Origin of the sequence: Microvirga makkahensis, from assembly GCF_009830105.1 — a bacterium.
Taxonomy (GTDB): domain Bacteria; phylum Pseudomonadota; class Alphaproteobacteria; order Rhizobiales; family Beijerinckiaceae; genus Microvirga; species Microvirga makkahensis.
In genome coordinates this window covers 56,159-112,587 of the sequence record NZ_WURB01000005.1, presented here as the reverse complement: position 1 = coordinate 112,587, position 56,429 = coordinate 56,159, and the positions used below count along the sequence as shown (strand labels likewise).

The following is a 56,429-nucleotide window of genomic DNA, read 5'->3' as shown; positions in this document are numbered from 1 at the left end:
CTACGGCGAGGTTGCCGAATCCTGGACCGTATCACCCGATGGCAAGACCTTCACCTTCAAGATCCGCCAGGGCAAGAAGTTTGCCTCCGGCAACCCGCTGACCGCCGAGGACGCCGTCTTCTCGCTCCAGCGCGCCGTGATTCTCGACAAGTCGCCGGCCTTCATTCTCGGCCAGTTCGGCTTCACGAAGGACAATGTGAAGGACAAGATCAAGCAGACCGGCCCTTACGAGTTCACCATGGAGCTCGACAAAGCCTATGCGCCGACTTTTGTTCTGTACTGCATGACCTCTAGCGTTGCTTCGGTCGTGGACAAGAAGCTGGTGATGCAGAACGAGAAGGATGGAGACCTGGGTTACAACTGGCTCAAAACCAAATATGCCGGCTCCGGTCCGTTCTCGATCCGCGACTGGAAGGCGAATGAGGTTGTCGTGCTTGAGCGCAACCCGCACTACGACAAGAAGGCTCCGCTCGCGCGCGTGATCTATCGCCACATCAAGGAAACGGCGACCCAGCGCCTGATGCTCGAAAAGGGTGACGTGGATATCGCCCGCAACCTGAACCCGGAGGAGATCGAGGCCGTTTCGAAGAACCCGGACATCAAGGTCGATTCCGGTCCAAAGGGCGGTCTCTGGTATCTCGGCCTGAATCAGAAGAACCCGAACCTTGCAAAGCCGGAGGTGCGCAAGGCGCTCAAGTATCTTGTCGACTATCAGGCGATTGCCGACACGATCATGAAGCACAAGGGCACGGTCCACCAGGCTTTCCTGCCCAAGGGCTTCCTCGGCGCTGTGACGGATAACCCTTACAAGCTCGATGTCGCCAAGGCGAAGGAACTGCTCGCGCAAGCCGGCCTGAAGGACGGCTTCACCGTGACCATGGACACGCGCTCCACGGCTGACGTCACCGGCACGGCACAGGCAATCCAACAGACCTTCGCCAAGGCCGGCGTGAAGCTCGAGATCATCCCCGGCGACGGCAAGCAGACGCTCACCAAATATCGCGCCCGTCAGCACGATATCTATATCGGCCGCTGGGGCGCGGACTACCAGGACCCGAACACGAACGCCGACACATTCGCGGCGAACGACGACAACTCGGACGATGCCAAGGCGAAGCCCCTCGCATGGCGCAACGCCTGGGATCCGGGCCCTCTGACGGCCAAGACCCGCGCCGCGGTTCTCGAGAAGGATCCCGAGAAGCGCGCACAGATGTACAAAGAGCTGCAGCAGGCCGTTCTGGACGACGGTCCGTTCGTGATCTACCTCCAGGAGATCGAAGTCGCCGCCCAGCGCAAGAACGTCGAGGGCTTCATCATCGGGCCGTCCTTCGACACCAACAGCGTAGCACAAGCGAAGAAGAACTAATTTCTCGATGGCATCATCAATCGCGAACGGAGGCGGAGGGCACAGCGCCCTCCGCTTCTATCTTACAAAGACAGCTCAGTTCATTCTCGTGCTGGCGACGACCCTTCTCGGGCTCGTTGCCGTCACCTTTCTTATCGGCCGCGTCGTTCCCATCGACCCCGTGCTCGCCATCGTCGGCGACAGGGCTCCCGCCCACGTCTACGAGCGTGCCCGCCAGGAGCTCGGCCTCGATCTTCCGCTCATCCAGCAATTCTGGATCTATCTGAAGAAGGCTGTCACCGGCGATTTCGGCAATTCGGTGCTCACCACCAATCCGGTGATGACGGATATCGCCAATGCCTTTCCGGCGACTTTCGAGCTGGCGACGCTGGGAACGATCATCGGAACGATCATCGGCATTCCTCTCGGCGTTCTCGCGGCCGTGAAACGTGGCAGCCTGATCGATCAGGTCGTCCGATTCCTGGGCCTCGCCGGCTATTCCATCCCGATCTTCTGGCTCGGCCTCATGGGCCTGCTGCTGTTCTACGCCAAGCTCGGCTGGGTCGCAGGGCCGGGGCGCATCGACGTGACCTATTCGTATCTTTATACGCCAGTCACGGGCATCGTTCTCATCGACACCGCGATGCAGGGCCAGTGGGATGCCTTCTGGGATGCGGTGTCGCACATCATCCTGCCCGCATGCCTGCTGGGCTACTTCTCGCTCGCGTATATCAGCCGCATGACACGTTCCTTCATGCTCAACGAGCTGGCGCAGGAATACGTGATCGCAGCGCGCGTGAAGGGTCTGTCCGAGTTTCGCGTGATCTGGCGTCATGCCCTGCGCAATGCCGCCGTGCCGCTGGTGACCGTGATCGCCCTGTCCTACGCGAACCTGCTCGAAGGTTCGGTGCTCACCGAAACCGTCTTCGCGTGGCCTGGGCTCGGTCAGTACATCACCAACTCCCTGCAAAACGCCGATATGAATGCAGTGCTCGGAGGAACTCTCGTGATTGGTGCCGTTTTCGTGCTGCTCAATCTCGTCTCCGACCTGCTCTATCGCCTGCTCGACCCAAGGACCCGCTGATGGCCGGCTCCCCTGCCCTTTCCCAACCCACAGGCCTGCGGGCTTGGCTTCTGTCGCCCGAGCCCGCCTCCCGCTGGCAGGCGCGCCTCGGCCGTTTCTATCTCGGCTGGCGCTCCTTCACCAGGAACCCGCTCGCGGTGATCGGCCTCGGCATCGTAGTGCTGCTGATCGTCGTCGCCCTCTTAGCCGATGTCCTCGCTCCCTATTCTCCGGTGGTCGGAGGTGACCTGCGCACGCAGCGTCTCCTCCCGCCGAGCGAGACCTTCTGGCTCGGCACTGACGATCAGGCGCGCGACATCCTCTCGCGCATCATCCATGGTTCTCGCATTACCCTGTTCGTCGTCGTCCTGGTGTCGATCATAGCAACGCCCATAGGCCTTCTGGTCGGCACGATCGCCGGCTATCTCGGCGGATGGGTCGATACGGTGCTGATGCGCATCACGGATATTTTCCTCGCCTTCCCGCGTCTCGTCCTCGCGCTCGCATTCGTGGCCGCCCTGGGCCCGGGCATCGAGAACGCGGTCATCGCGATTGCGATCACCTCATGGCCTCCTTACGCCCGCATCGCGCGCGCAGAGACGCTGATGGTTCGCAACACCGACTTCATCGCAGCCGTCAAACTGCAAGGGGCCTCGACGCCGCGCATCATTTTCGGGCACGTCATTCCACTCTGCCTCTCCTCCGTGATCGTGCGCGTCACGCTCGACATGGCGGGCATCATCCTGACTGCCGCGGGTCTCGGCTTCCTCGGCCTCGGCGCACAGCCGCCGTCGCCGGAGTGGGGCGCCATGGTGGCGACGGGCCGCAACTATCTCATCGACCAGTGGTGGGTCGCCGCCATGCCCGGTCTTGCCATCTTCGTGGTGAGCCTCGGCTTCAACCTGCTGGGCGACGGCCTGCGCGACGTTCTCGATCCGAAGGCTGCGAAATGATGAAGCCGCTTCTCGAAGTCGAAGACCTCCGCGTCCGTTTCCACCTGCGCACGGGCATCGTCGAGGCGGTGCGCGGCGTGTCGTTCCAACTCGGCCGCGAGCGGCTCGGCATCGTCGGCGAATCCGGTTCGGGCAAATCGCAGACGGGGCGCGCCATCCTCGGTCTCACGCCTCCTCCCGGCGAAGTTACGGCCAAGCGTCTGGCTTTCGACGGCATCGATCTGCTCACCGCCTCGAGGCGCACCCTGCGAACCCTGCGCGGGGGGCGCGTCAGCATGGTGATGCAGGACCCGAAATACTCGCTGAACCCGGTCATGACCATCGGCGAGCAGATCATCGAGGCCTATCAGGCGCATGCCAAGGCAAGCCGCGCGGAAGCCCGCGACAAAGCTCTCGCCATGCTGGAAGCGGTGAAGATGCGCGACCCCGGACGCGTCTTCTCGCTTTATCCCCACGAGGTGTCGGGCGGCATGGGCCAGCGCGCCATGATCGCCATGATGCTCGTCACCGATCCGGACCTACTCATCGCCGACGAGCCGACCTCCGCGCTCGACGTGACGGTGTCCATGGAAGTCCTCCGCATCCTCGATGAACTCGTTGCCGAGCGCGGCATGGGCCTCATCTTCATCTCACACGACCTGAAGCTCGTTTCCTCCTTCTGCGACCGTGTGCTCGTGATGTACGCGGGCCGCGTGGTGGAGGAACTGGAGGCCAGGAATCTGCGCGAGGCGAAGCATCCCTACACGCAGGGCCTCATGCGCTGCCTGCCGACCCTGGCGGACGACATCCGCCCGCTTCCGACCCTGAACCGCGATCCTTCCTGGGCGCTCTGATCATGCTCGATATTCAGAACCTCAAAGTCGTCTTCGGCACGGGCCGCCTCAGGGTCGAAGCGGTCAAGAACGTGGGCTTCACCGTCAAACAGGGCGAGGCCTACGGCCTCGTCGGTGAGTCGGGCTCCGGCAAATCGACGGTGCTGCGGGCCGTCTGCGGCCTCGCGCCGATCACAGGCGGACGCGTGCTCGTGGATGGCAAGGAGGTCACCACGCCCCGCAGCAAGGACTTCTACCGCACGGTGCAGATGGTCTTTCAGGACCCCTACGCTTCGCTTCATCCGCGTCATACCGTGGATCGCACGCTCTCGGAGCCGCTCGCCATTCATGGAGAGAAGGATGCGGAGGCGCGCATTCTCCAGGCGCTGAAGGAAGTGGGATTAGGTCCCTCGTTCCGCTTCCGCTATCCGCACCAGCTTTCGGGTGGTCAGCGTCAGCGCATCGCCATCGCGCGCGCGCTCATCCTGCGCCCGAAAGTTCTGCTCCTCGACGAGCCGACCTCCGCCCTCGACGCATCCGTGCAGGCGGAAATCCTGAACCTTCTGGACGACCTGCGCCGCCGCATGGGTCTCACCTACATCCTGGTGAGCCATGATCTCGCAGTGGTCGCGCATCTGTGCGAGCGTCTGCTCGTCATGCGTCACGGCGAGGCCGTGGAGGAAACCGCCGCGGATGCACTGCGCTCCGGCAAGGCGATGAGCGAGTATACCCAATCCCTGATCCAGGCGAGTCAGGGTTTCACGCGCAACCCCTCTCAGCCGACTTACGCCAAGGTCGGCTGAGGCGATCTTTATTTCACAGGATTGTCTGAAAACATGTCCCGCGCTTCCCTGATGCCCGTCTTCGACGGCCACAACGACGTTCTCCTGCGCCTCATGCGCGGCCGGATCCAGCCGGAGAAGGCCTTCCTGGAGGGCGACGACATCGGTCACCTCGACTGGCCGCGGATGAAGCAGGGCGGCTTCTTCGGCGGTTTTTTCGCCGTTTACGTGCCCTCCGAGGACATGGGCATCGATGTCGACGCGCTCATGACCCACACGGAATACGATGTTCCGCTGCCGCCCGTCCTGGACCTTGCGCCCAGCCAGCAGGTGACGGTCCACATGGCCTCGATTCTCATCCGCATCGAGCGCGCCTCGAAGGGCGAGGTGAAGATCTGCCGCTCGGCGGCTGATATCCGTCAATGCCTCGACAACGGCAGGCTCGCCGCGATCCTGCACATCGAAGGCGCGGAAGGCATCGATCCGGACCTTCGCATGCTGGATGTGCTCTACGAGAGCGGCCTGCGCTCCATCGGCCCGGTCTGGAGCCGCTCCAACGTTTTCGGCCACGGCGTGCCGTTCCGCTATCCCTCGACGCCGGATACGGGCCCCGGCCTCACCGAGCGCGGCCGAGAGCTGGTGAGGGCGTGCAACCGCCTCAAAATCATGATCGACCTCTCGCATCTCAACGAGAAGGGGTTCTGGGACGTCGCTACGCTGTCGGATTCTCCCCTCGTCGCCACCCATTCGAACGCCCATGCGGTGTGCCCGCATTCGCGCAACCTCACCGACAAGCAGCTCGCCGCCATCCGCGAGAGCCGCGGCATGGTGGGCGTGAACTTCGCGACTTCCTTCATCCGCCCCGACGGCCAGCGCAGCGACGACACGCCCCTCGAAGAGATGATCCGTCACATGGATCACCTCATCGAGCACGTGGGCGTGGATGGCGTCGGCTTCGGCTCCGACTTCGACGGAGCGACCATTCCCGCGGAGATCGGCGACGTGCGCGGCCTGCCTCGCCTCGTGGAGGCCATGCGCCGGCACGGCTATGACGAGGCGACCCTGCGCAAGCTCTGCTACGAGAATTGGATCAACGTTCTGGAGCGCACCTGGGGACGGTGAGGCCATTTCGCCGTACACTGCCAGGAGCTGCCACCCTCTCCAGTCATGGCCGGGACAGGCCCGGCCAACACGAAATGTAAAAAGCGCGGCATTCGACGGGTCGGGAAGGCCGGTCATGACCTGGGAGGTGACTTACCTCTCAGGCTTCGCGGTCAGTGCGAAGATGCTCGCGATACCGCCGACGCCCAGCATGAGCAGGAGGCTGACCGCATTGATCGCCGGGGTCGCCCCCTCGCGCATCTGACCGTACATCGTGATCGGCAACGGCGGCTCAGAGCCCACAAGCATCAAGGTCGTATTGAAATTCTCGAACGACATCAGCAGCGCCACGAGCCCCGCGCCGATGAGCGCGGGGCTCAAGAAGGGCAGTGTGATCGTGCGCAGCACGCGCGCGCGGCTTGCGCCGAGATCGAAGGCCGCCTCCTCCAGCGAGCGGTCGAACTTGCGCAGGCGGGCTGCGATGATGAGGGTCGAGATCGTCAGGATGAACGAGAGCTGGCCGAGGATGACCAGAGGCAGGCCCGGGCGCAGGAAATCGAGATCGGTCTGAAGCCATTCCTCGAGTCCGTTCGCCACGCGCGAGAAGAAGGCCAGGATCGAGATGCCGAGCACCACGCCGGGAATGACGAGAGGCCAGAGCATCATCATCGAGAGCAGTGCCTTGCCGGAAAATTCGGCCCGTTCCAGCACCCACGCGTTCACGGTGCCGACGGCGACGGCGAGGAGCGCCACGGGCGCGGCGACCTTGAAACTGTTGGCGATGCTATCGAGCCAGATCGGATCGACCAGAACGCCCGGCTTGCCGAAAGTCTCACCCGATCCGATGAACCATTCTAGCGTGAGGCCCTTCCAGGGGGGAGACGGGAATGGGCTCGCATTGAAGGCGAAGATCGCCACGACCAGGAGCGGCGCGAACAGGAAGATGTAGAACGCCGCGATGTAGAGTTTCCAGGCGAGGGACGGACGGGTCATGATTGTTCAAGCCTGCTTCAAGGTGGTGCCCAGGCTCTGTCCGGTGAGACGGAGCCCGGCCCAGACGATGGCCGAGGACAGCAGGAGGAGGAGCATGCCGAAGGCGGCTCCTTGAGGCCAGTTGAAGCGCGTGATGAACTGCGCGTAGATCTGCTCCGTGAACCAGAGGCCGTTCTTGCCTCCCAGCAGCACCGGCGTCGCAAAATTGCCGACGGTGAGCATGAACACGATGATCGAGCCCGCCACGATGCCCGGCATCGCGTGAGGAACGACGATGCGCCGCAGCACTATCCAGCGGCTGCCGCCGAGGTCGAACCCAGCCTCGACCACGGCAGGCTCCAGGCTCTCCAGCGCATTGGCGAGCGGCACGATCATGAAGAGCAGGCCGCCATAGACGAGACCGAGGATTACGGCACCGTCGTTATAGAGAAACTCGATCCGCTCCCCTGTCAACCCGATCGCCTGGAGCCCGTGTGAGACCACGCCGGTCTCGCGCAGCAGCATCATCCAGCCGAGCGTGCGCACGAGTTCGGATACCCAGAACGGCAGAAGGCAGAGCAGCAGCAGCATGGCCTTCAGCCGCCCCTGCGCCACGCGGGCGATGTAGAGCGCGATGGGAAAGGCGAGCACCAGGGTGAGCGCCGTCACCAGGATCGACATGATCGCCGTGCGCGCGAAGGTGCGCCAGTAGAGCGGCTCCGTGAAGAACTCGAGATAATTGCCGAAGCCGAACACATAGATCCGCGGGGCCACCCTCTCGCTGAAGGAAAGGATGAGAATCTCCACATGGGGGAGCACGATGAGCAGGCCCAGCCAGAGAACGGCCGGAGCCAACAGCAGAAAGAGGGTCAGTCGGAGGCCGGGTCTGGTGCTCATGCGGCAAAGACCTTCATGGCGTCCGCGGTCCAGCCCACATGGACCGGTGCGCCGACCTGAATTCCGGCGAGCGGGCCGGCCTGCGGCAGCACCGCGCGAACGGGCTCTTCGAAGCCCGCCGTGTCGATGAGCAGGCTCGAATTGGCGCCATCGAAGAGCACCGCCGAGACACGGCCCTCGAACCGATTGGGCAATCCGCCGAGAGCGGACGGATCCTGCGCCAGGGCGATGGCCTCGGGACGGACGAAGGCGAGCATCGCCCTGTCGGCGACCTTGCCCTGCCCCTGAATCACCGCTCCGGAGGGCAGACGGACGGAAATCGTGCCGCCGGAGGCAGCGGACGCCTCGCCCTGCCACCTGTTCGTCTCGCCGACGAAGCTCGCCACGAAGGGCGTCGCGGGATGGTGATAGAGCTCGCGCGGGCTTCCGACCTGCTCGAACCTGCCCTGGTTCATCACGGCGACGCGGTCGGACATGACCAGCGCTTCCGACTGGTCATGGGTGATATAGGCGAAGGTGGTGTTGAAGGTGGCCTGCAGCTGCTTGAGCTCGATCTTCATGTGCTCGCGCAGTTTCAGGTCGAGGGCGCCGAGCGGTTCGTCGAGAAGCACGAGCGTCGGCTCGAGCACGAGACAGCGGGCGATGGCCACGCGCTGGCGCTGGCCGCCGGACAGCGCTGTCACACGGCGCTCGCCGAAACCCTTCAAGCCGACGCGCTCCAGCATTCTGTTTGCGCGCTCCTCGGCCTCGGCGCGGGAGATCCCGCGACAGGTCAGGCCATAGGCCACGTTCTCGCCCACGCTCATCATCGGGAACAGCGCGAGGCTCTGGAACACCATGTTCACGGGGCGCTTGTTGGCCGGAACGCCGATCATCGACCTGCCCCTGATGCGGATGTCGCCGGAGGTCGGATCCTCGAAGCCTGCGATCATGCGCATCAACGTGGTCTTGCCGCAGCCGGAGGGTCCGAGAATGGAGAAGAACTCACCCGGGGCGACGCTGAAGCTCACGTCGTTGACGGCCGCATGCGAGCCGAAACGCTTGACGAGGTTGATAAGATCGAGATCGGTGGATTGTGCCATGGACGCGCGCCGGAAATAGTCATCCCCCGAACGAGCCGGGGGATGACGGTCAACCAGAGTGGGGATTTACGAGCCGGCCTTCAGCCGGTCGAGGACCTTGCCTTCGATCTCCTCGATGCCGGCCGGCACTGCCGGGTACCACTTGATGTTGTCGATAGCGGTCTTCGGGAAGCTGTCGGCGAACTGGTCCTTCAGCTTGCCCTGCATGAGCTTGTCGGCACCGTTGGAAGCCGTGAAGTTGCCGGCGGAAGCGGCCACCTTCGCGGCGATCTCAGGACGCATGTTGAAATTGATCCACTTGTAGGCGGCCTCGTCGTTCCGGCCCTTGGCCGGAATAGCGAAGGTGTCGACCCAGCCCAGCGCGCCGGATTTAGGGGCGATAAACTTGATGTCCGCGTTCTCGGAGTTCAGTTTCCAACCGCCCGTATCCCACGCCATCGCGGCGACGATCTCGCCGGAGCGCAGCGCGTTGAGGAGCTGATCCTTGCCGTCCCAGAAGAACTTCACGTTCTTCTTGCACTCGGCGAGCTTGGCGCCGACCTTCTCCATCATTGCGGCGTAGGCCTTGGCATCGCCGTAGGACGCGAAGGGATTCATGCCGTTGGCGAAAGCAAAGGCGATGAGCGCCGGACGCTTGGACCGGAAGCTCGTCTTGCCCGCGAGCGCGGGATCGCAGAGGTCGTTGTAGTCGGCGACCTTCGGAGCGGCCTTTGTGTTCACGACGAGCCCATCCGTGCCCCAGATGTGGGGAACGCCGTAGACCTTGCCGTCCACGGTGGTGTTCTTCTTCGTGGATTCCAGCATGGAGGCGATGAACTGATCCGACCTGATCTTCGACAGATCGAGCGGCTTGTAGATGCCGAACTCGGTCTGCGGGCCCGCGATGCGGTCCTGGCTCGGCTGCACCAGATCGAAGCCCGCGCCTTGCGTCGCGCGCAGCTTGGAGATCATCTCCTCGTTGTTCGAGAGCGTGATCTCAACCTCGATGCCAGTTTCCTTCGTGAACTGGTCCACGACCTCCTTCGGAGCGTAATCCGCCCATGTCAGGAGCCGCAGCTTCTCGGCCGCCTGGGCCGTCCCGGCGATCATGAGAGCGGCGAAAGCCGTGGCCAGCTTGAGGCCGGCGCGCTTGGTCAACATTGTCATCCTCCAGTATGGTTGGGCTTTTACCCGTGTTCCCCAGTTGCAAAGTTATATGACAGTGCGACGACAGGCTAGGGGGGCGAAAGCCGGCTCGGAATCCCAGCGGGAGGTGACGGCCCCCTGCCTCATCGGTATGGGTAAGCTCCGTTTTTCCGGAGGCTCCCGATCCATGCGCACCCTCTATCCCGAAATCGAACCCTACGATCAGGGCATGCTCGATGTGGACGACGGCCACCAGGTCTATTGGGAGTTGTGCGGCAATCCCCACGGCAAGCCCGTGGTGTTCCTCCATGGCGGCCCCGGCGGCGGCTGCTCGCCGGCGGCCCGGCGCCTGTTCGATCCGGACAAGTACAGGATCCTGCTCTTCGATCAGCGCGGCTGCGGACGCTCGATCCCCTATGCCAGCCTGGAGGCCAACACCACGTGGCACCTCGTAGCCGATATGGAGCGGCTGCGCGCAATGACGGGTGTGGACAAGTGGATGGTGTTCGGAGGCTCCTGGGGCTCGACGCTCGCCCTCGCCTATGCGCAAACCCATCCGGAGCGCGTCACGGAATTGGTCCTGCGTGGCATCTTCACGCTCCGGCGCGAGGAGCTGCTCTGGTACTATCAGGAAGGCGCGTCCTGGATCTTCCCGGACAAGTGGGAGGCCTTTCTCTCGCCAATCCCGCCGGAGGAACGCAGCGACCTCATGGCCGCGTACCGCAAGCGCCTGACCCACGCGGATCCGGCCGTTCAGCGCGAGGCTGCCAGAGCCTGGAGCCTCTGGGAGGGCGAGACCATCACCCTCCTCCACAATCAGGAATTCAGCGAGCAGTTCGGCGACGAACGTTACGCCATCGCGTTCGCACGCATCGAGAACCATTACTTCGTCAATGGAGGATGGTTCGAAGAGGGGCAGCTGATCCGCGACGCCCATAAGCTGAAGGACATTCCCGGCGTGATCATCCAGGGCCGCTACGACGTCGCCACGCCGCCCAGGACGGCGTGGGATCTGCACAGGGCCTGGCCCGAGGCCAAGTTCATCATGGTGCCGGATGCGGGCCACGCGGTGAACGAACCCGGCATCCTGCATCACCTCATCGAGACGACGGACGCTTTCGCGAAGGGATGACGCCCCCGACGAGTGCGACCTACTTCGCGGTCCAGCCGCCGTCCATGGAGAGGTTGGCGCCCGAGATCTGGCTTGCCGCGTCCGAACAGAGGAACACGGCGAGCGCCGCCACCTGCTCGACGGTCACGAACTGCTTGGTGGGCTGCGCTTCGAGCAGGACCTCGTTGATCACCTGCTCCTTGGTCATGTTGCGCGCCTTCATGGTGTCCGGGATCTGTCTTTCCACGAGCGGCGTCCAGACATAGCCGGGGCTGATGCAGTTCACCGTGATGCCATGGGTCGCCACCTCCAGCGCCACGGTTTTCGTGAGGCCTGCGATGCCGTGCTTGGCCGCCACATAGGCCGCCTTGAAGGGCGAGGCCACGAGGGAATGAGCCGAGGCCGTGTTGATGATGCGGCCCCATTGGCGCGCCTTCATTCCCGGCACCGCGGCGCGGATGGCGTGGAAAGCGGAGGAGAGATTGATCGCGATGATCTGATCCCACTTCTCGACCGGGAATTCCTCGACCGGAGAGACGAACTGGATGCCCGCGTTGTTGACCAGGATATCGACGGTGCCCAGGGACCTTTCGGCCTGGTGGACCATGTCGGCGATCTCATCGCTTTCAAGCATGTTGGCCGGGTGATAGATGGCCTTCACGCCGAACTCGCTCTCGATGGCGGCGCGGGTCTTCTCGATCTCCGCCTCGTCCCCGAGACCGTTGATGACCACGTTCGCGCCCTCCTTGGCGAGCGCCCGGGCGATGGCGAGCCCGATCCCACTGGTGGAGCCGGTGACGACGGCATTCTTGGACTTCAAAGTCATGATCCTCTCCGCATGGCCCATTCAACCCCAGGACTATCAAGTAACGCTCACATACCATGAAGGGGGAAGGAGGGTTGGCCTAGCAAAAAGGAGCATTCCGGCTGCTCTCCACTCGGCTCCTCTGCTCTTGGTGCATGGCGCCAGGTCAAGTCCCGCCATTGTCCCTCCGCGGCTGATGTGAGACAGATCTGGGGCAACAAAATTATGGGTGAACGGTGCAGACACCTCGTTTCCTTCCCTGTGGCGATTCCGCCCTGACGGTCGAGTTCGGGAGCGCGATCGATCCCGACCTGAACGGCAAGGTCCTTGCGCTCGATGCTCTCTTGAGAGCTAGCCCGCCCGCGGGCGTGATCGAAACCGTTCCGACCTATCGTTCCCTGACCCTGCAGTTCGACCCCACCGTCACGGATTACGGCGCGCTGACCCGCCTGCTCGAGGAAACGGTGACGAGCCTGCAGCCGGAGAACGCGATCGGCACGCGTTGGCGCGTTCCGGTGGTCTATGGCGGCGAGTACGGCATCGATCTGGAGGACGTGGCGGAGCGCCATGGCTTGACGCCCTCCCAGATCGTCGAGATTCATTCGGGCGCCGTCTACCGGATCTACATGATCGGCTTCCTGCCGGGCTTCGCCTATCTGGGCGGGCTCGATCCTCGGATCGCCACGTCGCGGCGCACCCATCCGCGGCTGAAGGTTCCGAGCGGGTCTATCATGATCGGCGGCGAGCAGGCCGGGATCGTGCCCATGGAAATGCCGAGCGGCTGGCATCTTCTGGGGCGCACGCCGGTGCTGAGCTATGCGCCGGAGCGCGATCCCGTCTTTCTCTTCACCGCCGGAGACGAGATCGTGTTCGAGCCTATCAATGCCTCGCGCTGGGATGTGCTCGAGAAGGCCGCGCTGGCGGGCGAGACCGTTGCGGAGCCGGTACGCGCATGACAAGCCTCGTGGTGAAGAATTGCGGGCCGATGACGAGCCTGCAGGATTGGGGGCGCATCGGTTATCAGCGTTTCGGCGTGTCGCCCTCCGGCGCCATGGACCGCCGCTGCCTGGCCATGGCCAATGTGCTCGTCGGCAACACGCCGGAAGACGCGGCCATCGAGTTCATGAATCTCGGCGGCAGCTTCGCCTGTGAAGGCGGCGAGCTGCAGGTCGCTCTCGCCGGCGCGGGCTGCACGGCGAGCCTCAACGATGCTCCCGTCAAGGCCAACACCACGATCATCCTGAAGGATGGCGATACGTTGCAGGTCGGCCATGCGCGCACGGGCAGCTTCTCCTACCTGGCGGTGGGGGGCGGCTTCCGGATCGAGCCCCAGCTCGGCAGCCTGTCCTTCCACCCGCGCTCGCATCTCGGCGGTTTGAACGGCGCGCCGCTGAAGGCGGGAGATCGCCTGCCCTGCCAACCGGGAGCGCCGCAGGGCGGGCCGATGCATCTGCCGCTCGAACCCCTCGAAGAGCCCGGTCCGATCCGAGTCATCTTAGGGCCGCAGGACGATTATTTCACGCAGCAGGCAATCGACACGTTCCTGACCGCCGAGTTCACCGTCAGCCCCCAGGCCGATCGCATGGGCTTTCAGCTGAACGGGCCGCGGCTCCACCATGCGAAGGGCTTCAACATCGTCTCGGACGGCATCGTGGACGGTCACATCCAGGTTCCGGGCAGCGGCCTTCCCATCGTGCTCATGCGCGACCGGCAGACGGCGGGCGGCTATCCCAAGATCGCGACGATCATCAGTGCCGATCTCGGACGCTTCGCGCAGTTGCGCCCGGGCTCTCCGGTACATTTTCGAGCAGTGTCCCGCGACGAGGCCGTGGTGGCCGCGCGCCGGATGAAGGAATGGATCGCGGCGCTTCCGTCCGCGCTCGTGCCGCTGTGCTTCGATCTGACGACCGAGCGTCTTCTCAGCACCAACCTGATCGGCGGCATGGTGGATGCGCTCGCCCCCAAAGTCCCCGACCACACGGCCTGAAGGAAGTCGGGGCGCCCGATCTCGGCGCCCCTTCCCGTCTTACCTCGTCTTGACGCCGCTCTCCTCCGAGCGGTCCGCCGCCCCGGCGGCCTTCGCCTCGCGGCGGCGCTCGTGGAGAATCCATTCCGTGTAGCCGTTGGGCTGCGCCGCGCCCTTGAAGACGAGGTCACAGGCCGCCTGGAAGGCCGGGCCGTCGAAGGCGGGCGCCATGGGCCTGTAGAGCGGATCGCCCGCGTTCTGCCGGTCCACGACCTCGGCCATCCAGCGCAGGGTCTGCATCACCTGATCTTCTGTCACGATGCCGTGGCGCAGCCAGTTCGCGAGATGCTGGCTGGAGATGCGCAAGGTGGCGCGGTCCTCCATCAGTCCCACGTCGTGGATATCCGGCACCTTGGAGCAGCCGACGCCCTGGTCGATCCAGCGCACCACATAGCCGAGAATGCCCTGGCAGTTGTTGTCGAGCTCCTGCTGCACCGCATCCGGCGCCCAGTTCGACTGCGACACGGGGATGGTGAGGATGTCGGACAGTTTCGCGCGCGGGCGGGATCTCAGCTCGGCCTGGCGGGCCTGCACGTCCACTTGGTGATAATGGAGTGCATGCAGAGTCGCGGCGGTGGGCGACGGCACCCAGGCCGTATTCGCGCCCGCCTGCGGATGACCGATCTTCTGGGCCATCATGTCCGCCATCTTGTCGGGCGCGGCCCACATGCCCTTGCCGATCTGGGCATGGCCCGGCAGGCCGCAGAGCAGTCCCACATCGACATTGCTGTCTTCATAGGCTTTGATCCACTCCGTGGATTTCATGTCGTTCTTGCGGATCATGGGACCCGCTTCCATCGAGGTGTGGATCTCGTCTCCGGTGCGGTCCAGGAAGCCTGTGTTGATGAAGAAGATGCGCTCCGCAGCTGCCTTGATGCACGCTTTGAGGTTGACCGTTGTGCGCCGCTCCTCGTCCATGATGCCCATCTTGAGGGTGTGGCGGGGAAGATTCAGCATGTCCTCCACGGCGGCGAAGAGATCGCTGGCGAAAGCCACCTCGTCCGGCCCGTGCATCTTGGGCTTCACGATGTAGATCGAGCCCGTGCGGCTGTTGCGGAACCCGCCCGTGCCCTTGAGGTCGTGGATCGCGATCAGCGAGGTGACGGCCGCGTCCAGGATCGTCTCGGGAATCTCCTGCCCCGCCTCGTCCAGCACCGCATCGGTGAACATGTGATGGCCGACGTTGCGCACCAGCATGAGGCTGCGGCCATGGAGGCGAACCTCGCCGCCGTCCGGCGCGGTATAGATGCGATCAGGATTGAGCTTGCGCTCGATGGTGCGCCCGCCCTTCTCGAAGCTCTCGACGAGATCGCCCTTCATCAGTCCGAGCCAAGTGCGATAGACCTCCACCTTGTCCTCAGCATCCACCGCCGCGACCGAGTCCTCCAGGTCCATGATGGTGGACACGGCCGCTTCGATCACGAGATCGGCCACCCCCGCCGGGTCGTCCGCGCCGATGGGGCTCGACCGGTCGATCCTGATCTCGATATGCAGGTTGTTGTGGGAGAGCAGCACGGCGGAAGGATTTTCCGCGTCGCCCTGATAGCCCACGAGCTGAGCTGCGTCCTTGAGGCCCGTTTCCCCGCCGTCCTGCAGCTTCACCGCGAGAGCGCTGCCGCGAACCTCGTAAGCCATGGCATCCTTGTGGCTGCCCTTGGCGAGCGGAGCCGCCTGATCGAGCAGCTCGCGGGCGCGGGCCACCACCTTGTCGCCGCGCACCTTGTTGTAGCCGCCGGAGCGCGTGGCGCCCTCGCCCTCGGAGACCGCATCCGTGCCGTAGAGGGCATCGTAGAGGCTGCCCCAGCGGGCATTGGCGGCGTTGAGCGCATAGCGGGCGTTGGAAACCGGCACCACGAGCTGAGGACCGGCGATGCGGGCGATCTCCTCGTCCACGTTCCTCGTCCCGACGGTGAAATCCTCCGGCTCCGGCAGCACATAGCCGATCTCGCGCAGGAAGCGCTCGTACTCGGCCTGGTCGATGGGCCGTCCTGCCCTGGTGCGGTGGTACTCGTCGATCTGGGCCTGGAGCCTGTCGCGGATGGCCAGCAGCTCGCGGTCGCGCGGCGCAAACTCCTTGACGAGCCCGGCCAAGCCTTTCCAGAAGGCTTCCGCCGATACGCCGGTGCCGGGAAGGGCCTCCTGCTCGATGAAATCGTGAAGGACCGGTGCGACCTGGAGGCCGTTCGTCTGGACGCGCGTCATTGTTCCCGCTTTCGTGGAGTGAACATTCCAAACCTTAGCTTAAGGCGACACGACTAAAAATGAAGATGGAGGCCCTTTCCATGAGACAAAGGGCTGATGCGCCACGCAGATTGATGCCGGGCAATAAAAAAGCCGCCCAAGGCGGCCGTCTCAGGGATATTTGGTGGAGCTGAGCGGGATCGAACCGCTGACCTCGTGAATGCCATTCACGCGCTCTCCCAACTGAGCTACAGCCCCACTGAAGTCCGCGGTGTTGGGGCACCGCGGCGTCTCTATAATCGGGTCGGACGCGAGGTTCAAGCCTCTTCGTCGTCTTCCAGATCACTATCGATCAGATCCGACACGTCGTCCTCGCTCTCTTCCTCGTCCTCGAGGAAGGTGTCGTCCGTGTCGTCGTCGCCCACGTCGATGTCGTCATCGACCGGGATGCCCTTTTCGGTCTCGTCAGCCTCGACCTCGTCGAGGGAGACCATCTCCGGACCGGCGGCTTCCAGCTCAGTATCCTCGTCGTCATCCGAGGTGCGGGCGACTGCTGGCGCTGCGGCGCGGCTCAAGGCCACGGCCTGGAAAACGGTGCCGCATTTCGGGCAGACCGCCGGGTCCCTGTTGAGGTCGTAGAATTTCGCGCCGCAGCTCATGCACTGGCGCTTCAAGCCGAGTTCCGGTTTGGCCACGGATATTGCCTTCGTAGAAGTGAATGGTTGGGAAGGCACCCGTTAGTCATGAGGGAAAGGCTTGTCAAATGAGAAATTGCACTGGGAGAGCGGCAACGCGCACCTTGCGGCGTGACGGCGCGGGACGCCCGTGTTAGAGCCCGCCTCCGAAGAGAAGGCTCAAGGAATACGAGAATGTCCCACGCTCATGGCCCTGCCACCCCCGTGTCCAGCAGGTCTGGAAACGCCCTGAACGGGCGCATCCGCGTTCCTGGCGACAAGTCCATTTCCCACCGTTCCATGATCTTCGGGCTTCTCTCCATCGGCGAAACCCGGGTCGAGGGCCTCCTGGAAGGCGACGATGTCCTGCGCACGGCGGAAGCCTGCCGGGCGCTCGGCGCCACCATCACGCGGGAGGCTCCCGGCCGCTGGCGAGTCAAGGGCGTGGGCATCGGCGGCCTGAGCGAGCCCGAGAGCGTCCTCGATTTCGGCAATGCGGGCACAGGCTCGCGCCTCATGATGGGCGTGGCGGGAAGCCACCCGATCACCACCACCTTCGACGGCGACGCCTCGCTGCGCAAGCGCCCCATGCGCCGCATTCTGGACCCTCTGGTGAAGATGGGCGTCACCGTGGTGAGCGAGGCGGAAGGCGGCCGGGTTCCCCTGACCCTGCGCGGACCCAAGGAAACCCTGCCCATCACCTATGAGACTCCGGCGGCCTCGGCCCAGATCAAGTCGGCAATCCTGCTGGCGGGGCTCAATTCGCCCGGCCGCACCACCGTGATCGAGCGCGAGGCGACCCGCGACCACACGGAGCGGATGCTGCGCCATTTCGGCGCAACGGTCGAGGTCGTCCCCAACGGAGCGGACGGCCGCGCCATCACTCTCCAGGGCCAGCCCGAGCTCCGCGGCACCGACATCGTCGTTCCGACCGATCCCTCCTCGGCGGCCTTCCCGCTCGTGGCGGCGCTGATCACCCCTGGCTCGGACATCCTGATCGAGGGCGTGATGATGAACCCGCTCCGCACGGGCCTGATCACCACGCTCCTGGAGATGGGTGCCTCCATCGAGCGCCTGAACGAGCGGGACGAGGGGGGCGAGACCGTGGCAGACCTTCGCGTGCGCCACAGCAAGCTCACCGGCGTGACGGTTCCCCATGGCCGCGCGCCCGCCATGATCGACGAATACCCCATCCTCGCGGTCGCGGCCTCCTTCGCCGAGGGCACCACCCGCATGCAGGGGCTCCATGAGCTGCGGGTCAAGGAATCGGACCGCTTGGCCGCCGTGGCGGCGGGCCTCGCCGAGGCAGGGGTGGAGCATGAAATCCAGGGGGACGACCTGATCGTCCATGGCTCCAGAACGGTGCGCGGCGGCGGCAGGCCGGTCGCGACCCATCTCGACCACCGCATCGCCATGTCCTTCCTCGTGATGGGCCTGGCGACGAAAGAGCCCATAGCGGTGGATGACGGGGCGATGATCATGACGAGCTTCCCCTCCTTCATCCCGCTCATGCGCGAACTCGGCGCCACGATCCAGGACTGAGCCGGCCATGATCATCGCAATTGACGGCCCCGCCGCATCAGGTAAGGGAACGTTAGGCAAGCGCCTCTCGGAGCATTTCGGCTTCGCGCATCTCGACACCGGCCTGCTCTATCGGGCCGTCGCCCGGGTGATGCTGGACCGGGAGATCGATCTCGCCGACCGGGATGCGGCCCATCAGGTGGCGCTGAACCTCGACGTGACCGATCTCGACGATCCGCGCCTGCGGGGGGCCCAGATGGGAGAGGCGGCTTCGGTGATCTCGGGCTACCAGCCCGTTCGCGACGCCCTCCTGGCATTCCAGCGCCAGTTCGCCGCACAACCTCCGGGAGCCGTTCTCGACGGCCGGGACATCGGCACCGTGGTCTGCCCTGACGCGGATGTGAAGCTCTTCATCACGGCAGCCTCCGAGGAGCGCGCCCGCCGTCGGCATCTCGAGCTGCAAAAGAGAGGCGAGCGGATTGTCTTCGAAACCATCCTCGAGGACATCCGCCGCCGGGACGAGCGCGACATGAACCGCAGCTCGGCCCCTCTGAAACCTGCAGCCGACGCGATCATTCTCGACACGACCCACCTCGACGCCGATGCGGCCTTCCAGGCCGCCCTCGATCTCGTCAGGGCCAAAAGCGGGCGTGCCTAGGGCGCTCCCCTAAGGTGACCTTGCGTCACGCCCAGAAGCTGGCACACTGAGCGAACCAGTCCGCCTCCCGTCCAAGGAGAATACGATGGTTCGCTCAGCGATGATCCATCTGGCCGCAGGACTCTCCCTGCTGTGGACGTGCCTCGCAGGGCCGGCCCAGGCGCAGAGCGAAAACGAGGTCGACCTCGCCCTCGTGATCGCCGTCGACATTTCCTTCTCCATGGATACGGACGAGCAGGCCCTGCAACGGGAGGGTTTCGCCCAGGCCTTCCGCTCCCAGCAGGTCCATGATGCGATCCGCGGCGGATTGCTCGGCAGGATCGCCGTCACCTATGTGGAATGGGCCGGCTCGCCGGACCAGCGGGTGATCGTCCCCTGGACAGTCCTCGACAATCCCGAGAGCCTGATGTCGTTTGCGGACAAGATCGCCTCGACGCCTCTGCGCCGAGCACAGCGCACATCGATCTCGGGCGCCCTCGATTTCAGCGTCCGGCTCCTCAAGGAGAGCGGCGTCGAAGCCGTGCGGCAGGTGATCGACGTGTCGGGCGACGGACCCAACAACCAGGGGCGCGGCGTGGCGCAGGCGCGCGACGAGGCCCTGGCCAAGGGAATCACCATCAACGGGCTCCCCATCATGCTGCGAAAGCCTGGCTATCTCGACATCCCCGAGCTCGACGTCTATTACAAGGACTGCGTGATCGGCGGCCAGGGGGCCTTCACGGTTCCCGTTCGCGAGCGCGACCAGTTCATCGAGGCCATCAAGACCAAGATTCTGCTCGAGATCGCCAACCTCATGCCCAAGCAGCCTTCCCTCATCAACCGCATTCAAAGCGCGCCCTCCACGAACTGCATGGCCGGCGAGATGCAGTGGCGGGATCGTTGGAGCAACTGAGCCTCTCATGAAGAAACTGACTTTGGCGCTCGTGGCCCACGACGCCAAGAAGGACGACATGGCCGATTTCGTTGCCATGTTCGAGAACGACATTCGGCCCTTCGACATCTTCTCCACCGGCACCACCGGCGGACGGGTGATGGAGCGCTGCCCCTCCCTTTCCATCACGCGCCTGAAGAGCGGCCCGCTCGGCGGCGATCAGCAGATCGGCGCGATGATCGCGGAGGGCAGGATCGACGCCCTGTTCTTTTTCGTCGATCCACTCTCGCCGCATCCGCATGACGTGGACGTGAAGGCGCTGATGCGTCTGGCTCTTGTCTACAACATCCCCATGGCCCTTAACCGCGCCTCGGCGGAGCGGCTGATCCAGTCGTTCCGGGAATAGAACCGGCGCGCGAGTCCCGCGCGGATTCGAGCGCCGCGTCGTCGGCGACGACATCATCAGAGAAGGATCTCGGACTCATTGTTCCCCTAGGGTGGGCGGCCCGATCTCACACCTTGTGCCTCAAATTCAGCCGCACGGCCTCTGACTCCACATCTTCAGATTTGCTCACCCGATCAGGTGAGCAAACGGAGAAGCCCCCGGCTAAGATCTAGCCAGGGGCCCTTAGATCAAACCAGCTCAGCGGTGTTAGCGCCGGCCGCCGCCATTGCCGTTTCCGGGACCGCCATCACCGCCCCGGCCGCCGCCATTGCCGTTTCCGGGACCGCCATCACCGCCCCGGCCGCCGCCATTGCCGGCAGGACCGTCAGCATCGGTGCCATCGCCATTGTTAGAGCCGCCAGGATTGGATGAGTCATTCCCATCCGGGTCGTTGCCGTGGCCGTTGTTTCCACGACCTCCTGCGTTACCACCCACAGAGCCAGAATCGCCGCCGATGCCGCCGGTCGAAGTGCCATCGGGCGAGCCACCAGCATTACCTACACCGCCGGTGCTTCCACGCCCCCCTACCGCGGCGCCCCCATTGTCGGCAACGGCCCCGCCGCGGCTCGGGCCTGCCCCCCCGCCCACTGTGCCGGAATTACCGATACCGCCGACAGTGCCTGCATTTCCGGAAGCACGGCTGCCGGCGCCAATGACACCCGTTCCCCCACGGACCGGGCTGGGGGCGTCTAGAAGGGAAGCAGGGCGACTGCCGATCGACCCGGTGATCGTGGCAGCCTGATCCTGGTCTTGTCGGCGATCCATTCTGCGGAGCGCCTGAGGCCGAATTGCACAACGGCAGACTTCCTGGCCCGCAACAACCCGAAGACGGCAGTTGTGGTACATAGAAACATCAGCGACAGCCGGGACACACTGCTGGGTGGACCGAGCGACCTGAGCATTGGATGGTATTGAGAAGGCAAGGGAGAGGATAGCGCCAGACAAAGCAAGAGCGTGCGAACGCTTCATGGGGTTCACCTACAAGACTTAGGATTTTTGAAAGCAGGCTGAAGAACATCAGCCTATATCCATGAAGACGCAGAGGAACGAATTTGGTTCCTAGTCCTAATTCGGCAAAAATTCTCCTCGGGTTAACCGAATTTAAACGCAAATCGGCACGGCTACACACATAGCCAGATCCGACAGACTTTCATTTACTAAGGAGAGCGGGATTTGAGGAAGAAGAACTCTGAAGGATGACGATCCCTCAGAGGGCACTATGGTCAAGACCGCAGCGAAGTGCCTTCGCGCTGAGAACAGGTTTCGCTCCGAAACAGTTCCACTTGCATTGAGAAAACTCTCGACCTCTCTCTTCACGCCTCCGGGCGACACCCATGGATGTCAGCCAAGGCCCGCGCGGATTTCCGTGCCATCGCTGAGAGCACCAAGATATTCCCGTCTCCACCGCGCGAAACCTACCGCGTCCAGATCAACACGCTGGCTGGGGCCCTGCTTGGAATGGGGCCGTTGCCCGTCGTGCATTCTCTTGCAGAGATCACCACGGCCGAGGATGTCAGGTCTGCCGCTTATGCGCGCGCCGTGTCGGCGGCGCCGTGAGCGGATCGTCCGGCCAGGGATGCTTGGGGTATTGCCCACGCATGTCGGCCCGCACCGCCGCCCATGACCCGCGCCAGAAGCCCGGCAGATCACGGGTGATCTGGATGGGACGCTGCGCCGGCGAGAGAAGGTGCAGGATGAGCGGAACGCGCCCCGCCGCGATGGTGGGATGCCTGTCGAGGCCGAACAGTTCCTGCACGCGCACCGCGAGGACGGGCCCTTCCGGCGAGCCATAATCGACCGGGATCTGCGAACCCGTCGGCACCTCGACATGCGACGGCGCCTCGGCGTCGAGGCGCCGCTGGAGGTTCCAGGGCAGAAGACCGCGCAGGGCCTCGCTGAGGAGGTCGGCGCCGATCTCGCTCAGACCGCTCTTTCCCACAAGATGTGGCGCCAGCCATTCATCCGCCGTCGCGGTCAGCGCCTCGTCGGAGAGGTCGGGCCATTCGTCGCCCTCCGCCCTGCGCAGGAACATCACGCGGTCGCGCCACTGCGCCAGCGCCTTGGACCAGGGCAGCACGTCGAGCCCCAGGGACAAGAGCCCCCTGGCAAGAGCGCGCGCGGCCTCCTCCGTCGCGGGGACCTTCAGCGGACGTTCACTCAACACGAGCGCCCCGAGGCGGCGCACGCCGCGGGCGCGCAGCGCCTTCGCCTGCCGGTCGAAGGCGATCTCGTCCCTCTGCTCCATCCTGTCCGCAAAGGCAGCCTCGATCTCCTCCACGGCGATCGGAGCGGCGGCGAGGATGCGGGCGGAGGCCGCGCCGCCCGCGATCTCGGCAATGGCGAGAGCAGGCTCCTTCGCCAGACGCTCGTGCGCCTCCAGCAAAGCGCCGCGCCCGTTCGCCATCAGATATTCGCCCGGCTTGCTCCGCGCCTTGGCGAGGCGATCGGGATAGGCGAGCGTGAGCAGGGCGCCGAAGGAGCGGGGCTCGCCTTTGGCAGGAGCCGTCCGGCTTCCTGCCCAGTTCTCGGCCATGCGCCGCATGTCCTCCGCGCGCCGCGAGCGGTCGCGGCGGAAGCGCTCGACGCGCTCGGTCAGATCCACCGCGTCGCCGCCGAGCCCACGCTCGACGAGAACGGCAGCGAGGTCCGCCGCGTCGCGCGCCTGCCCGCTCTCGCCCGCGCTCAGGACCATCCGGGCCAGGCGCGGCGGCAGAGGCAGGTCGCGCAGGCGCCGCCCCGTCTCCGTGATGCGCCCCTCGCCATCGAGCGCGTCGAGCTGTTGAAGCAGCGCGCGCGCTTCCTTCACGGCGGGAGCGGGTGGCGGATCGAGGAAGGCGAGCGTGGACGGATCCGTGACACCCCAAGCCGCGCAGTCGAGGAGCAGCGGAGCGAGATCGGCCGACAGGATCTCGGGGCGCATGAAGGCCTCGAGCGCACCGGTCGCGGCCTCCTCCCACAGTCGGTAGCAGACCCCGGGCTCCGTTCTACCGGCACGGCCGCGGCGCTGATCGGCGGCGGCGCGCGAGACGCGCACGGTCTCGAGGCGCGTCAGGCCGATATTCGGCTCATAGACGGGTACGCGGGCAAGGCCCGCATCGACGACCACCCGCACGCCCTCGATGGTGAGCGACGTTTCCGCGATGGACGTGGCGAGCACGATCTTGCGCCGGTCGGGCCTGGCGGGGCTCACCGCCAGATCCTGCACAGCCCGGTCGAGCGCACCGTAGAGCGGCGCGATGTCGATAGCGGGATCGGCGATGCGTTCGCGCAGCATGGTCTCGACGCGCCGGATCTCCCCCTGCCCCGGCAAGAATACCAGGATCGATCCTGTCTCAGCGCGAAGAGCGCGGGTGACGGCATCCGCTACCTGATCCTCGATGCGCCGATTGGGGTCGCGCCCGAGATAGCGGGTCTCCACCGGATAGGCCCGCCCCTCGGACTCGATCACCGGTGCATCCCCCAGGAGCTTCGCCACGCGTGCGCCATCGAGCGTCGCCGACATGACGAGCAGGCGCAGGTCCTCGCGCAGGCCGCCCTGCGCATCAAGGGCGAGGGCAAGACCGAGATCGGCATCGAGAGAACGCTCATGAAACTCGTCGAACAGCACGGCTGCGGTGCCGTCGAGGGAGGGATCGTCGAGGATCATGCGGGCGAAGACGCCTTCCGTCACCACCTCGATCCGCGTCCTGCGGCTCACCTTGGAGCCCAGGCGGACGCGAAGGCCGACCGTCTCTCCCACCGGCTCCCCCAGCGTCTGGGCCATGCGCTCCGCCGCGGCCCGAGCCGCCAGGCGGCGGGGCTCCAGCACGATGATCTTTCCGCCCCCCACCCAGGGCTCGTCGAGCAGGATGAGCGGCACCCGTGTGGTCTTGCCCGCACCGGGCGGGGCGACCAGCACCGCATTGGCGCTGCTGCGCAGGCTCGCCGAAAGATCGGCGAGCACCGCATCGATGGGCAGAGAGGTATCGAAAACGCGCATGCCGCCTGATGGCGCAAGCCGGCCCGAAGAGCAAGCCTGCCTCAGACGGGAAAGCCGTATCGCCGCAGCTCCACGGCGAGATCGACCTGCTCGTCGGGATAATGGATCGCGTGCATGCCCACCGCGCGGGCCGTTTCGACATTGGCCCGCGAATCGTCGATGAACACGCAATCGGCCGCATCGAGCCCGTAGCGGTCGACCAGGAGGTGGTAGATGGCGGGATCGGGCTTCAGAAGCCGCTCGTCGCCCGAGACGATCACCCCGTCGAATCCTGCCAGGAAGGGAAAGAGCTCCTTCGCAAGGCTGAACTTGGGCCCCGAGAAGTTGGTGATGGAGTAGTTCGGCACCCCGGCCCCCCGCAGCCGCAGGAGCAGGGCCACGTTCTGCTCGTAGGTCCCCGAGATGGTTTCCGGCCAGCGCTCGTGGAAGGCGCGAATCGCGCTCTCATGCCGAGGATGCTCGTTCACGAGAAGGGCGACCGCCTCGTCCCAGTCGCGGCCTCTGTCCTGCTCCACGTTCCAGGCCGGTGTGCAGACATGGCCCAGGAACCACTCCATCTCCGTCTCGTCCTCGAAGATGGTGCGGTAGAGATGGCGCGGATCCCAGCGCAGCAGGACGTTGCCAATATCGAAAACCACCGTCGTGGGTTGCCGAGTGTTCACGATTGCCCCTCTTGCCCGGTCGTCAGGCCCTTATCTCTTCGGCCATCGCTTGGCCATTCGCCGATCGGACATGGCGGCCGTGAACGCCGCCCCTGCCCTCATCCCGCCGGAGGCGGAGCCGGCGCCGGCCGGGCGGGGAGAACCGCTCCCCGCCCAGCCCCCGTCGCACAGGCCCTGAAGGCGATCAGCCGCCGATGTTGTAGGCCGCCAAAGCCGCCATGTTGACGATGTCGTTGTCGGTGGCGCCGAGCGAGACGATCTGCACCGGCTTGTCGAGCCCCACCACGAGCGGCCCCATGACCATCGCGCCGCCGAGCTCCTGCAGCAGCTTGGTGGAGATGGATGCGGAGTGGAATGCGGGCATGACGAGCACGTTCGCAGGCCCGGTCAGGCGGCTGAAGGGATATTGCGCCATGAGATCGCGATTGAGCGCCACATCCGCCGCCATCTCGCCGTCGTATTCGAAATCGACTCGCAGGTCGTCGAGGATCTCCACGGCTTCCTGGATCTTCTCGGCGCGCTCGGCGCGCGGATGACCGAAGGTCGAGAACGACAGCAGCGCCACGCGTGGCTCGTAGCCGAGGCGGCGGGCCACCCCTGCGGCTTCCATGGCGATTTCCGCCAGCTCCTGCGCATTCGGCATTTCGTGGATCGCGGTATCCGCCACGAGAACCGTGTGCCCGCGCGCGAGGCAGAGCGAGACGCCGATGACCCGGTGGCCGGGCTTGGCGTCGATCACATGCCGAACATCGGCGAGCGCCGTCGAATAGTTGCGGGTCGCGCCCGTCACCATGGCGTCCGCATCGCCGAGCGCGACCATCGAGGCCGCGAAGTGATTGCGGTCCTGATTGATCAGGCGCTGGCAGTCGCGGAACAGATAGCCCTTGCGCTGCAGGCGCTCGTAGAGGAACTGCGCATAGGTGCTGTTGCGATGGGAGAGGCGTGCGTTGTGGATCTCGATGCCTTCGCGGCCCTCGAGGTCGATGCCGGCCTGCGCAGCCGTCTCGTAGATCCGCTCCTCGCGTCCCACGAGGATGGCGCGGCCGAGTCCCTGGTTGACGAAGGACAGAGCGGCGCGGATGACCTTCTCCTCCTCGCCCTCGGCGAAGACCACGCGCTTGGGCATCTTGCGCACCCGCTCGAAGATGCGGTTGAGCGTCCCGGCGACGGGATCGCGCCGCGCGGAGAGCTGCGCCTTGTAGGCTTTCATGTCCACGATGGGACGGCGGGCTACGCCCGTATCCATGGCCGCCCGGGCCACCGCCATCGGAATGGTGTGGATGAGACGCGGATCGAAGGGGACGGGTATGATGTAGTCGCGGCCGAAGCGTGGCCGCGCGCCCTGGTAGGCTGCCGCGACCTCGTCCGGCACGTCCTCGCGGGCGAGCTCGGCCAGCGCCTGCGCGGCCGCGACCTTCATCTCCATGTTGATCGTGGTAGCCTGCACGTCGAGGGCGCCGCGGAAGATGTAGGGGAAGCCCAGGACGTTGTTGACCTGATTGGGATAATCCGATCGTCCGGTGGCGATGATCACATCATTGCGGATGCGCGCCACTTCCTCGGGCGTGATCTCCGGATCGGGATTGGCCATGGCGAAGATGATCGGATTGGGCGCCATGGACCGGATCATGTCGTCCGTGAAGGCGCCCTTTGCGGAAAGGCCGAACACCGCGTCCGCTCCGTTCAGCGCATCGGCCAGCGTCCGCGCATCCGTCTCGGCGGCGTGCGCGGACTTCCACTGGTTCATGCCCTCCGTGCGGCCTTTGTAGATGACGCCCTTCGTGTCGCAGAGGATCACGTTGTTGGGCGCGAAGCCCATGGCCTTCAGAAGCTCGGTGCAGGCGATGCCGGCAGCCCCCGCGCCGTTCACCACGAGCCTGGTCTCAGCCATGTCCCGGCCGGTGAGATGCAGCGCGTTGATGAGCCCCGCGGCGGCGATGATGGCCGTGCCGTGCTGGTCGTCATGGAAGACGGGAATGTCCATGAGTTCCCGCAGGCGTTCCTCGATGATGAAACATTCGGGCGCCTTGATGTCCTCCAGGTTGATGCCGCCGAAGGAGGGGCCCAGATAGCGGACGCAGTTGATGAAGGCATCAGCGTCCTCCGTGTCGACCTCGAGGTCGATGGAATCCACGTCCGCGAAGCGCTTGAAGAGAACCGACTTTCCCTCCATCACGGGTTTCGACGCCAGCGCGCCGAGATTGCCGAGCCCCAGGATCGCCGTGCCGTTCGAGATCACCGCCACCATGTTGGAGCGCGTGGTGTAATCGAAGGCGCATGCCGGGTTTTCCGCGATCGCCAGCACCGGCACCGCCACGCCCGGTGAATAGGCCAGGGACAGATCCCGCTGGGTCGCCATCGGCTTCGTGGGCACGACCTCGAGCTTGCCGGGTCTGCCTTGGGCATGGAACTGCAGCGCCTCCTGGTCGGTGAAGGTGGGGCGCTTGCGGCGATTGAAGGACGTTTCTTCGGTCATGGGACTTTCGTGTTTCTGGCCACAGGGCGCGTGTTCGAAGGGGGATGCGACCATAAGGCCTAGGGCAGCCCGTCTCAAGACTTGTGCACACCCTTTGCCCGGCGTCCAGGATACGGGTGAAAGGGAGAGCAGGCTTTGCTACATAGGGCGGATGTCGTCCCAAGCCCTGTACCGAGCCTCCGACCGAAACGAGCAGACCAGTCCCGCCGGCCAGAAGCCCGCGCAGGACAGCCGCGTCACGCCCATGATGGCGCAGTATATCGAGATCAAGGCCGCCAATCCGGACAGCCTGCTGTTCTACCGGATGGGGGATTTCTACGAGCTGTTCTTCGAGGATGCGGAAATCGCGAGCCAGGCGCTCGGGATCGTGCTCACCAAGCGCGGCAAGCATCTGGGGCAGGACATTCCCATGTGCGGCGTGCCGGTGGACCGGGCGGACGATTACCTTCAGAGGCTCATCGGCCTCGGCCACCGGGTCGCCGTCTGCGAACAGACCGAGGATCCGGCCGAGGCGAAGAAGCGCGGCTCCAAATCCGTGGTGCGCAGGGACGTGGTGCGCCTCGTCACCCCCGGCACCATTACCGAGGAGCGCCTGCTGGAGCCGGGTCGCGCCAATTTCCTTCTGGGCCTGGCCCGCCGCCGCATCTCCGATACGCAATGGTGCTACGGCCTTGCCGCCGTGGACATCTCCACGGGCCATTTCGTCCTGAGCGAGACCGATGCCACGGGCCTGCCCGCGGAAATCGCCCGCTTCGAGCCACGCGAGATTCTGGTGCCCGACGTCATCCACGACGACCCGGAGCTTTCCGGCTTCTGGCGGGAGACCCGGGCGTCGATCACGCCGCTCTCCCGGGACGGGCTCGATCCGGCCTCTGCGGAGCGGCGACTGAAGGAGTATTTCGGCGTCGCCACCCTGGACGCCTTCGGATCCTTCGGCCCGGCCGAGATCACGGCGGCGGGCAGCGTGCTGTTCTACATCGAGAAGACGCAGATCGACAGCCGCCCGGTTCTCAACCCGCCGTCTCGCGAAACCGCCGGGGCGGCGCTTGCCATCGATGCGGCGACCCGCGCCAATCTCGAACTCACGCGCACGCTCGCGGGCGAGCGCGCCGGCAGCCTGCTCGCGACCATCGACCGCACGGTGACTCCGGGCGGAGCCCGCTGTCTCGCGGAGCGGCTGGCGGGTCCCCTCACCGATTCCGACTTGATCCGCGAGCGGCAGGATGCGGTGGCCTTCCTGGCGGAGAACGCGGATCTGCGCGAGCGCCTGCGGCGCATCCTCAAGCGTTCGCCGGATCTGGCGCGGGCCTTGTCGCGCCTCAGCCTCGGGCGCGGCGGGCCGCGCGACCTCGCCTGCGTGCGAGACGGGTTGTTCGCGGCGCGCGAACTCGGGCTCGAACTCGCCATCACGCCGGATCTGCCGAAGGAGCTTTCAACGAATGCGCGGCAGCTCCAGTCCCTGCGCACGGACGTGGCGGACAGGCTCGCGGCTGCGCTCGCGGACGAGTTGCCGCTGCTCAAGCGCGACGGCGGCTTCGTGCGCGCCGGATACGACGCCAATCTCGACGAGCTGCGCGAGCTGCAGCAGGATTCCCGCCGCTTCATCGCGGCGCTCCAAGCACGCTACGCCAGCGATACCGGCTGCCGCACCCTCCGGGTGAAGCACAACCACATGATCGGCTATTTCGTCGAAGTGCCGCAGAACGTGGGCGAGGATCTGCTGAAGGATCCCTTCAAGGACATCTTCATCCACCGCCAGACCATGGCGGGCGCCATGCGCTTCTCCACGCAGGAACTGGGCGAGCTGGAGGCGAAGATCGCCTCCGCCGCCGACCGCGCCCTGAAGATCGAACTCGGCCTCTTCGACGAGATGGCGCAAGAACTTCTCGATCTTTCGGGCGAGGTCGCCTCGGCCGCCGGGGCCATCGCCGTGATCGACGTGACGGCCGCCTTGGCCGATCTCGCCGTGCGGCTCGACTGGACCCGGCCCGTCGTCGACACGAGCCTCGCCTTCGCGGTGAAGGGTGGCCGCCATCCGGTCGTCGAGGCGGCCCTCAAACAGGAAGGTACGGCCTTCATCGCCAACGACGCCGACCTCTCGGGCAAGGATGCAGGCCGCATTCTGCTGATCACCGGCCCGAACATGGGCGGAAAGTCGACCTACCTGCGCCAGAATGCGCTCATCGTCGTTCTGGCTCAGATGGGTTCCTTCGTTCCTGCGAAGGAGGCGCATATCGGTGTCGTCGACCGCCTCTTCTCCCGCGTGGGGGCAGCCGACGATCTCGCCCGCGGCCGCTCGACCTTCATGGTCGAGATGGTGGAGACCGCCGCCATCCTCAATCAGGCGACGGCGCGCTCCCTCGTCATCCTCGACGAGATCGGCCGCGGCACGTCCACCTTCGACGGCCTGTCCATCGCCTGGGCCGCCATCGAGCACCTGCACGAGGCCAATCGCTGCCGCGCGCTCTTCGCCACGCATTTTCACGAACTGACCGCCCTCGCCGAGAGGCTGCCGCGCATTCACAATGCGACGCTGAAGGTCACGGAATGGAACGGAGACGTGGTGTTCCTGCACGAGGTGGTGCCCGGCGCCGCCGACCGTTCCTACGGCTTGCAGGTGGCACGCCTTGCCGGCCTTCCCTCGGCGGTGGTCGAGCGCGCGAAGACGATTCTGAGCGAGCTCGAGAAATCGGACAGGGAGCACCCGAAGCGGGCGCTCGTCGACGATCTGCCGCTCTTCGCCGCCCCGGTTCGCTCGCAGCCCGCCAAGGCCCCGCAGAAGGACATTCTGCGCGAGGCTCTCGACGCGCTCGATCCCGATCAGATGACGCCACGGGAAGCGCTCGAGGCGCTCTACCGGTTGAAGGCTCAACGATAGGAGATAAGGGTCTTAGGACAGCTTGGAGCTGCTGTCCTCGCGGCTGTTCGCATCAAAAGGGACGAACGTCATCCGGTCCGTGCCCCTGGGTTCATGCTCCTGCTCGGCGGTGACATAGGCCAAAGCCTCCTGCACGCCGCGCTCAGTATAGGGCTTTGCGATCACGCCGCGCGCTCCGGCAAAGTCCTCGGGGATGCGCTTGGCATTGGCCGTCATGAACAGCACGGTCACATGATGCTGGTCGGAGAGATTACGGGCGACGTCGATCCCCGTTAGCCCGTCGGCCAGGTGGATGTCCACGAAGGCGAGATCGGGCGCAAGCTGCTGGCCGAGGGCGATGGCTTCGCCCGACGTGGCGGCAATCCCAACCACGTCGTGTCCTGCGTCCTGAAGCAGACTCTCGAGCTCCAGCGCGATCAGGAACTCGTCTTCGACGATGAGGATGCGTAAAGGCTTCACGTTACTCAACCCGTGCCTCCCCGGCATCCCGCGGCATGAGAGATACAAGAAACTCAACCGCCTTACGTGGCCTTCGGGCACGGCAAGTCAACCGATTCCTGATCCGTTGGTCTTGCATATTCCCAAAGATGATTTGCAGCGGTTGCGATCGGCAGCTGTGGTAGTGCGCCGCCTCCTGCTGCCCTGCCTCCTGAAGGGGGGCTCCGGCGCGTGGCGAAGCGAACTGGGAGAACATGGCGTTCATGCTCGAGGAACTGAGAACCCTGCGCTTTCGCGCATACGGAACGCCCCCATCCTGGCATCTCTTTTTGCCATGATCGTTAGTCTCTTCACGGAACGGCCATCCCCTTGAGCGGGCCGGCGGCAATGGCACCGGCACAGTCTGACTCAACGTCATGAGGCCAGAACGGTTCCACGGCTTTTCCGAGGATTTCTCCGAAGTGGACGAGGTTTGTGAAACACTATCGCACTTGATTGTGCCGCGTTAAAGTTGCCCCCGCTTGCGGGGGGTTGAGCCTGATGGTCACGCGCGTTTCTACTGTTGCCTTCGAGGGAATCGAAGCGCGCACGGTCGACGTGCAGGTGCAGATCTCCCCAGGCACGGTCGCCTTCACGATCGTCGGACTGCCCGACAAGGCCGTGGCGGAATCTCGCGAACGGGTCCGCTCGGCCCTGATCGCCTCCGGCCTTGCCCTTCCGGCGAAGCGCATCACCGTCAATCTCGCTCCCGCAGACCTTCCAAAGGAAGGCAGTCATTACGATCTTCCCATCGCTCTTGGCATCATGGCCGCGATCGGCGCCATCCCGGAGGATGCCCTCAACGGCTTCACGGTACTGGGAGAACTGGCGCTCGACGGCTCCATCACCTCCGTGGCCGGCGTGCTGCCTGCTGCTATGGCGACCGTGGAGCGCCACCATGGATTGATCTGCCCGCAAGCTTGCGGGCCGGAGGCGGCCTGGGCCAGCCGCGAACTCGAGATCCTGGCCCCGCGCTCGCTGATTCAGCTCGCCAACCACTTCAAGGGCACGCAGGTCATGAGCCGGCCGGAGCCCGCCATCATGCCGGCCTCCAGCACGCTGCCGGATCTGCGCGACATCAAGGGGCAGGAAAGCGCCAAGCGAACCCTCGAGATCGCCGCGGCAGGCGGGCACAATCTCCTGATGAGCGGGCCTCCGGGTGCAGGAAAGTCCATGCTCGCCCAGCGCCTGCCTTCGATCCTGCCTCCGCTCTCGCCCCGTGAACTCCTGGACATTTCGATGATCCAGTCCGTAGCGGGCCTGTTGGCGGACGGCGCGCTCTCGAACCGGCGGCCCTTCAGGGCCCCGCACCACTCCGCCTCCATGGCCGCCCTCGTCGGCGGCGGTCTCAATGCCAGACCCGGTGAGGCGTCGCTGGCCCATCACGGTGTTCTTTTTCTCGATGAGCTTCCCGAATTCCAGCCTCAGGTGCTCGACTCCCTGCGCCAGCCCCTGGAGACGGGGGAAATCCTGATCGCGCGGGCGAATCACCGGGTGACCTATCCGGCCCGGTTCCAGCTCGTGGCCGCCATGAATCCCTGCCGGTGCGGGCAGGGAACGGAACCCGGCTATGTCTGCCGTCGCCAGCCGAACGAGCGCTGCATCGCGCAATACCAGGCGCGCCTGTCCGGTCCGCTCCTCGACCGGATCGACCTGGCCATCGACGTGCCCGCCGTGACTGCGGCAGATCTCATTCTGCCGCCTCCGGAAGAAGGTTCTTCCCAGGTTGCCGCCAGAGTGGCCGCGGCACGCAGGCGGCAGGAGAAGCGGTATTCCGCCTTGAAGGAGAAAGGCATCATGACCAATGCCGCCTGCCCCCCGGCCCTCCTCGAGGACGTGGCGCAGCCGGATCCGGATGGGCTCGCCCTGATCCGCGATGCCGCCAATGCCATGCGGCTCTCGGCGCGCGGTTTCCATCGGGTTCTGAAGGTAGGCCGGACGCTTGCCGATCTCGATGGGGAAGAGCGCATCCGGCGCATCCATGTGGCAGAAGCCCTCTCCTACCGGGCCCATACGGACTGCCGGTCGGCGGCATGACCCCATGAACCCACAAGGCGTTGTTGTGAGAGGATACGCCACTTGTGATAGATTTCGTCACACAACGGTTTGAAACGATGGCTATGTCACGGCGAAAGGCCGGCACGACCACCGGCCGCCTGGCCCACGAGACCTCGATGACTTCTTCTCTGCTGAACGGCATGACAGCTTCCATGAAACCGGCGCTGGCGCCCGCCTTGAAGGGCTTTCGCGAAATGGTGAGGAGAACCGTCCGCCATTACGGCAGCTTCGACCCCGTGCTCGGCCGGATCGGCTCCCTGGAAGTGCGCCTGGCGACGACAGCCCAGGAAATTCGCCAGGCGCAGAAGCTGCGCTTCAAGGTCTTCTACGAGGAGATGTCGGCCGTGCCGCGGGGAGCCGCCCTGCTCTCGCGTCGGGATGTGGATGAATACGACGCCATCTGCGACCATCTTCTCGTCCTCGATCACGATACGAAGGCAGGTCCCCTGCAGCGCGCGAAGCCGAAGGTAGTCGGCACTTACCGTCTTCTGCGCCAGGATGTGGCGGAACGTCATCAGGGTTTTTACACCCGCGGCGAATACGACATCGCTCCCCTTCTGAGGGCGCATTCCTCATTGCGGTTTCTCGAACTCGGCCGCTCCTGCGTTCTCGAGTCCTATCGCAACAAACGCACCGTCGAATTGCTGTGGCACGGCATCTGGGCCTATGTGCTCAACTACAAGGTCGATGTGATGATCGGCTGCGCGAGCCTTGAGGGCACGAACCCGCAGGAACTCGCCCTGCCCTTGAGCTTCCTCCATCATTATGCCGCCGCACCTGCCGAGTGGCGGGCTGAAGCCCTGCCCGAGCGCTTTACCCGGATGGACGTTCTGCCGAAGGAGGCCATCGATCCCAAGGCGGCGCTGCATGCCCTGCCGCCTCTGATCAAGGGTTATCTGCGGCTCGGCGCGAGCTTCGGATTCGGTGCCGTGATCGACAAGCAATTCGGCACGACGGACGTGCTCGTCATTCTGCCGGTCTCCGCGATCAACCCGCGCTACATCGACCATTTCGGCCCGGCCGCAAACCGTCACGCGGCGTGAGCGCGTTCGCCAGGCTCGCAAACGGATAGAGCATCGGATCGGCCCCAACGGAGCAGGTCCATTTCTCACGTCCGACGCTCTGGTCGCTCGCGACTGGTGCAGGAACCCAGCTACACGCCGAGCGCGTCGCTGGTCGGATGATCCGCAACACGCCTGTCCCCCGGCCTGGGCGTTTCCGGGAGAAGCTGACCCGGTTGAGGGAAGCGAAACGCCCTCTTCAGCGAGGGCGCCTTCCGCCACCGTCAGACCAATTTCGCCTTTTGTGCGATTTCATCTGTATCCAGGGCTACGGCAATGGCATGGATCACGGCCGCGATGCGCATTGTGGTGTGTCCCGCCTTCCCTCCCAAACCGTCATTGCGGGATGTCCTGCTCATGTCCTTGGATGCACATGTCGCCGGCATGATGACGAGCCTGAAACATGCATGAGCTGAATGAACGGCCCGATGGACAAGACCGGCCTCCTGCCCGCCTCCCGATCAACCCGCTCGACCTCGATTGTTGCGGCCCGACCGCGAACCGTCACGCCGCGGAGTTGGACTCACCCGCTGCATGGAGCGCAGCGAGACCTTCGCGATAGGTGGGATAGCGCAGGCGCACGCCGAGCTCGTCCTTGATCAGGCGGTTCGAGACACGCTTGTTCTCTGCATAGAAGCTCAGCGCCATGGGGCTCATCCGCGCTGCCTCGAAGGCGGTTTCGGGCGGCGGTTCGGCGCCCGCCAGCCGGGCGGCATAGGCGACGACATCCTGCGGAGGCGCGGGCTCGTCATCGGTCACGTTGTAGATCGCACCGGCGCGAGGCCTGCTCAGCGAAGCGACGAGCGTTGCGGCAATGTCGTCGACATGGATGCGGTTGAACACCTGCCCCGGCTTCACGATGCGCTGAGCGGTTCCCCGTGCGAGGCTGACGAACGCATTGCGTCCCGGCCCGTAAATTCCGGTCAGGCGGAACACGTGAACGGCCTGCCCCGTCTTGCGCCCCAGATCGAGCCATGCCTGCTCGGCGGCGAGGCGCTGCTCCGATGAGCGGCTTTGCGGCGCTGGAGGCGTCGTCTCGTCGATCCAGGCTCCGCCATGATCGCCGTAGACCCCTGTGGTGGAGAGATAGCCGATCCATGAGGCGCCGGACGATGCGATCCGTTCCGCGAAACGGTTCAGCGTGGGATCGCCCTCTGCATCGGGCGGCGCCGAGACCAGAATCGCCCCGGCACCCCGAAGATCGTCCCAAAGGCCGCCATCGCCCTCTGCAAGGGGATGCGCGGCCACGCCCTGAACCCTGAGATCCTGCGCCCTGCCGTCCTCACGTACCGTTCCGGCCACATGCGTCCAGGGGAAGGCCCGGATGAACGCCCGCGCCGTATAGCCGAGACCGAAAACGAATAGCCTCACGCCGCTACCTCCTCCTGTATCCCGAGGGCGCGGCTCCATTCCACACGCACATCCGCATCCTCCTCGCGCTCGAAGCGGCCGGCACCGAGGGATGCAATGGCCTCGCGCGGGAGCAGGCGGCCGACCGCCCAGACCGCCATGGCCCGCACGAGCGGGGAAGGGTCGTCGAGGAGGCGCGCGGCCTCATCGGCCAAAGCGGCATCGCCTGAATTGCCGATAGCGATGAGCACGTTCCGGATGAAGCGGTCCCGCCCCGTGCGCTTGATGGGCGTGCCGGAGAAGCGGGTACGGAATGCGGGATCGTCGAGGCGCGCCAGATCAGCGAGCGGCAGAGCGGCGAGGTCGTCCCGCTGCATGAGCTTCGCCTCGCGGCTCGCCTGGGCGAACTTGTTCCATGGACAGACGGCGAGGCAATCGTCGCAACCGAAGATGCGGTTGCCGATTCCGGGGCGCAGCTCCTCCGGGATGTGCCCCTTGTGCTCGATCGTCAGATACGAGATGCAGCGCCGCGCATCGAGCTGGAAGGGAGCCGGAAAGGCGTTGGTCGGGCAGATATCGAGGCAGCGCCGGCACGAACCGCAATGGTTGCGCTCAGGCTCGTCGGCGGGAAGCTCCGCCGTGGTGAAGATCGCGCCGAGGAAGAGCCAATTGCCGAATTCCCGCGAGACGATGACGGTGTGCTTGCCCTGGAAGCCCAGGCCCGCCGCTTCCGCGAGAGGCTTTTCCATGACCGGCGCCGTGTCCACGAATACCTTCACGTCGGACGAGGCCCTGGAGGCGAGGAAGCCGGCGACCTCCTTGAGCTTGCCCTTGATCACGTCGTGATAATCCCGGTTGCGGGCATAGATCGAGATCGACCCGCGATCCTTCTTGGCGAGCGTCGCCAGCGGATCGCCAGTAGGGCCGTAATTGACGCCCAGCAGAATGACGCTGCGCACGTCCGGCCAGAGCACGCGGGGATCGGCGCGGCGCTCGGCGGTGTCCGCCATCCAGTCCATGGAGGCGTGGCGGCCTGCCTCCAGCCACGCTTTCAGGCGCTCCGGCGCGAGCGGGATCGAATCCGGGGCAGCGATGCGGATCGTGTCGAAGCCGATCTGCCTGGCGCGCTCCACGAAGGCGCGCTTCAAGGCTTCGCCGTTCCTCCCCACCCCTGCCGCATGGTCCGGGCGAACGACCGGGTCCCCCTCGTTCCGGTCGTGCTTTAGAAATCCAGATTGCCGTAGTGCTCCGCCGGCGCCATGCCCGGGACCCGATCCGCCAGGAGCGCGCGAAACGACGGCCGGGATTTCACCCGGGCGTACCACTCCTTCGCCGTTTCGTTCTCGTCCCATGGCACGTCGCCGAGATAATCCACCACAGAGAGATGGGCAGCCGCCGCCAGATCCGCATAGGTCATCTGGTCGCCGGCCAGCCAGTTTCTCTGAGCAATCAGGAAGCCGATATATTTCAGATGGTATCGCACATTGGTCCGCGCGGCGCGAATCGCGCCCATATCCGGCGGACCGCCGCCCAATTCCGCGGGCATGAACCGCTTATAGATCTTTTCTGTGGCAAGGTAGTCGGAAACCTCCTCGTGGAATTTGCCGAGAAACCAGTCGAGCAGGCGGCGCACCTCGACCCTTTGCGCGATGTTCTGCGGCAGGAGCCTCCGGCCGTTCAGCCCCTCCCCCTGTACATCGTCGAGGTAACCCGCAATACCCCGCGCTCCCGGAACGGCCAAGCCGCTGTCGTCGACCAGAACGGGGAGAGTCCCGGCGGGGTTCATCTCCAAAAAGGGGATGCGCCGTTCCCACGGCTTCTCCTCGACGAGTTCCGTCGCGAGACCTGTTTCCGCGAGAATAAGGCGCGCGAACCGCGAATGCGGACAGAAGGGGTAAGAATGCAGGATGGCCATGAATGATGTGAGCGCGAAACAGGCGGCGAGAATAAGGCCGCGCCCTGTTAACGGGCGGTAAGGAATTTTGGTGAATCTCATGCTCCAGACGCATGAAGACGGCCTTGATGCTGCAATGCTTTCTTGACACGTCCGGGGACGCCCCTGCATCTGGCGCCGTTTCAAGGATTTTCAACGATGGCGAATATCATCGAGGCGCTCTTCCTGGGCCTCATCGAAGGACTGACAGAATTCCTGCCTGTCTCCTCCACCGGTCATCTGCTGCTTGTCGGCCACTTCCTCGGGTTCGAGTCCACGGGCAAGACTTTCGAAGTTCTGATCCAGCTGGGCGCGATCCTCGCAATCCTCTCGGTCTATTTCAACAAGCTCTGGACCATCGCCAAGGCCCTGCCCTACCATCCCGATGCGCGGCGCTTCGTGATCGGTGTCGTCATCGCCTTCCTGCCGGCGGCGCTCATCGGCGCGGTGCTGCACGGCTTCATCAAGGAGGTGCTCTTCGATCCCTGGATCGTGTGCATGACCCTGATCGCGGGCGGCTTCGTGCTCCTCCTGGTCGACCGCATGCCTCTGGACGCCACGCATGACGACGCGACCCGCTTCCCGCTGCCCATGTACCTGAAGATCGGCATTCTCCAATGCCTTGCAATGATCCCCGGCGTGTCACGCTCAGGCGCCACCATCGTCGGCGCCATGCTGATGGGCGCCTCGAAGCGGGCGGCGGCGGAGTTCTCCTTCTTCCTGGCCATGCCCACCATGGCGGGAGCCTTCACCTACGACCTTTTGAAGAACTACAAGATCCTCTCGGCCAACGACGCCGTCATCATCGTGGCGGGCTTCGTCGCCGCCTTCGTCGCAGCCGTGGTCGTCGTGAGGACGCTGCTGGATTACGTCTCCCGCCACGGCTTCACGCCGTTCGCCTATTGGCGGATCGTCCTCGGCGCGGCGGGATTGGCTGGCCTCATCGCCTTCGGCTGAGCCATGCCGGCGCGTGACCAAGCCCTCGCCGTTTCGCTCGCCGCCCTGACGGCGCTGATCGTGACGGCGCTGGCCGTCTTCGCGGCCGTTCCCGCCTCGCTACCGCAGAACCGCCGCGCCGCGCCCGGGCCCGCCTGCTCCGAATGGACAGACGGCTGCATCGTCTGCGCCCGCACCCCGCAGGGACTCGCCTGCTCGTCGCCCGGCATCGCCTGCGTGCGTCAGGCACCGCGCTGCTTGAGGCCTTGAGCCCTCCCAGAAGCTCACGGAATCGTCTTGTCCGGGTAACGGCAGAGATCGTTGACCGGGCAGCGCCAGCATTCGGGTTTGCGGGCCTTGCAGATGTAGCGCCCGTGCAGGATGAGCCAGTGATGGGCGTGGAGCCGGTACTCGTCCGGGATCAGCTTCTCGAGCGCTTCCTGCGTCTCCAGCGGCGTCCTGGTGATGGCGAGGGGCAGCCGGTTCGTGACCCGGAAGATATGCGTATCCACCGCCACCCGCGGGTCGCCGAAGGCGATGTTGACCACGACGCTCGCAGTCTTGCGGCCTACCCCTGGCAAGGTTTCCAGGATCTCGACGGAATTGGGCACCTCGCCGCCGAACTCCTCGACGAGGCGCCGGGACATCGCCATGACGTTCTTCGCCTTGGTGTTGAAGAAGTTCAGCGTCCTGATGTGCTGCCGGAGCCCCTCCTCGCCGAGCTCCAGCATCTTCTGCGGCGTATCGGCGATGGGGAAAAGCCCCTTCGTCGCCTTGTTGACGCCCACATCCGTAGCCTGGGCGGAGAGCGCCACGGCCACGAGGAGCGTATAGGGATTGGTGTAATCCAGTTCGCCCTTGGGCTCCGGGTTCGCCTCCTTGAGGCGGCGGAAGATCTCGATCATGGTAGCCCTGCCGACAGGCTTCGGCGCCCGCAACCGCAACGCTTTCCCGGCAGCCTTCGCCGGCACGGCGGCTTTCGGCTTCGACGGAGAGGTCGACGGGGGTTTGCGGCGGATTGGCTGCTTCAGATCGGTCATTCTCGCGTTATATCTGGACCATGGCAGTCAGCAAGGCGACATTTGAGGATGAGGCCGACCGGTTCGAGAAGCCGGTGTTCTCGGCCGTCATCCGCCCGCACCGGTCCTTGAGCCCTCGCGGGTTCAGGATCCTGATGGCGTTGGTCTGCCTGGTCTCCGTCGCCGCCAGTCTTCCCTTCGTTTTCATGGGCTTCTGGCCCATCGCGGGCTTCTTCGGCCTGGACTTCCTGGGTCTTTATATCGCCTTCCGAGTCAGCTACCGGCAGGGACTGGCCTTCGAGCAGCTGGAGCTGACGCCGATTCGCCTCCTCCTGCGCAAGGTCAGCGACCGGGGTGAGGCGCGCGAATGGCAGTTCAACCCGCTCTGGACCCGCCTCGACCGCGAGGTCGATGACGAGTTCGGCCTGCAGAAACTGGCGCTGATCTCCCGGAATCAGCATGTCGTGATCGCTCGCGACCTTTCCCCGGAGGAGCGGGAAACCTTCGCCGATACCTTCGGCCGCGCGCTTTCGGACGTGAAGCGGGGCTATTGAAGCTTCAACCATCAGAGCACTGATCGGCGCAACGAAGTTGCGACATGCATCGGGTGAAAGGCTTCCCGATGAAACGCTTCAAATCCCTGGCATTGGCACTTCTCGTCAGTGTGGTTGGACTTTCCGCACTTGTGTTTGGACCGGGCATCGTTGTGGTCAGGTTCGTTCATCATGAATTTCCCGGTGGCAGCCTCACCCCCTGCGGGGGATTCTCCGATGTCCCTCGAGCCGGGCACCGGCAGCCAATATTTCATGAGACAGATTTATGCGGATTCCGGGGTCGCTTCGACATGCGCCTCCCCTGATGGGGCTGTCACGAGGCAAATGGATTACGTCACTTTGGGCAAAGACCATCATGTCGACCTGGAAGTCGATGGCTGCAACGTGAAGAAAGTCACCGTATCGCGGTTTCCATCACTCCTCCTCTCGCCAGCGCCACAGAAATCGGGTGTCGCCTCCTCCCGGGACCGCCTAGAGTGCCTGCAAGAGGACAACGCCATGCTCGATACCTTGCGCGACATCACCATCGAACCCGGCCATCTCAGCATGCCGGAGGAGCCTCAGGCCGATTACGAGCGGGTGCGCCGGATCATTGCGTTCATCTCAGAGCGCTGGCGGGAGCAGCCCTCGCTGGAGGCCATCGCGAACCATGTGGGGCTTTCCACCACCCATGTGCATCATCTCTTCCGGCGCTGGGCGGGCCTGAGTCCCAAGGCCTTTCTCCAGGCGATCACGCTCGACAACGCCAAGGCTCTGCTGGCCGCCTCCGCCAGCGTGCTGGACGCCGCCTACGAGGTCGGCCTGTCCGGCCCCGCCCGGCTGCACGACCTGTTCGTGACCCACGAGGCCATGACGCCGGGGGACTACAAGGCGGGCGGAGCGGGCCTGACCATGCGCTACGGTTTTCACCCCTCTCCCTTCGGCGAGGCGATCCTGGTGGCCACAGAGCGGGGCCTCGCGGGTCTGGGCTTCGTGGACGACGGCGACAGACAGGCGGCGCTCGACGACATGACCCGTCGCTGGCCGAGGGCGCTCTACGTGGAGGACGAGGCCGCCACCGCGCCGCTGGCCGGGCGCATCTTCGACCCGTCGCAATGGCAGGCGGAGCAGCCCTTGCGGGTCGTGCTGATCGGCACCGATTTCGAGGTGAGGGTCTGGCAGACACTGCTGCGCATCCCCCGCGACCGGGCCACTACCTATTCCGACATCGCCCGCCACATCGGCAAGCCCGCCGCAGCCCGAGCGGTGGGGGCGGCGGTGGGCAGGAACCCCATCTCCTTCGTAGTTCCCTGCCACCGGGTGCTCGGCCGTTCCGGCGCGCTCACGGGCTATCATTGGGGCCTCACCCGCAAGCAGGCGATCCTGGGGTGGGAAGCGGGGCGTGCTCAATGAAGAAGCCTTCCGCCATCCGCAGCGGCCTTGCGCCGGTGCCCCCGACTCCCCGAGGCGCGGAGGCTTTCCGATCGGGCTGGCTGGAACTGATCCCCGGATCGGGTCCAGGACGGCCATGACGAGGGGAGCATCGTTACGCCGGGACACATCAGGACAGGGCGAACAGCCCTCTCCCCGCTTAGCGATAATGGCCATACTTGGGGCAGAAGCATAAAGATCATAAGCCTCAGCCACTTACCCCTATTGCAGCTCTGCAACAGAGCCCGGCTCTGACGCAATGACGCCAACTCACCGTCAGGATCGTCTTGCGGCGTTCAAAACCCCTTCTTATATCAGCGCCAGCAGGGCCGTTCCGGTTGGGGCGTCTTGTGAAGTCATTCAACATGTAAGCCATGGGCCGGGCTGCTTTCAGGGTCCGGCGGTCTGCTTGAAAGTGAGGGATCCCGCCATGGGTAAGGTCATTGGTATCGACCTCGGCACCACCAATTCCTGCGTCGCTGTCATGGAAGGCACGACGCCCAAAGTCATCGAGAACGCGGAAGGCACCCGGACGACCCCGTCCATCGTGGCCTTCACGGACGAAGGCGAGCGCCTCGTCGGCCAGCCGGCCAAGCGCCAGGCGGTCACGAACCCGTCGCGCACATTCTTCGCCATCAAGCGCCTGATCGGACGCACCTTCGAAGATCCCATGACCAAGAAGGACATGGGTCTCGTGCCGTATCACATCATCAAGGGCCCGAACGGCGACGCATGGGTCGAGGCCGACGGCAAGCAGTATTCGCCGTCCCAGATCTCCGCCTTCACCCTGCAGAAGATGAAAGAAACCGCGGAGGCCTATCTCGGCCAGCCGGTGACGCAGGCCGTCATCACGGTTCCCGCCTATTTCAACGACGCCCAGCGCCAGGCCACCAAGGACGCGGGCAAGATCGCCGGCCTCGAGGTCCTGCGCATCATCAACGAGCCGACCGCTGCGGCGCTGGCCTACGGCCTCGACAAGAAGCAGTCCGGCATGATCGCGGTCTACGACCTCGGCGGCGGCACCTTCGACGTGTCGATCCTCGAGATCGGCGACGGCGTGTTCGAGGTGAAGTCGACGAACGGCGACACCTTCCTCGGCGGTGAGGACTTCGACATGCGCCTCGTCGAGTATCTCGCGGCCGAGTTCAAGAAGGAGCAGGGCATCGACCTGACCAAGGACAAGCTCGCCCTTCAGCGCCTGAAGGAAGCCGCCGAAAAGGCGAAGATCGAGCTGTCCTCGGCCGCTCAGACCGAGATCAACCTGCCCTACATCACCGCGGATGCGTCCGGTCCGAAGCACCTGGCCCTCAAGCTCTCGCGCGCCAAGTTCGAGCAGCTCGTGGACGACCTCGTTCAGAAGACCATCGAACCCTGCCGCAAGGCCCTCAAGGACGCGGGCATCTCCGCCGGCGACATCGACGAGGTGGTCCTGGTCGGCGGCATGACCCGCATGCCGAAGATCCAGGAAGTGGTGAAGAACTTCTTCGGCAAGGAGCCCCACAAGGGCGTGAACCCGGACGAGGTCGTGGCCATCGGCGCGGCGATCCAGGCGGGCGTGCTCCAGGGTGACGTGAAGGACGTCCTCCTCCTCGACGTGACCCCGCTCTCGCTCGGCATCGAGACGCTCGGCGGCGTGTTCACCCGCCTGATCGAGCGCAACACCACGATCCCGACCAAGAAGAGTCAGGTCTTCTCGACCGCGGAAGACAACCAGAACGCGGTGACGATCCGCGTCTTCCAGGGCGAGCGCGAAATGGCGGCGGACAACAAGCTGCTCGGCCAGTTTGACCTCATGGGCATTCCGCCCGCACCGCGCGGCGTGCCGCAGATCGAGGTGACCTTCGACATCGACGCGAACGGCATCGTGAACGTCACGGCGAAGGACAAGGCGACCGGCAAGGAGCACCAGATCCGCATCCAGGCGTCGGGCGGCCTCTCGGACGCCGACATCGAGAAGATGGTGAAGGACGCCGAAGCCCACGCCGAGGAGGACAAGAAGCGCCGCGAGCTCGTCGAGGCGAAGAACCAGGGCGAAAGCCTCGTCCACGCCACCGAGAAGTCGCTCGGGGAGTATGGCGACAAGGTGTCTGAGTCCGACAAGCAGGGCATCACCACCGCCATCGACGCGCTCAAGCAGGCTCTCAACGGCGACGATGCCGAGGTCATCAAGGCCCGCACCACGGACCTGATGCAGGCTTCCATGAAGCTGGGTGAAGCCATGTACCAGGCTCAAGCCAATGCCGGCGAGGCCGGCGCGCAGCCCGAGGGCGACGACAACGCCCAGAAGGACGACGTCATCGACGCCGACTTCCAGGAAGTCGACGAAGGCGACAAGAAGAAGCGCGCTTAAACGCCATGCGCACCTTTTGAAATGAATTCGGCACCCGGTTGCGAACGCCGGGTGCCGTTTTCGTGAAACGGCTTGAAACACCAATGACCGATCATTCGACCAAACGTCACGCTGCATGGGTTCGCCCCGATGCCGTGGGCTGCTGTGAGCACCCGGGTCCGATCGGCAGCACAACGGAGCGATTGAAAGCTCCCAGGGGCGCCTGACATGTCCAAGCGCGATTACTACGACGTTCTCGGCGTTTCGCGGACCGCGACCGACGCGGAGATGAAATCCGCCTTCCGAAAGCTCGCGATGCAGTATCACCCGGACCGAAATCCGGGCGACCACGAGGCCGAGGTCAAGTTCAAGGAAATCAACGAGGCCTATCAGACCCTCTCCGACGCGCAGAAGCGCGCGGCCTACGACCGCTACGGCCACGCGGCCTTCGCCAATGGCGGCGGCCCGGGCGGTCCGGGTTTCGGCGGGGATTTCTCCGACTTCATGTCGGACATCTTCGAAAACTTCTTCGGCGATGCGGGCGGCCGCCCCCGGGGCCGCGCCGCCGGCGGGCGCGAGCGTGGCGCGGACATGCGCTACAACCTCGAGATCACCCTCGACGAGGCCTTCCACGGCAAGACGGCCGAGCTGAAGATTCCCACCTCCATCACCTGCGAGGCCTGCTCGGGGAGCGGCGCGAAACCGGGCTCCAAACCCAAGACCTGTCCCACCTGCGGCGGCATCGGCCGTGTCCGCGCCACGCAGGGCTTCTTCTCCATCGAGCGCACCTGCCCGAACTGCCATGGGCGCGGCGAGGTGATCGACGATCCCTGCGCAGCCTGCGGCGGTGCGGGCCGCGTCACCCGCGAGCGCACGCTCTCGGTCAACATCCCGGCGGGCGTCGAGGACGGCACGCGCATTCGCCTCGCGGGCGAAGGCGAGGCAGGCCTGCGCGGCGGGCCTCCGGGCGATCTCTACATCTTCCTCTCGATCAAGCCCCATCCGTTCTTCCAGCGGGACGGCGCGGATCTGTTCTGCCGGGTGCCGATCTCCATGGTGACCGCGGCGCTGGGCGGTGAGTTCAGCGTCCCGACGCTCGGCGGCACCGAGGCCCTCGTGAAGGTGCCCGACGGCACCCAGACCGGCAAGCAGTTCCGCTTGCGCGGCAAGGGCATGCCGGTCCTGCGCTCCCGGGACGTGGGCGACCTCTACATCCAGGTCGTTGTGGAAACCCCGCAGAAGCTCACCAAGCGCCAGCGCGAGCTTCTTGAGGAGTTCGACAAGGAATGCTCCAAGGAAAATCATCCCGAGAGCTCTGGCTTCTTCTCTCGCTTCCGGGAGTTTCTCGACGGCCTGAGCGGATCGAGCTAGCTTGACGCTCCTTTCCTTTGAGTTCTAAACAACCCGTGTGATCCGCCCGCCCGAGGGGTCTTCCCAGTGCTTCAGTCGTCTCAACGGCCCACGACCCGGAAAATCCCCTTCAGGAAGGATCGCTTTCAGGACGAAGCCAGATTCCTCCGCTCCTGGCTCGAACGCCCGCTGGCCATCGGCGCGGTTACGCCCTCGGGAAAGGTCCTGGCGCGGACCATGGCATCCTATGTCGACCCCCGCATCCCGGGACCCGTCGTCGAGCTGGGTCCCGGCACCGGGCCCGTGACCGATGCCCTGATCCGGCGCGGCGTGGAGCAGGAGCGGCTGATCCTCGTCGAGTTCAATCCGGAATTCTGCCAGCTGCTGAAGCGCCGCTTTCCGAAGGCGACCATCGTCCAGGGCGATGCCTATGACCTCAAGGAAACGCTGTCCGGCGTCCTCAAGGAGCCCGCAGCCGCCACCGTGTCGAGCCTGCCGCTCTTCACCAAGCCCATGGATCAGCGCCTGACCCTGCTCGAGACCGCGCAGGATCTGATGCATCCGAATGCGCCCTTCATCCAGTTCACCTATGCGGTTGTGCCTCCGATCCCGGCGCATTCGCAATCGCATCGGGCCAGAGCCTCCAACCGGATCTGGCGCAACCTGCCCCCGGCCCGCGTCTGGGTCTACAACAAGGTCTCCCATCCATGAGCAACGCAGAGTCTCCTTCAGCGAATCCCGTTTCGAAGGGAGACATGCGCGAGAGACTCATCATCGGCTTGGACGTTCCGGGTGTCGAGGAGGCACGCTCCATCGTGACGCGCATCGGCGATGCGGGCACCTTCTACAAAATTGGCTATCAACTGGCCTATGCCGGTGGCTTCGAGTTCGCCCGCGAGCTGATCGGGCAAGGCAAGAAGATCTTTCTCGACCTCAAGCTGCACGACATCGGCAACACGGTGGAAGAAGGCGTGCGCTCCGTCGCCCGCATGGGCGTCACGTTTCTCACCGTCCACGCCTATCCCCAGACCATGCGCGCCGCCGTTGCCGGCAAGGCCGGATCGGACCTGAGGATCCTCGCCGTAACCGTGCTGACCTCCTACGACGACAACGACCTGATCGAGGCGGGCTATGCCCCCGTGCCTGCGGCCGAGCTCGTCTCCCGCCGCGCAGGACAGGCGCGCGACATCGGCATCGACGGCATCGTCTGCGCGGCCACCGAGGCCCGGCGCGTGCGGGGCATCGTCGGACCCGACCGCTTCATCGTGACCCCCGGCATCCGCCCCGCGGGCTCCGACGCCGGAGACCAGAAACGCGTCGTCACCCCAGGCGACGCCATCCGCAACGGGGCCACTCATCTCGTCGTGGCGCGCCCCATCGTGAAGGCAGCGGATCCGCGCGCCGCGACGCAAGCCATCGTTCGGGAGATGAGCGAGGCTTGACGTTCCGGGCCTCGTGACGTTCGCTGCATCCCATCTCAACAGGAGGTCTTCCATGCCCAAAGGCTATGTCATCGCCCGTGTCACCGTCACGAACCCCGAGGCCTATGCCGAATATGCAAAGGGCGCGACGGAGGCGATCAAGCAATATGGCGGACGGCCGCTGGTGCGCGGCGGCGCCTATGAGGCGCTTGAGGGCGAGGCCCGGGCCCGCAACGTGGTGATCGAGTTCGACTCCGTTGAGCAGGCCCGCACCTACTACTACTCCCCCGAATACCAGGCGGCGAAGGCCAAGCGTGAGGGCGCCTGCGTGGCCGAGTTCGTTCTGGTGGAAGGAGCCTGAGGCCATGCCGAAGGGATACTGGATTGGCCGGGTCGATGTGCAGAACCCGGAGGCTTACAAGAACTACGTGGCGGCCAATGCCGCTGCCTTCTCCAAGTACGGCGCCCGCTTCCTGGTCCGCGGCGGCGGCTTCAGGGTGGCGGAAGGTGGCTCGCGCGACCGCAACGTGGTGATCGAGTTCCCGACCTATCAGGCGGCGCTCGAATGCTGGGACTCGCCCGAATATCAGGCGGCGAAGGCCGAGCGGGACGGCCATGCGGTGGCCGATATCATCATCATCGAGGGTTATGAGGGCCCGCAGCCGGATTAAGCGCGACTGCGCCCTCTTTCCCATCTCTCCCATGTCATGGTCGGGCCCGTCCCGGCCATGACGATCGGACAAGCGCTGCGCCGCAGGCAATCGGGATTACCGGCACGAAGCCGGTGATGACGTGGGGCACAGAGGAAAGGGCGGAGCGGTTCGGCTCGCTGAGGGATACCTGTCCTTCTCAGCCGCTGCCTCAGCCGCTATATCCAGAACTTCGGACAAGCAGGAGACCTCAGCATGAGCGAGATGCGACTCGTCGTAGTGGGCGCCGCCGGGCGCATGGGGCGCATGCTCGTCAGGACCGTAGCCGAGACGGAAGGCTGCCGCCTCGTCGGCGCGATCGAGCGCGAGGGCTCTCACGCGCTTGGGCAGGACGCTGGCATGCTCGCCGGACTTGCCCCCCTCGGCGTGAGCGTGACCGCCGATCCCCTGCCCGTCTTCGCCAAGGCCGATGGCGTGCTCGACTTCACCTCCCCCGCCGCGACGATATCCTTCGCAGATCTGGCCGCCCAGGCCCGCATCGTCCACGTGATCGGCACCACGGGCCTGCAGGACGCGGATTTCACGAAGCTCGAAGCAGCCGCCCGGCATGCGCGCATCGTTCAGTCCGGCAACATGTCGCTCGGCGTGAACCTGCTCGCGGGCCTCGTGCGTAAGGTGGCCGCGACCCTGGGTCAGGATTTCGACATCGAGGTTCTCGAGATGCATCACCGCATGAAGGTGGATGCGCCGTCGGGCACCGCGCTTCTTCTCGGCGAGGCCGCCGCGGAAGGCCGCAAGATTTCACTGAAAGAGCGCTCGGTGCGCAGCCGCGACGGACATACCGGCGCACGCAATCCCGGCGATATCGGCTTTGCGACTTTGCGCGGCGGCTCGGTGGTCGGCGATCATTCGGTGATCTTCGCGGGACAGGGCGAGCGCCTCGAGCTGTCGCACCGCGCCGAGGACCGCAGCATTTTCGCACGCGGTGCTGTGAAAGCCGCGCTCTGGGGCTTCGACAAGAAGCCGGGCTACTACACCATGGCCGACGTGCTCGGCCTGAAAGACCTCTAAGACACCCCTCACAGGACTACGGAGACGCTAAAGAGATGGATCGCCTTCTTGTGCTGGCCCGCCACGGCCAGAGCGAATGGAACCTCAAGAACCTGTTCACCGGCTGGAAGGATCCGGGCCTGACCGATCTCGGTATCGAGGAGGCGCGCAATGCCGGCCGCCGCCTGAAGGCGATGGGCGTGCAGTTCGACGTGGCCTATACGTCCGCCCTGGGCCGCGCGCAGCGCACCTGCAAGCTGATCCTGGAAGAGATCGGCCAGCCGGATCTCAAGACCATTGCGGATCAGGCCCTCAACGAGCGCGATTACGGCGATCTCGCCGGTCTCAACAAGGACGATGCCCGGGCCCGATGGGGTGAGGAGCAGGTTCACGTCTGGCGCCGCTCCTACGACGTGCCTCCGCCCGGCGGCGAGAGCCTGAAGGACACCGTGGCCCGCGTGCTGCCCTACTATATCCGTGAGATCCTGCCCCGTGTGATGCGCGGCGAGCGCGTGCTCGTGGCCGCCCACGGCAACTCGCTCCGCGCCCTCGTGATGGTGCTCGACGGCCTGACGGCCGAGACGATTCCGGGCCTGGAGCTCGCCACCGGCATCCCGCTGGTCTATCACCTCAATGCCGATACGACCGTTGCCAGCAAAGAAGTTCTGGAGGGGTAAGACAGCGCGTTGCGCCTCTCTTGTCATGGTCATCCCCGGATCGGGGCCGGGGATCGGTCCCGGCCACCTCTTTCGGAAGGGCGCCGCGCCCCACCGTCGGGATCACCGGCACGAGGCCGGTGATGACAAGGAAGGACGGGGCGTGCCACGATAGCCCGATGTCCCCTGTCACCCTCAGCCCCGGCCTCGTCTATCACCCGGATTACCTGGACCGTCCGGCTCAGGAAGAATTACTCCGATCCCTGCGCGAGATCACCCGCGCCGCGCCCCTCTTCACGCCGCGGATGCCGCGCACGGGGAAGGCCTTCTCTGTGAGGATGACCAATTGCGGGCGGCTCGGCTGGGTCTCCGATGTGGAGGGCTACCGTTATCAGCCGCTCCATCCCGAGACCGGCCGTCCCTGGCCAGCCATGCCCGACCTGATCCGGCAGGCCTGGGAGAGCTTGAGCCTCTATCCGCATCCGGCCGATGCCTGCCTGATCAATTTCTACGAGCCCACGGCCCGCATGGGACTGCACCAAGACAAGGACGAGGAGGAGTTCGACGCGCCCGTCGTCTCGCTGTCGCTCGGCGACACGGCCCTGTTCCGCTATGGCGGCCTCGACCGCAAGGACCCGACCCGGTCGATCCGCCTCCGATCCGGTGACGCGATCGTGTTCGGCGGCCCGGCCCGACTGATCTATCATGGCATCGACCGGCTGATCCCCGGCAGCTCGGACCTGCTGCCGCAGGGAGGGCGGCTCAATCTCACCTTGCGCAAGGTGGAAAAGCCGCTTTAGCCTCCAAGCGACAAGATCCTCAAGGGGCGCCCATGAAAGCTTTTCACGCTGCTGCATTCGGCCTTATCCTGTCCATCCAGGCGGCTTTCGCCGCGGAGCCCGTTTTCCCGCCTGCATCCCGCATCGGCCTCGTTCCTCCGCCCGAGATGACCCTGTCCAAGCGCTTCAGCGGATTCGAGAACGAGGAGCGCGCGGCCGTGATCACCCTCATGGAAATGCCGGCCGGAGCCTTTGATCAACTCTCCGCCGGGTTTACCAAGGACGTGTTCAAACAGCAGGGCCTCGAACTGGTCACCCGGGAGGACGTGAAGCTGGGATCGAGCCCCGCCATTCTCATCAGCGGCACGATGGTGAAGCCCGTCATGGGGCGCAAATGGCTCCTTCTGCTCAAGGACGAGGCCCTGACCGGCCTCGTCGTGGCGCAGGTGAACGGCGGCAGCGAGGGATACAGCGACGAACAGATCCGGGAGGCCCTGAGGAGCGTCGCCCTGCGCCACGACGTGTCTCTGGAGGAACAGGTGTCCGCCCTCCCCTTCCGGATCGTCGAGAAATCCGGGTTCAGGCCCGTCCGCGTGATCGCCGGGAGTTCCGTCCTGTTCACGGATGGGCCGAAGGACACCATCAAGGCCGTGGAGCAGCCGATGATCATCGTCGGAGCGTCTCTGCAGCCGGTTCCTCCTTCCAGCGAGCAGCGCAAGCAGTTCGCGCAGGCCGCCCTCTACGCAAACCAGGTGCTGAAGAACATTCGGATCGAGCGATCGGATTCCTTCCGCCTCAAAGGCCAGGATTGGCATGAGATCGTGGCGAGAGCGGTCGAGGCGGAATCGGGCCAGCCGATCGTGGTGATGCAGTCGATCCGGTTCGATGGAGACCGCTACGTGCGGATCGTCGGCCTCACCCGCGAGGAGGAGAGAGACCGGAACCTCCCGCGCTTCCGCGCCATCGCGGACGGGATCGAGACAAAGTTCTAAGTCCCCGCCTCAGGAAGGCCGACACCCTGCAACGTCACAGCGACGCGGCTCCCAGCGCCGCCGCGGTCACGTAGATCTCATGCCGCAGGACGAGGGGGATGATTCCCGCGAAGATGTCGCGGATCATGCCTCCGAAGGTCGCCGTGATGGTGCCGAGCGCGATGGCGGACAGGACCGGCACACCAGCCGCGAGAGCCTTCACCGTGCCGTCGATGGCAAAAAGGCAAGCCCCAGGGCGTCCGCCCACAGGAGCACACGGCTTCACCTCCGGCCTTCGAGGGCCGCCATCAAGGCGAAGATGGCGACGCCGATGGCTTCAAGGGGAATGGATTGGGGAAACTCCGCGGCTGGCCCCGATTCGGCTCTACCTTTCCCCCTCCCTGCAAGGAGAGGGAAGAAGGATGGCCCTATTCGGCAACCGCCTCGAAGTTGTCTTAAGAAGCGGAGGAAGGATTGTCGGCGTCTTCCGAGCCGGCACCATTGGCCGGAGCCTTCGGGCCGCCCTTGGCCACGCCGACCAGGGCCGGACGTAGGACGCGGTCACCGATCACATAGCCGGACTGCACGACCTGCACCACGGTACCGCTCGGCACGTCGGGGTTGGGCACCTCGAACATGGCCTGATGCACGTTCGGATCGAACTTCTGGCCGTGCGGGTCGAGCTTCTTCACGCCGTGACGCTCCAGGGTATTGAGCAGGTCGCGCTCGGTAAGGTCGATGCCCTCGATGAACCCCTTGAAGGCTCCCTCGGCGCTCGTCCGCGCCTCATCGGGAATGCTCTCGATGGCGCGGCGCACGTTGTCGGCCACATTCAGCATGTCGCGGGCGAAGTTGGATACCGCGTAGGTGCGGGCGTCCGCCAGCTCACGCTCCGTGCGGCGGCGCAGGTTTTCCATATCCGCCATGAGCCGCAGGAGCTTGTCCTTCAGGTCGGCTTTTTCAGCCTCGAGAACGGCAACCGGGTCGGCTTGAGAGGCCGCGGCGGCCTCGTTCTCGGCGCCGTTGGCGGTCTCGGCCTGAGGATTCATGTTCTGGTTTTCCGTGTCGTTCGGGTTCATGGTCGATCAACTAGCGATAGGAAAAAGGGTCATGGCACATATCAGGTCGAAGCGCTCACAAATCAAGCGCTTCGCCGTTGAAGCGACTCCGCTTCGTTCGTCTTGAACACATCCAGCAGGACGCGGCGTATCGTGGCCTGGCGGCTCGCATGGGTCACTTTCGTGCCTGTGAGGTCCGTCACGTAGAACACGTCGACCGCCTTCTCGCCGAAGGTCACGATATGGGCGGAGGCAATATTGAGATTGAGCTTTCCCAAGGCCGTGGTGAGATCGTAGAGCAGGCCCGGCCGGTCGAGGCCCGAGACCTCGATGACGGTCTGGCGGCTCGAAAGCGAATTGTCGATCGTGACCTCCGGGGGCACATGGAATGCCTTCGACGGCTTAGAGGGTCGCTTGCTCGCCACGAGGTCCGCTATCTTCACCTCGCCTTTCAGCGCGCGCTCGATAGCCTTGGCGACCCGCCCCGCACGGCGCAGTTCGTCCTCGTCCCGGTCGAAAGCTCGCGACAATACGATCGTGTCGAGCGCCATGCCGTCGGTCGTCGTGAAGATCTGCGCATCGACGATATTGCCTCCCCCCGCAGCGCAGGCGCCGGTGACAATGGCGAGCAGGCGCGGATGATCGGGTGAGAGGATGGTGAGTTCCGTGACGCCGCGGAAATGATCCGTCTCGTAGGACGTTGCGACCGTGCGTCCAGCCTTTTCCGCATCCCGCACGAATTGCGCCTGCTTCACGCGCCGCTCATCGTCCGTCTTGAGCCAATAGGCCGGCGCGTGGCGCGCCGCATAGGCCTCGAACTCCTCGAAGGACCAATCGGGAAGCGCGTTGCGTAATTGTTCCTGCGCAAGGCGGATGCGATCGGAGCGGGCCACGTCCGCAGCGCCGCCGCCGAGCAACACCTCTGTTTCATAATAGAGCGTGCGCAGCAGCTGACCCTTCCAGCCCGTCCAGGTGCCGGGGCCCACGGCCTTGATGTCGGCGATGGTGAGCACGAGCAGGAGCTTCAGGCGCTCCATCGTCTGCACGGCATCGGCGAAGCTCTTGATGGTGGCGGGATCCGACAGGTCACGGCTCTGCGCCGTGTTCGACATGAGCAGATGGTGCTCGATCAGCCACGCCACCGTATTCGTCTCGGCTTCGCTCAATCCGAAACGCGGGCCGAGCTTTCGCGCGATCACTGCACCTTCCATCGAGTGATCCCGCGGGCGTCCCTTGGCGATGTCGTGCAGGAACACCGCGACGTAGAGCGCGCGGCGGTTCTGGATCGTGCCGAAGATCTGATTGGCGAGCGGATGCTCGTTACCGAGCTGCCCCGCCTCTATCTCCGTCAGCACGCCGATGGAGCGGATGAGATGCTCGTCGACCGTGTAGTGATGGTACATGTTGAACTGCATCATCGCGACGATGCGCCCGAAGTCGGGCACGAAGCGGCCGAGCACACCCGCTTCGTTCATGCGCCGCAGAACCACTTCCGGCGCATTCCTGGACGTGATGATGTCGAGGAAGAGCTTGTTCGCCTCCGGGTCCCGGCGCAGGTTCTGTCCAATCAGCTTGAGGGAGCGTGTCGCCAGCCGCGTCGCATCGGGGTGGATCGCGAGGTTGTGCTTGTCCGCGAGCCAGAACAGGCGGATGAGATTGACGGGATCGCGCTCGAATACGTCGTCGCTGCTCACGTTGATGCGGTTGTTGTCAATAATGAAGTCGTTGCCCGCGAGCTTGCCGCCGCGGCGGCGGCGAAAGCGCCCGAACACGCGATCGAGCATGGGCCGCTTCTTCGTCTGGCGCGCTTCGAGCTCCGCGCAGACAATGGCGGTCAGATCGCCCACGTCCTTGGCAACGAGAAAGTAGGCCTTCATGAAGCGCTCGACCGCGGATAACCCGCCGCGAGGCGCGAAGCCGATGCGCTCGGCGATCATGCGCTGCAGGTCGAAGGTGAGGCGCTCTTCCGCGCGGCCCGTCGCGAAGTGCATGTGGCAACGCACGCGCCACAGGAATTCCTCGCAGCGCTGGAAGAGCTTAAACTCCTCCGGCGTGAAGAGGCCCGCCTTCACGAGATCTCTCGGCCTCTTCACCTGATAGACGTATTTGCCGATCCAGAACAGCGTGTTGAGATCGCGTAGGCCGCCCTTGCCGTCCTTGACGTTGGGCTCGACGAGATAGCGCGACGCGCCGGCCTTCGCGACGCGCGCGTCGCGTTCTTTCAGCTTCGCGTCGACGAACTCCGCAGCGGAGGCTGCGACAATCTCCTTGTCGATGCGCTGCACGAGGTCGTCGAAAAGGGCTCGATCCCCGAAAAGGAACCGGGCCTCCAGGAGCGAGGTGCGGATCGTCATGTCCGCACCCGCCTCGCGCATGCAATCCTCCACCGAGCGGGTGGCATGCCCGACCTTCAGCTTGAGATCCCACAGCACATAGAGCATCGCCTCGACGACGCTCTCGCTCCAGGCCGTCTGCTTGTAGGGAAGAAGGAACAGCAGATCGACGTCCGAGCCGGGAGCCAGGGTGCCCCGGCCGTAGCCGCCGGTCGCCACCACGGCGATGCGCTCGCCTGACGATGGATTTCCCGCCGGGTAGACATGGCACACCACGGCCTCGTGCACGAGGCGGACGAGGCTATCCATGTGCGCCGAGAGATATTTGGCGCAGACGAGGCCGTCCTTGGTGTCCAGAAGCTGCTGCTCCGCCTTGGCGCGGCCTTCCTCCAGGTAGAGCTTGAGTTCGGGCACGAGCTTGGCCCGCAGCTCCCCGGCATCGTGGATCGGCTGATCACCGAGAGACTTCAGGATAGCGTCTGGATTCTGGAGCCGCATGGAACAACCGCGATCGGAAACTGCTTCTCGCTTATCACTCCCTGCGCCTGCACCCAAGAGCAGGCTCGACTAATCCGCTTAAACGGATAGAGTGTTCTATATATGAAATTAAGTTTGACATACGAAACGCACCGTCCCATAAAAAGAACACGCGCCGATTTGAGCAAGCAGCTTGCGGGCGCGAAACAAGTGCAGCTAAAGCGTCGGGCGCTCCAGGGCCTTAAGCCCAAGCTCCCATGCGCGCATCATGGGACTTTTGAAAATGAGCCTGACCCGCCGTCTTCTCCTCGCCGCCTCCCTTGCAACCGGCCTGACCTCCTTCGCCACCGGCGCTCTTGCGCAACCGAAGGAGATCAAGATCGACTTCGCCACCTACAACCCGGTGAGCCTCGTCCTAAAGGACAAGGGCTTCCTGGAGAAGGAGCTGGAGAAGGACGGCGTCGGCGTCCGCTGGGTGCAGTCGCTCGGCTCCAACAAGGCGCTGGAGTTCCTCAATGCCGGATCGATCGATTTCGGCTCCACCGCCGGCGCCGCGGCCCTGATCGCGAAGATCAACGGCAACCCGATCAAGTCGATCTACGTCTATTCCCGTCCCGAATGGACCGCCCTCGTCACCCGCAAGGACACGAGCATCACCAAGGTTGAGGACCTCAAGGGCAAGCGCGTCGCCGTCACCCGCGGCACCGACCCGCACATCTTCCTCGTGCGCGCCCTTCAGGAGGCCAAGCTTACCGAGAAGGACGTGAAGCTCGTCCTGCTCCAGCACCCGGACGGCCGCACCGCTCTCGAGCGCGGCGATGTGGATGCCTGGGCTGGCCTCGATCCGTTGATGGCCGCCGCAGAGGTGGAGAGCGGCGCCCGGCTCTTCTATCGCAACGCGGCCGCCAACACCTGGGGCGTGCTGAACGTGTCCGAGAGCTTCGCCACGGACAATCCGGCTCTCGTGGGTCGGGTGCTGAAGGCCTATGAGCAGGCCCGCCAATACGCCCTCGCCAACCCGGAGGAGCTGAAGAAGATCCTCGCGACCTACACCAAACTGCCGGACACGGTGATCGAGCGTCAGCTGGAGCGCACCGAACTCACCCATTCGGCCATCGGCCAGCCACAGGCCGACACGATCATCGCGGCGGGCCTCGCCCTGCAGCAGGCTGGCGTCGTTCCCGCCGATGCGGATGTGAAAGCCGCCGTCGATGCCCTCATCGACCGCCGCTTCGCCACGGCCACCCGCTAATGACGGCATCACGGGAGAGCGCCGTGTCAGGCGAGATCGCAACTTCCGCCTGGTCCTCCCAACAGGAAGCCGCCGCTCTCGCGGCTCCTTCCCCTGCCGAGAAGCGTCGCGCCTTCGACTGGCGCATGCTTCTCGGCCTTTTGCTTCCCGTTGCGGTGGCGCTCCTCTGGGAGGCCGCCGTGCGTTTCGGCCTCGCCCAGGGGCGCCTTGTTCCGCCACCGAGCCGCATCGCCGCGACGCTCTGGGCCCTCGCCGAGACGGGCGAATTATGGACCCATGTCTGGGCCACGCTCTGGCGCATCGCCGCCGGCTTCGCTCTGGGCGCCGTGGCCGGCATCGTCTTCGGCGCGCTCTCCGGCGCCAGCGGCACGGTTCGCCGCGTGCTCGATCCCACGCTGCAGGCCCTGCGCGCCATCCCATCCATCGCCTGGGTGCCGCTGTTCATCCTGTGGCTCGGCATCTTCGAAGCCTCGAAGGTGGCGCTGATCGCCGTCGGCGTGTTCTTTCCGGTCTATCTCGGCATTGCGGGCGCGATCCTGTCCGTCGACCGCAAGCTCGTGGAAGTCGGTCACGTGTTCCGCCTCTCGCGCGTCAAGCTCGCAAAACGCATTTTGCTGCCGGCCGTTCTGCCCGAAGCGGTAATTGCGCTGCGCTCCGGTCTCGGCCTCGGCTTCATGTTCGTGGTCGCAGCCGAGTTCATGGGCGCCTCGGAAGGGCTCGGCTATCTGCTTGTTGACGGGCAGCAGATGGGCAAACCCGATCAGATCCTCGCCGCCATCATCGCCTTCGCGCTTCTGGGCAAGATCGCCGACAGCCTGCTCGTTCTTCTCACCAAGCCGCTCGTGCGCTGGCAAGATACGGTGCGGGAGAGACTGTAATGTTGCAA

Annotated in this window: 53 protein-coding genes and 1 tRNA gene (2 of these 54 running past the window's edge); 34 read left to right on the top strand and 20 right to left on the bottom strand. The window is 65.0% G+C overall.

From position 1 onward, the window contains the following. The 6 genes in view from GR328_RS08875 to GR328_RS08850 are tightly spaced (at most 33 nt apart) and all read left to right on the top strand, a layout consistent with a single transcriptional unit that may run on beyond the window. Positions 1 to 1,366, top strand: partial view of an ABC transporter substrate-binding protein gene (locus GR328_RS08875; RefSeq protein ID WP_160884168.1) — the 3' portion only. Its footprint begins 230 nt before the window's first position; only the last 1,366 of its 1,596 coding nucleotides appear in the window; the start codon falls outside the window, past its left edge; its stop codon occupies positions 1,364 to 1,366. Between the two features lie 7 nt (positions 1,367 to 1,373). Continuing rightward, complete coding sequence (locus GR328_RS08870; RefSeq protein WP_160884167.1) at positions 1,374 to 2,429, top strand: ABC transporter permease; 1,056 nt, start codon at positions 1,374 to 1,376, stop codon at positions 2,427 to 2,429. Next, positions 2,429 to 3,361, top strand: coding sequence for an ABC transporter permease (locus tag GR328_RS08865; RefSeq protein WP_160884166.1), 933 nt, complete (start codon positions 2,429 to 2,431; stop codon positions 3,359 to 3,361). Before GR328_RS08870 ends, GR328_RS08865 begins: the two co-directional genes overlap by 1 nt. Further along, positions 3,361 to 4,194 (top strand): ABC transporter ATP-binding protein, encoded by an 834-nt coding sequence (locus tag GR328_RS08860; protein WP_160884394.1) that lies wholly within the window; start codon positions 3,361 to 3,363, stop codon positions 4,192 to 4,194. The genes GR328_RS08865 and GR328_RS08860 overlap by 1 nt, the downstream gene beginning before the upstream one ends. Positions 4,195 to 4,196: 2 nt before the next feature. Next, positions 4,197 to 4,976 carry an ABC transporter ATP-binding protein gene (locus tag GR328_RS08855; RefSeq protein ID WP_205789854.1) on the top strand — a complete coding sequence of 260 codons (780 nt, stop codon included), beginning with the start codon at positions 4,197 to 4,199 and terminating at the stop codon, positions 4,974 to 4,976. A 33-nt stretch (positions 4,977 to 5,009) separates the two neighbouring features. Then, complete coding sequence (locus GR328_RS08850) at positions 5,010 to 6,077, top strand: dipeptidase (RefSeq protein WP_160884165.1); 1,068 nt, start codon at positions 5,010 to 5,012, stop codon at positions 6,075 to 6,077. A 132-nt stretch (positions 6,078 to 6,209) separates the two neighbouring features. On the opposite strand, the gene GR328_RS08845 is transcribed toward GR328_RS08850, so the two are convergent. From GR328_RS08845 to GR328_RS08830, 4 genes are all read right to left on the bottom strand, one after another. Beyond that, positions 6,210 to 7,049, bottom strand: coding sequence for an ABC transporter permease (locus tag GR328_RS08845; RefSeq protein WP_160884164.1), 840 nt, complete (start codon positions 7,047 to 7,049; stop codon positions 6,210 to 6,212). Positions 7,050 to 7,055: 6 nt separating this feature from the next. After that, entirely contained in the window at positions 7,056 to 7,925 is an 870-nt protein-coding gene (locus tag GR328_RS08840) for an ABC transporter permease (RefSeq protein WP_160884163.1), read from the bottom strand. Then, positions 7,922 to 9,007 carry an ABC transporter ATP-binding protein gene (locus GR328_RS08835; protein ID WP_160884162.1) on the bottom strand — a complete coding sequence of 362 codons (1,086 nt, stop codon included), beginning with the start codon at positions 9,005 to 9,007 and terminating at the stop codon, positions 7,922 to 7,924. Before GR328_RS08835 ends, GR328_RS08840 begins: the two co-directional genes overlap by 4 nt. Before the next feature lie 66 nt (positions 9,008 to 9,073). Further along, on the bottom strand, positions 9,074 to 10,147 hold the full coding sequence (locus tag GR328_RS08830; RefSeq protein ID WP_160884161.1) for an extracellular solute-binding protein: 1,074 nt from the start codon (positions 10,145 to 10,147) through the stop codon (positions 9,074 to 9,076). Positions 10,148 to 10,319: 172 nt separating this feature from the next. On the opposite strand from GR328_RS08830, the gene pip reads away from it, so the two are divergent. Next, entirely contained in the window at positions 10,320 to 11,264 is a 945-nt protein-coding gene (gene pip, locus GR328_RS08825; protein ID WP_160884160.1) for a prolyl aminopeptidase, read from the top strand. A gap of 19 nt (positions 11,265 to 11,283) precedes the next feature. Here pip and GR328_RS08820 read toward each other — a convergent pair whose 3' ends face one another. Then, positions 11,284 to 12,069, bottom strand: coding sequence for a 3-hydroxybutyrate dehydrogenase (locus GR328_RS08820; RefSeq protein ID WP_160884159.1), 786 nt, complete (start codon positions 12,067 to 12,069; stop codon positions 11,284 to 11,286). 215 nt (positions 12,070 to 12,284) lie between these two features. Here GR328_RS08820 and pxpB point away from each other — a divergent pair, with 215 nt between their 5' ends. Beyond that, on the top strand, positions 12,285 to 13,004 hold the full coding sequence (gene pxpB, locus GR328_RS08815; protein WP_160884158.1) for a 5-oxoprolinase subunit PxpB: 720 nt from the start codon (positions 12,285 to 12,287) through the stop codon (positions 13,002 to 13,004). After that, positions 13,001 to 14,035, top strand: a complete 1,035-nt coding sequence (locus GR328_RS08810) for a 5-oxoprolinase subunit C family protein (protein WP_160884157.1) — start codon at positions 13,001 to 13,003, stop codon at positions 14,033 to 14,035. Before pxpB ends, GR328_RS08810 begins: the two co-directional genes overlap by 4 nt. 39 nt (positions 14,036 to 14,074) lie before the next feature. Here the strand turns inward: GR328_RS08810 and GR328_RS08805 are convergent, their stop codons facing one another. From GR328_RS08805 to GR328_RS08795, 3 genes are all read right to left on the bottom strand, one after another. Then, the gene (locus GR328_RS08805) at positions 14,075 to 16,276 is read right to left on the bottom strand and encodes a malate synthase G (protein WP_160884156.1); all 2,202 of its coding nucleotides are present in this window, start codon (positions 16,274 to 16,276) and stop codon (positions 14,075 to 14,077) included. A 161-nt stretch (positions 16,277 to 16,437) separates the two neighbouring features. Continuing rightward, positions 16,438 to 16,513 (bottom strand) — tRNA-Ala (locus GR328_RS08800). A gap of 59 nt (positions 16,514 to 16,572) precedes the next feature. Further along, entirely contained in the window at positions 16,573 to 16,950 is a 378-nt protein-coding gene (locus GR328_RS08795) for a TIGR02300 family protein (protein WP_160884155.1), read from the bottom strand. A 174-nt stretch (positions 16,951 to 17,124) separates the two neighbouring features. On the opposite strand from GR328_RS08795, the gene aroA reads away from it, so the two are divergent. The 4 genes from aroA (at position 17,125) to GR328_RS08775 (ending at position 20,385) form a co-directional block, all read left to right on the top strand. Continuing rightward, positions 17,125 to 18,471 carry a 3-phosphoshikimate 1-carboxyvinyltransferase gene (gene aroA, locus GR328_RS08790; protein WP_160884154.1) on the top strand — a complete coding sequence of 449 codons (1,347 nt, stop codon included), beginning with the start codon at positions 17,125 to 17,127 and terminating at the stop codon, positions 18,469 to 18,471. A gap of 7 nt (positions 18,472 to 18,478) precedes the next feature. Further along, positions 18,479 to 19,108, top strand: a complete 630-nt coding sequence (gene cmk, locus GR328_RS08785; RefSeq protein WP_160884153.1) for a (d)CMP kinase — start codon at positions 18,479 to 18,481, stop codon at positions 19,106 to 19,108. A gap of 85 nt (positions 19,109 to 19,193) precedes the next feature. Continuing rightward, complete coding sequence (locus GR328_RS08780; RefSeq protein ID WP_160884152.1) at positions 19,194 to 20,000, top strand: DUF1194 domain-containing protein; 807 nt, start codon at positions 19,194 to 19,196, stop codon at positions 19,998 to 20,000. Between the two features lie 7 nt (positions 20,001 to 20,007). Then, a complete protein-coding gene (locus tag GR328_RS08775) occupies positions 20,008 to 20,385 on the top strand; it encodes a methylglyoxal synthase (protein ID WP_160884151.1) in 378 nt (125 codons plus the stop codon). 227 nt (positions 20,386 to 20,612) lie between these two features. Here GR328_RS08775 and GR328_RS08770 read toward each other — a convergent pair whose 3' ends face one another. The 4 genes from GR328_RS08770 to GR328_RS08755 form a co-directional block, all read right to left on the bottom strand. Next, positions 20,613 to 20,900: a hypothetical protein gene (locus tag GR328_RS08770; protein ID WP_160884150.1), complete on the bottom strand. Its 288-nt coding sequence runs from the start codon at positions 20,898 to 20,900 to the stop codon at positions 20,613 to 20,615. Between the two features lie 1,037 nt (positions 20,901 to 21,937). Beyond that, positions 21,938 to 24,403: an ATP-dependent helicase HrpB gene (gene hrpB, locus GR328_RS08765; protein WP_160884149.1), complete on the bottom strand. Its 2,466-nt coding sequence runs from the start codon at positions 24,401 to 24,403 to the stop codon at positions 21,938 to 21,940. A 41-nt stretch (positions 24,404 to 24,444) separates the two neighbouring features. Next, complete coding sequence (locus GR328_RS08760) at positions 24,445 to 25,065, bottom strand: HAD family hydrolase (RefSeq protein ID WP_343039330.1); 621 nt, start codon at positions 25,063 to 25,065, stop codon at positions 24,445 to 24,447. Between the two features lie 184 nt (positions 25,066 to 25,249). Further along, positions 25,250 to 27,541 (bottom strand): NADP-dependent malic enzyme, encoded by a 2,292-nt coding sequence (locus GR328_RS08755; protein WP_160884148.1) that lies wholly within the window; start codon positions 27,539 to 27,541, stop codon positions 25,250 to 25,252. Positions 27,542 to 27,692: 151 nt separating this feature from the next. Between GR328_RS08755 and mutS the strand changes: the two genes are divergently transcribed. Next, positions 27,693 to 30,419: a DNA mismatch repair protein MutS gene (gene mutS / locus GR328_RS08750; protein WP_160884147.1), complete on the top strand. Its 2,727-nt coding sequence runs from the start codon at positions 27,693 to 27,695 to the stop codon at positions 30,417 to 30,419. 12 nt (positions 30,420 to 30,431) lie between these two features. On the opposite strand, the gene GR328_RS08745 is transcribed toward mutS, so the two are convergent. Next, complete coding sequence (locus GR328_RS08745) at positions 30,432 to 30,905, bottom strand: response regulator (protein WP_205789853.1); 474 nt, start codon at positions 30,903 to 30,905, stop codon at positions 30,432 to 30,434. 492 nt (positions 30,906 to 31,397) lie between these two features. On the opposite strand from GR328_RS08745, the gene GR328_RS08740 reads away from it, so the two are divergent. Both GR328_RS08740 and olsB read left to right on the top strand, forming a co-directional pair. Then, positions 31,398 to 32,933 (top strand): YifB family Mg chelatase-like AAA ATPase, encoded by a 1,536-nt coding sequence (locus tag GR328_RS08740; RefSeq protein ID WP_160884145.1) that lies wholly within the window; start codon positions 31,398 to 31,400, stop codon positions 32,931 to 32,933. Positions 32,934 to 33,070: 137 nt separating this feature from the next. Next, on the top strand, positions 33,071 to 33,997 hold the full coding sequence (olsB, locus tag GR328_RS08735; RefSeq protein WP_160884144.1) for a l-ornithine N(alpha)-acyltransferase: 927 nt from the start codon (positions 33,071 to 33,073) through the stop codon (positions 33,995 to 33,997). Positions 33,998 to 34,519: 522 nt separating this feature from the next. Here the strand turns inward: olsB and GR328_RS08730 are convergent. From GR328_RS08730 to GR328_RS08720, 3 genes are all read right to left on the bottom strand, one after another. Continuing rightward, a complete protein-coding gene (locus GR328_RS08730) occupies positions 34,520 to 35,386 on the bottom strand; it encodes an NAD-dependent epimerase/dehydratase family protein (RefSeq protein WP_160884143.1) in 867 nt (288 codons plus the stop codon). Further along, positions 35,383 to 36,513 carry a tRNA epoxyqueuosine(34) reductase QueG gene (queG, locus tag GR328_RS08725; RefSeq protein WP_205789851.1) on the bottom strand — a complete coding sequence of 377 codons (1,131 nt, stop codon included), beginning with the start codon at positions 36,511 to 36,513 and terminating at the stop codon, positions 35,383 to 35,385. Before queG ends, GR328_RS08730 begins: the two co-directional genes overlap by 4 nt. Before the next feature lie 74 nt (positions 36,514 to 36,587). Next, on the bottom strand, positions 36,588 to 37,280 hold the full coding sequence (locus GR328_RS08720; RefSeq protein WP_160884391.1) for a glutathione S-transferase family protein: 693 nt from the start codon (positions 37,278 to 37,280) through the stop codon (positions 36,588 to 36,590). A gap of 177 nt (positions 37,281 to 37,457) precedes the next feature. On the opposite strand from GR328_RS08720, the gene GR328_RS08715 reads away from it, so the two are divergent. Next, positions 37,458 to 38,255: an undecaprenyl-diphosphate phosphatase gene (locus GR328_RS08715; protein WP_160884141.1), complete on the top strand. Its 798-nt coding sequence runs from the start codon at positions 37,458 to 37,460 to the stop codon at positions 38,253 to 38,255. Positions 38,256 to 38,258: 3 nt separating this feature from the next. Beyond that, positions 38,259 to 38,504: a hypothetical protein gene (locus GR328_RS08710; protein ID WP_160884140.1), complete on the top strand. Its 246-nt coding sequence runs from the start codon at positions 38,259 to 38,261 to the stop codon at positions 38,502 to 38,504. A gap of 14 nt (positions 38,505 to 38,518) precedes the next feature. Here GR328_RS08710 and nth read toward each other — a convergent pair whose 3' ends face one another. After that, entirely contained in the window at positions 38,519 to 39,205 is a 687-nt protein-coding gene (nth, locus tag GR328_RS08705; protein WP_343039344.1) for an endonuclease III, read from the bottom strand. On the opposite strand from nth, the gene GR328_RS27240 reads away from it, so the two are divergent. The 13 genes from GR328_RS27240 (at position 39,138) to GR328_RS08645 (ending at position 50,444) form a co-directional block, all read left to right on the top strand. After that, positions 39,138 to 39,320: a hypothetical protein gene (locus tag GR328_RS27240; RefSeq protein WP_246215796.1), complete on the top strand. Its 183-nt coding sequence runs from the start codon at positions 39,138 to 39,140 to the stop codon at positions 39,318 to 39,320. The two genes, nth and GR328_RS27240, sit on opposite strands and share 68 nt — an antisense overlap. Then, entirely contained in the window at positions 39,295 to 39,807 is a 513-nt protein-coding gene (locus GR328_RS08700) for a DUF2244 domain-containing protein (protein WP_160884138.1), read from the top strand. Before GR328_RS27240 ends, GR328_RS08700 begins: the two co-directional genes overlap by 26 nt. 546 nt (positions 39,808 to 40,353) lie before the next feature. Further along, positions 40,354 to 41,199 (top strand): bifunctional helix-turn-helix domain-containing protein/methylated-DNA--[protein]-cysteine S-methyltransferase, encoded by an 846-nt coding sequence (locus GR328_RS08695; RefSeq protein ID WP_246215780.1) that lies wholly within the window; start codon positions 40,354 to 40,356, stop codon positions 41,197 to 41,199. A 448-nt stretch (positions 41,200 to 41,647) separates the two neighbouring features. Beyond that, positions 41,648 to 43,567, top strand: coding sequence for a molecular chaperone DnaK (dnaK, locus tag GR328_RS08690; protein WP_160884136.1), 1,920 nt, complete (start codon positions 41,648 to 41,650; stop codon positions 43,565 to 43,567). Between the two features lie 207 nt (positions 43,568 to 43,774). Continuing rightward, positions 43,775 to 44,917, top strand: coding sequence for a molecular chaperone DnaJ (gene dnaJ / locus GR328_RS08685; RefSeq protein ID WP_160884135.1), 1,143 nt, complete (start codon positions 43,775 to 43,777; stop codon positions 44,915 to 44,917). A gap of 66 nt (positions 44,918 to 44,983) precedes the next feature. Continuing rightward, a complete protein-coding gene (locus tag GR328_RS08680; RefSeq protein ID WP_160884134.1) occupies positions 44,984 to 45,607 on the top strand; it encodes a phospholipid methyltransferase in 624 nt (207 codons plus the stop codon). 44 nt (positions 45,608 to 45,651) lie between these two features. Next, positions 45,652 to 46,338, top strand: a complete 687-nt coding sequence (gene pyrF / locus GR328_RS08675) for an orotidine-5'-phosphate decarboxylase (protein ID WP_246215768.1) — start codon at positions 45,652 to 45,654, stop codon at positions 46,336 to 46,338. 52 nt (positions 46,339 to 46,390) lie between these two features. Continuing rightward, on the top strand, positions 46,391 to 46,678 hold the full coding sequence (locus GR328_RS08670) for a DUF1330 domain-containing protein (protein WP_160884132.1): 288 nt from the start codon (positions 46,391 to 46,393) through the stop codon (positions 46,676 to 46,678). A gap of 4 nt (positions 46,679 to 46,682) precedes the next feature. Then, complete coding sequence (locus GR328_RS08665) at positions 46,683 to 46,988, top strand: DUF1330 domain-containing protein (RefSeq protein ID WP_160884131.1); 306 nt, start codon at positions 46,683 to 46,685, stop codon at positions 46,986 to 46,988. A 243-nt stretch (positions 46,989 to 47,231) separates the two neighbouring features. Further along, positions 47,232 to 48,038, top strand: a complete 807-nt coding sequence (gene dapB / locus GR328_RS08660; protein WP_160884390.1) for a 4-hydroxy-tetrahydrodipicolinate reductase — start codon at positions 47,232 to 47,234, stop codon at positions 48,036 to 48,038. 35 nt (positions 48,039 to 48,073) lie between these two features. Further along, complete coding sequence (locus tag GR328_RS08655; protein ID WP_160884130.1) at positions 48,074 to 48,694, top strand: 2,3-bisphosphoglycerate-dependent phosphoglycerate mutase; 621 nt, start codon at positions 48,074 to 48,076, stop codon at positions 48,692 to 48,694. A 158-nt stretch (positions 48,695 to 48,852) separates the two neighbouring features. Continuing rightward, complete coding sequence (locus GR328_RS08650) at positions 48,853 to 49,473, top strand: alpha-ketoglutarate-dependent dioxygenase AlkB family protein (RefSeq protein WP_160884129.1); 621 nt, start codon at positions 48,853 to 48,855, stop codon at positions 49,471 to 49,473. A 32-nt stretch (positions 49,474 to 49,505) separates the two neighbouring features. Further along, positions 49,506 to 50,444 carry a hypothetical protein gene (locus tag GR328_RS08645; protein WP_160884128.1) on the top strand — a complete coding sequence of 313 codons (939 nt, stop codon included), beginning with the start codon at positions 49,506 to 49,508 and terminating at the stop codon, positions 50,442 to 50,444. Positions 50,445 to 50,478: 34 nt separating this feature from the next. On the opposite strand, the gene GR328_RS27235 is transcribed toward GR328_RS08645, so the two are convergent. The 3 genes from GR328_RS27235 to GR328_RS08630 all read right to left on the bottom strand — a co-directional run bounded on the left by GR328_RS27235 (position 50,479) and on the right by GR328_RS08630 (position 54,312). Continuing rightward, positions 50,479 to 50,691 (bottom strand): TRIC cation channel family protein, encoded by a 213-nt coding sequence (locus GR328_RS27235; RefSeq protein WP_205789849.1) that lies wholly within the window; start codon positions 50,689 to 50,691, stop codon positions 50,479 to 50,481. A gap of 187 nt (positions 50,692 to 50,878) precedes the next feature. Beyond that, complete coding sequence (grpE, locus tag GR328_RS08635) at positions 50,879 to 51,502, bottom strand: nucleotide exchange factor GrpE (RefSeq protein WP_160884127.1); 624 nt, start codon at positions 51,500 to 51,502, stop codon at positions 50,879 to 50,881. 62 nt (positions 51,503 to 51,564) lie between these two features. Then, positions 51,565 to 54,312: a [protein-PII] uridylyltransferase gene (locus GR328_RS08630; protein ID WP_160884126.1), complete on the bottom strand. Its 2,748-nt coding sequence runs from the start codon at positions 54,310 to 54,312 to the stop codon at positions 51,565 to 51,567. A gap of 262 nt (positions 54,313 to 54,574) precedes the next feature. Between GR328_RS08630 and GR328_RS08625 the strand changes: the two genes are divergently transcribed. From GR328_RS08625 to GR328_RS08615, 3 genes are all read left to right on the top strand, one after another. Then, positions 54,575 to 55,543 (top strand): aliphatic sulfonate ABC transporter substrate-binding protein, encoded by a 969-nt coding sequence (locus GR328_RS08625; protein ID WP_160884389.1) that lies wholly within the window; start codon positions 54,575 to 54,577, stop codon positions 55,541 to 55,543. 125 nt (positions 55,544 to 55,668) lie between these two features. Continuing rightward, positions 55,669 to 56,421: an ABC transporter permease gene (locus GR328_RS08620; RefSeq protein WP_246215778.1), complete on the top strand. Its 753-nt coding sequence runs from the start codon at positions 55,669 to 55,671 to the stop codon at positions 56,419 to 56,421. Beyond that, positions 56,421 to 56,429: the beginning of an ABC transporter ATP-binding protein gene (locus tag GR328_RS08615; protein WP_160884124.1), read on the top strand. Its footprint extends 780 nt past the window's final position; 9 of the gene's 789 nt are visible here — the first part of the coding sequence; its start codon is at positions 56,421 to 56,423; the stop codon falls past the right edge of the window. Before GR328_RS08620 ends, GR328_RS08615 begins: the two co-directional genes overlap by 1 nt.

Excerpts from the sequence above, each read along its gene's own strand:
- grpE (WP_160884127.1), bottom strand. The coding sequence starts at position 51,502 with ATGAACCCGAACGACACGGAAAACCAGAACATGAATCCTCAGGCCGAG.
- GR328_RS08855 (WP_205789854.1), top strand. The coding sequence starts at position 4,197 with ATGCTCGATATTCAGAACCTCAAAGTCGTCTTCGGCACGGGCCGCCTC.
- GR328_RS08650 (WP_160884129.1), top strand. The coding sequence starts at position 48,853 with ATGTCCCCTGTCACCCTCAGCCCCGGCCTCGTCTATCACCCGGATTAC.
- GR328_RS08835 (WP_160884162.1), bottom strand. The coding sequence starts at position 9,007 with ATGGCACAATCCACCGATCTCGATCTTATCAACCTCGTCAAGCGTTTC.
- GR328_RS08775 (WP_160884151.1), top strand. The coding sequence starts at position 20,008 with ATGAAGAAACTGACTTTGGCGCTCGTGGCCCACGACGCCAAGAAGGAC.
- GR328_RS08755 (WP_160884148.1), bottom strand. The coding sequence starts at position 27,541 with ATGACCGAAGAAACGTCCTTCAATCGCCGCAAGCGCCCCACCTTCACC.
- GR328_RS08700 (WP_160884138.1), top strand. The coding sequence starts at position 39,295 with ATGGCAGTCAGCAAGGCGACATTTGAGGATGAGGCCGACCGGTTCGAG.
- aroA (WP_160884154.1), top strand. The coding sequence starts at position 17,125 with ATGTCCCACGCTCATGGCCCTGCCACCCCCGTGTCCAGCAGGTCTGGA.
- dapB (WP_160884390.1), top strand. The coding sequence starts at position 47,232 with ATGCGACTCGTCGTAGTGGGCGCCGCCGGGCGCATGGGGCGCATGCTC.
- olsB (WP_160884144.1), top strand. The coding sequence starts at position 33,071 with ATGACTTCTTCTCTGCTGAACGGCATGACAGCTTCCATGAAACCGGCG.
- GR328_RS27240 (WP_246215796.1), top strand. The coding sequence starts at position 39,138 with ATGGTAGCCCTGCCGACAGGCTTCGGCGCCCGCAACCGCAACGCTTTC.
- GR328_RS08745 (WP_205789853.1), bottom strand. The coding sequence starts at position 30,905 with ATGCCGGGGAGGCACGGGTTGAGTAACGTGAAGCCTTTACGCATCCTC.
- GR328_RS08645 (WP_160884128.1), top strand. The coding sequence starts at position 49,506 with ATGAAAGCTTTTCACGCTGCTGCATTCGGCCTTATCCTGTCCATCCAG.
- GR328_RS08860 (WP_160884394.1), top strand. The coding sequence starts at position 3,361 with ATGAAGCCGCTTCTCGAAGTCGAAGACCTCCGCGTCCGTTTCCACCTG.
- GR328_RS08830 (WP_160884161.1), bottom strand. The coding sequence starts at position 10,147 with ATGTTGACCAAGCGCGCCGGCCTCAAGCTGGCCACGGCTTTCGCCGCT.
- GR328_RS08850 (WP_160884165.1), top strand. The coding sequence starts at position 5,010 with ATGTCCCGCGCTTCCCTGATGCCCGTCTTCGACGGCCACAACGACGTT.
- GR328_RS08625 (WP_160884389.1), top strand. The coding sequence starts at position 54,575 with ATGAGCCTGACCCGCCGTCTTCTCCTCGCCGCCTCCCTTGCAACCGGC.
- GR328_RS08630 (WP_160884126.1), bottom strand. The coding sequence starts at position 54,312 with ATGCGGCTCCAGAATCCAGACGCTATCCTGAAGTCTCTCGGTGATCAG.
- dnaK (WP_160884136.1), top strand. The coding sequence starts at position 41,648 with ATGGGTAAGGTCATTGGTATCGACCTCGGCACCACCAATTCCTGCGTC.
- GR328_RS08620 (WP_246215778.1), top strand. The coding sequence starts at position 55,669 with ATGCTTCTCGGCCTTTTGCTTCCCGTTGCGGTGGCGCTCCTCTGGGAG.
- cmk (WP_160884153.1), top strand. The coding sequence starts at position 18,479 with ATGATCATCGCAATTGACGGCCCCGCCGCATCAGGTAAGGGAACGTTA.
- GR328_RS08805 (WP_160884156.1), bottom strand. The coding sequence starts at position 16,276 with ATGACGCGCGTCCAGACGAACGGCCTCCAGGTCGCACCGGTCCTTCAC.
- GR328_RS08740 (WP_160884145.1), top strand. The coding sequence starts at position 31,398 with ATGGTCACGCGCGTTTCTACTGTTGCCTTCGAGGGAATCGAAGCGCGC.
- pip (WP_160884160.1), top strand. The coding sequence starts at position 10,320 with ATGCGCACCCTCTATCCCGAAATCGAACCCTACGATCAGGGCATGCTC.
- GR328_RS08720 (WP_160884391.1), bottom strand. The coding sequence starts at position 37,280 with ATGGCCATCCTGCATTCTTACCCCTTCTGTCCGCATTCGCGGTTCGCG.
- GR328_RS08665 (WP_160884131.1), top strand. The coding sequence starts at position 46,683 with ATGCCGAAGGGATACTGGATTGGCCGGGTCGATGTGCAGAACCCGGAG.
- GR328_RS08810 (WP_160884157.1), top strand. The coding sequence starts at position 13,001 with ATGACAAGCCTCGTGGTGAAGAATTGCGGGCCGATGACGAGCCTGCAG.
- GR328_RS08770 (WP_160884150.1), bottom strand. The coding sequence starts at position 20,900 with ATGGCACTTCGACCGGCGGCATCGGCGGCGATTCTGGCTCTGTGGGTG.
- GR328_RS08865 (WP_160884166.1), top strand. The coding sequence starts at position 2,429 with ATGGCCGGCTCCCCTGCCCTTTCCCAACCCACAGGCCTGCGGGCTTGG.
- GR328_RS08695 (WP_246215780.1), top strand. The coding sequence starts at position 40,354 with ATGCCGGAGGAGCCTCAGGCCGATTACGAGCGGGTGCGCCGGATCATT.
- GR328_RS08710 (WP_160884140.1), top strand. The coding sequence starts at position 38,259 with ATGCCGGCGCGTGACCAAGCCCTCGCCGTTTCGCTCGCCGCCCTGACG.
- GR328_RS08840 (WP_160884163.1), bottom strand. The coding sequence starts at position 7,925 with ATGAGCACCAGACCCGGCCTCCGACTGACCCTCTTTCTGCTGTTGGCT.
- GR328_RS08715 (WP_160884141.1), top strand. The coding sequence starts at position 37,458 with ATGGCGAATATCATCGAGGCGCTCTTCCTGGGCCTCATCGAAGGACTG.
- pyrF (WP_246215768.1), top strand. The coding sequence starts at position 45,652 with ATGCGCGAGAGACTCATCATCGGCTTGGACGTTCCGGGTGTCGAGGAG.
- GR328_RS08780 (WP_160884152.1), top strand. The coding sequence starts at position 19,194 with ATGGTTCGCTCAGCGATGATCCATCTGGCCGCAGGACTCTCCCTGCTG.
- dnaJ (WP_160884135.1), top strand. The coding sequence starts at position 43,775 with ATGTCCAAGCGCGATTACTACGACGTTCTCGGCGTTTCGCGGACCGCG.
- GR328_RS08655 (WP_160884130.1), top strand. The coding sequence starts at position 48,074 with ATGGATCGCCTTCTTGTGCTGGCCCGCCACGGCCAGAGCGAATGGAAC.
- GR328_RS08870 (WP_160884167.1), top strand. The coding sequence starts at position 1,374 with ATGGCATCATCAATCGCGAACGGAGGCGGAGGGCACAGCGCCCTCCGC.
- mutS (WP_160884147.1), top strand. The coding sequence starts at position 27,693 with ATGTCGTCCCAAGCCCTGTACCGAGCCTCCGACCGAAACGAGCAGACC.
- GR328_RS08845 (WP_160884164.1), bottom strand. The coding sequence starts at position 7,049 with ATGACCCGTCCGTCCCTCGCCTGGAAACTCTACATCGCGGCGTTCTAC.
- GR328_RS08670 (WP_160884132.1), top strand. The coding sequence starts at position 46,391 with ATGCCCAAAGGCTATGTCATCGCCCGTGTCACCGTCACGAACCCCGAG.
- hrpB (WP_160884149.1), bottom strand. The coding sequence starts at position 24,403 with ATGCGCGTTTTCGATACCTCTCTGCCCATCGATGCGGTGCTCGCCGAT.
- GR328_RS08820 (WP_160884159.1), bottom strand. The coding sequence starts at position 12,069 with ATGACTTTGAAGTCCAAGAATGCCGTCGTCACCGGCTCCACCAGTGGG.